Raw genomic sequence first — 57,671 nt, forward strand, 5'->3', positions numbered from 1 at the left:
ATACAACACCAGGTGGTCTTGCCACATGGATGTTATGGGCTATCGGAGCAGCTGCATTGCTGGTTGGAGCAGGTGGAGGATATCTAATCTATCGGAGTCGTAAGAAGACTGTGGAAGAGGAAGATGAAGACATTCCATTGCAGGTTCCTACCGAATTTCCATCTATTAATTTGGAAAGTGTGACGAATGACAGTCAAGTTCGTAAGCAATTGGAAAGTTTGGCTAAGAAAAAGCCAGACGAATTCGTAAATCTGCTGCGTACATGGCTTGCAGACGAACAGAGGTGAACTAATGGCAAAGGCTAGTCAGCAGGGGCTTAGTGGCCGTCAAAAGGCCGCGATCCTGCTTATCACACTAGGGCCCGAGGTATCGGCGCAAATATTCAAACATTTAAGAGACGAGGAGATTGAACAATTAACTCTTGAAATTGCCAATGTCCGTAAAGTGGACAGCAGTGAAAAAGAGTCGATCATGTCTGAGTTCCATCAGATATGCCTCGCCCAGGAATATATATCACAAGGCGGTATTAACTACGCCAAAGAGATTCTGGAGAAAGCACTTGGTTCCGCAAAAGCAATGGAGGTCATTAACCGTTTGACTGCGACTTTGCAAGTAAGACCTTTCGATTTTGCACGCAAGGCTGATCCAAACCAGATTTTGAACTTTATTCAGAATGAGAATGTCCAGACTATCGCACTTGTATTGTCTTATCTGCAATTCGAACAAGCCGCAGCTATTCTCTCCTCATTACCTCAAGAGAAGCAGGCGGAGGTGGCTAGAAGAATTGCTGTAATGGACAGCACCTCTCCGGAGGTCATTACACAAATTGAACGAGTGCTGGAGCAGAAGCTTTCTGCTACAGTAACTCAGGATTATACAAATGCTGGCGGTATCGAATCAATCGTACAAATCTTGAATGGTGTTGACCGTGGGACAGAGCGTACAATTCTGGATTCTCTCGAAATTCAAGATCCAGAGCTCGCCGAGGAAATCAAGAAGCGGATGTTCGTATTCGAGGATATTGTCAATGTGGATAACCGTTCGATTCAGCGTATTATTCGTGATATTGATAATGCGGACCTGCAGCTTGCCCTTAAGGTTGCAAGCGAAGAAGTACGAGATGTTATTTTCCGGAATATGTCCAAACGTATGGCAGAGACATTCCGAGAAGAAATGGAGTACATGGGTCCTGTGCGGTTGCGTGATGTAGAAGAAGCGCAAACGCGTATTGTAGGTACGATCCGCAGACTCGAAGAGTCTGGAGAAATTATCATCGCTCGTGGCGGAGGAGATGACATCATTGTCTAAGCTGATTAAGCATTCTCAGTATGTTCCAGTTGATGTACTGAAAAGATTGGAGCAGGCCCGGCACTATGCGGGCCTAACTGAGGAGCCCGTTCCAGAGGAGACTGTAAGCGAGACTCACTATCATGATCCCGCTCGTGAAGAGGCTGAAGTGGCACGTAAGCAAATGCTTAAAGACGCCCAAGAATTTGCTGAAGAGCAAGTACGGAATGCCTCTCTTGAAGCGGAACAGATTGTTGAATCCTCAAAAGCGGAGGCTGAAGAGTGGTGGAAAGAGCGGCGTGAGCAGGATGAACATTTGGTTGAGGCCGTCAAAGCCGAGGCTTATCAGCTAGGGTATCAAGAAGGTGTTTCTCAAGCTGAGCAAGAGATGAAGCTCAAAATTGCAGCGATGATGGATGAAGCGCGTGCTGTTTTAACTGAAGCCTATAAGGCAAGGGATGTCATTATTCAGGAAGCTGAACCTTTCTTGGTTGAGCTAAGCTGTGATATTGCGGAGAAAATTGTGGACAGACAGTTAACGGTTGAGCCGCAGTTTGCAATGGATTTGATTCGGAAGAATCTAGCTCGTAAACGTGAGCAGGGGCTGATCTCACTGTGTGTATCACCTGCGCAGTTTGCTTTCGTAAACGCAGCAAGGGAAGAATTGTCATTAGCGGTTGACTCGCAGGCTGAACTACAGATCTTGCCTGACTCGACTGTGAAAGATCAAGGTTGTGTAATCCGCTCCTCCTTTGGCAGCATAGATGCCCGAATTGATACTCAGCTTGCAGAAATCAAGAAAGAGCTGGTTAGAATCGCGCTGGACACCGATGAGCAGAGAAATGGGGAAGAAGATGCTTGATAGTAACCGTTATAAGGAGCAACTTCGTAATCTCGATCCGGTGAGGATCAATGGGAAAGTGACGCAGGTTATCGGTCTTATGGTTGAATCGGAAGGACCTGATGCTAGCATTGGTGATGTGTGCTATATCTATCCTTCTAAAGGAAATAAGCCGCTGCAAGCTGAAGTCGTTGGTTTCCGTGACAACAAGGTGCTATTAATGCCACTTGGAGAACTGCAGGCCATTGGACCTGGTTGTGATGTAGTGGGAACAGGCAAGCCGCTTAGTGTTCAGGTGGGTTCAGAATTGCTGGGTAAGGTACTGGATGGTCTAGGGCAACCGCTTGATGGTTCCCTGATCCCAGCTCGAATGCCACATAGTTCGACCTTTAACATTCCGTCCAATCCACTCAATAGACCACGAGTGCAAGAACCTATTAGCATCGGCGTAAGAGCGATAGATGGTTTGCTAACAATTGGTAAAGGTCAGCGGGTGGGGATTTTCGCTGGTTCAGGGGTCGGCAAAAGTACGCTCATGGGAATGATTGCACGTAATACATCAGCAGATGTTAATGTTATCGCTCTGATTGGGGAACGTGGCAGGGAAGTACTGGATTTCATCGAACGCGATTTGGGACCTGAGGGTTTGCAGAGGTCAGTCGTTATTGTCGCTACATCTGATCAGCCTGCATTAATTCGAATTAAGGGAGCACTTATTGCTACTACGATTGCTGAGTATTTTCGGGATCGTGGACTTAATGTGATGCTGATGATGGATTCGGTCACTCGTTATGCTATGGCTCAACGTGAAGTTGGACTTGCAGTCGGAGAACCACCAGCTATGAGAGGTTACACACCATCTGTATTTGCAAGCTTACCTAAACTACTAGAACGCGCCGGAACTGGTCCTACAGGCTCTATCACAGCTTTTTACACTGTATTGGTTGATGGTGATGACATGAATGAGCCGATCGCTGATGCAGTGAGAGGAATACTCGATGGACATATCGTCCTTAACCGAAGTATTGCGAACAAAGGACATTTTCCAGCAATAGATGTGCTTTCCAGCATTAGTCGTGTAATGAAGGATATTGCGCCAGAAGAACAGATCGCCGCTGCAGAGAATGTTAAGCGACTAATGGCCGTGTACAAGGATTCAGAGGATTTAATTAATATCGGAGCGTATCAGAGAGGTTCCAATGCTCAAATCGATGAGTCGATGGAGTATATAGACAGTATATGGGAATTCACCAAACAAAGAGTGAATGAAAAAGTTACGCTGGCTGAAGTTCAACAGTCTTTAATTTCACACTTCTCGAGGAGTTGATTCAGTATCATGAGATTTCATTATACTTTTCAAAAAGTCGTTGACTTGAAGGGCAATGAGAAGACACAGGCAGAATGGATGCTCTCAAGCGCGCTTGGAGAATTGCAGGCACAAGAAAGAAGCCTGGATGAACTCACCTTTCAGCGGAGCGCTATTATGTTATCTTTACAAAATGCCGCAGAACAAAAGGCACCTATGGCGAAGATTCGTGAAATGCAAGAATATGTAGAATACCTGGATATATGCATTGCCCGTAAACATACGGACGTTAGGAGTGCACATCAGGAAGTCTTGAAGAAACAAGATCAGTTAAGCACAAAGGTATTAGATGAAAAAGTATGGTTAAAGGCAAAAGATAAGGCTGAGACACAGTTTCAGCAAAGTATGATTTTACGGGAACAAAACGAACTGGATGAGATGGCAACCGTCCGCTTCGCGATGAAATCCCTCTAACCCGGGAGGTTTCCGCTAGTGGCTAATATTGATAATGACATGGAACTTGAAAATGAAGGGTCAGCGGGGAAATTTGAGCGGTTCTTATTTCTAATGATACCGATTATCTTCACGCTAGTACTGCTTGGAGTACTGTTGACGCTTTTTAATATGGACATTCGTAATAACGTGCTTGAAGTTGCGAATAAAATTCCGATTCTGGAAAAATGGGTTCCTGATCCGCCAACAGATCCTTCTAAACCGAAGGAAGAAAGCAAAAAGCAGGAAGTGAGCTCAAACTCAACGATTAAGGAGCTCAAAGCTCAGCTTGCCCAGCAGGCAGATGAATTGATGAAGGTCACAGATGAAAAAACAGCCCAGGATACCAAGGTTCAGGCGCTAGAGTCGCAAATTGAAGGAATGAAGACGGAAGCTGCTGCAGCTGCTGAAATAAACAGTGAGGAAACAGAAGACCCTTATCAGAAGCAGGTTACTGATCTGGCGAAGCTGTACGCGGGCATGAAAGCTTCCAAAGCTGCACCGATTATGGAGAATTTGACTACAGAAGAGATGGTGCAGATATTCAGCGTAATGAATAAAGCGAGTAAAACTGCGATTCTGGAAAAAATGGATCCTCAAAAAGCGGCAGATGTGACGATTAAGTTGAAAGAAACTACCTCTTCGGGTGATATGGCAATTGCTGCTCTTCAATCTAGATTGAAAAAAGAAGCTGGCACTACTCAAACAACTAAAACCAGTACAAATCTGGATAAGGAAAAGTTGAACCAAACCTTTAGTTCAATGACGCCTGCCAATGCAGCTTCTCTACTAGGAGAAATGTATAAGATTAGCCCTGATAAAGTAGTAACGATTATGAATACCGTAAGTGATAGTGTTCGTTCTTCGATTTTGGGGGAAATGACTAAAAATGATAGTGCGCAAACCGCGAAGATTGTTAACCGTTTGATGGGTGCTAAATAAATATTGAAAGGAGGTGAAAAATAATATGAGTTTAGTGGTTCAATCGCTTGTGAGCGCAAATGCTACAGCTGCAAGTGGTAGCTCATCGACTTCTACTGGCACAACAGCTGCTGTACCTTTCGCGCAGACTTTAGTGCAAACTATGGGAGGAAACACAGCTAACACCACATCGGTACCTACTGATCCGCTTCTGGGAAATCTAGCCTCTTTATTGCAAGGTCTTTTAAAGGAAGTGCAGACAACTGGAGAAGATCAAGGGGGACAAGATTCGGAGAATTCTGATCTTATCGAGAAGCTAACTGCTGATGTTGAAAATCTAGATGAAAGCATCAATAGCGATCCTGCTGTGCTGGTAGCTTTGCAAGCTTGGCTTCTTCAGGTATCAGCACTTCTATCGGGAAGTCAAGCGACTGAGGGTGATGCTACATCTGATACGGAGTCGGCAGGAAGCTTGTCGCCGTTAGCTCAGCATGCGGATACGCTGCGATTTGCTGTTCAAGATGATTTGCAAAGTTTAGTTACTATGATTCAGGAAGCTGCTGTCAGTGGGAACGAAGAAGCTGCTAGTAAAGGAATAAGCCTGTTAAATAATTTTACAGCTATACTAGAACAGTCCTCCGCTAACACTATTAAGGGTAAGGGAAAGAGCTCCAGTTTAAATGAAAATTCTGGTGTATCTGTACAACAACCTATAGTGACTGAAAGCAAAGGTAATACGACGGACAAGACCATTCAAAACCTTAGTAACCGTGCTGGGGAAGCAGCTGCAATTAAGAATGAAGCAGTCCTAACTTCGCCTGTGACCTCAGGAACTGTTCAAGATCCTGAAGCAGAGCTTACCGCTCCATTGATTAAAAGCAGTGCAACTGGAGAAACAAAGCAGGCAGAATCAGCTCAAGATTCCACATCAGGAACTACTATCATAGAAGGAGATCATGAGGTTGTAACTGCTGGTCAACTAGCTCTTAGGGGAGGAATTACTGCTCCGTTGAAGGCTGAGGTTCCAGTAGCTCCTGTACCCGTTCATCAGTTTGCACAGGAAATGACCGGTTTTATTACAGGTAAATTGGAGATTGTGCAAAAAGGCGGAGTAGCTGAGGCTACGATATCACTCTTTCCAGAAAATCTCGGACAAGTAGATGTTAAGATTACTATGCAAAACGGCCATCTGGTTGCACAGTTTATGACTGAACATTCCGGAGCTAAGGATATGTTGGAACAGCAGATGAACCAGCTTCGAGCGGCATTGCAGTCTCAAGGCCTCCAAGTAGAAAAATTGGAAGTCACACAAAATAATACCCCCCTCAATTCAGGGTGGGGTCAAGAAGGACGCCAACCTGGTTCTGGAAGTGGTCAGCAGGGAAGACGCTCCAAAGAAAGTCGTGAGGAAGCTAATGATGCCATTCTTGCCGCAGAGCTAAATGGTGAATGGAAAGATTGGGTTTCAAACGCAGGGCAAGAAGATGATAATCAAGGGAACTCCTTCTCTGCCAAAGCTTAAACTTATCACAAGTGAAAGAGAGGTGAACGGTTATGACGACAACAACAACTCCTCCTGTTTCTACCAAAGACCAGTGGAATTATACAACTCCTGAATCTACTAAAACGACAGGGAATTCTGTATTGGGTAAGGATCAGTTTTTGAAGATATTGATCACCCAGCTGCAGAATCAAGATCCGATGCAGCCGATGCAAGATAAAGAATTTATTGCTCAAATGGCACAGTTTACATCTGTTGAGCAGCTGATGAATATCTCTACACAGCTTACATCAATGAATCAGTCTCTTGGCTCAGTATCCGGCTTGATTGGTAAAGATATCACATGGACGGATACCGCCACAAATCTACCTAAGACAGGGAACGTTGAATCAATCGTTGTCAGCAAGGGGATTCAATATGCGGTTGTGGGGAAAGACAGAATTGCTTTAACCGATATTACACAAATTCAGAATCCCGCAACAACAGAGAATGGTTCTGGTACAGATAGTAATACTCCGGAGAATAACGGAGGAAGCGAGGCGACAATATGAGTGACAGGCTGACCATAGGCCAACTGTATCCTGCGTCGTCCCTACATTCCTCAACGTTACAGCGATCTTCGATACCGAAGCAGACTGTGACTGGAGAAGCCACCTTTGAGAGCGTACTGCAACAGAAGCTACTAAAATTCAGCAATCATGCTGCTAAGCGTCTTGAACAAAGAGGAATTGAACTTGGAAGCAGTCAACTGGATCAGATTTCTTCTGCTGTGGATAAAGCTGCTGCCAAAGGCAGTAAAGAATCCTTGATATTAATGAAGGACTTGGCATTTATCGTAAGTGTCCCGAATCGTACGGTTGTAACCGCTATGGATGGGAATTCGATTAAAGATAACGTGTTTACGCAAATTGATAGTGCAATTGTGATTTCATAACCGGCTGGTCCTAACGGAAAGCCGAGGCGGCCGCTGACCGACTGACGCGGTCCCATTCACTTAGTAAGTTATTAGGACTCTATAATCTGGGAGGACAACACAAATGTTAAGATCTATGTATTCAGGGGTTTCAGGGATGAGAGGCTTTCAGACTAAGCTTGATGTAATCGGTAATAACATTGCCAATGTCAATACAATTGGTTTTAAATCAGGACGGGTTATGTTCAAGGACATTATGAGTCAAACTGTTTCTGGTGTAACTGCTCCTAGTGATGATGGTGCAGGTGGTATGAATGCTAAACAAATCGGACTAGGCGTAAGTATCGCTTCTATCGATACACTCCATTTACCCGGTAGTGCTCAAACTACTAATAACCCGACAGATTTACGCATTGACGGAGATGGTTTTTTCCTAGTAAAGCTATCAGAAGATCAAGAAACACCCTTCTTGACTCGTGCAGGAGATTTTCATGTAGATGCTGCACGTAATCTTGTAACTTCTGACGGACTTCATGTGCTAGATTCCGATGGTGGACCCATTCAACTGGGTGATGATGTAACAGCGTTCTCCATTTCCAATGATGGAACGATTGTTCAGACCATGTCGGATGGAACGACTCAAGGCGGAGTGAAGATTGGTGTAGCCAAGGTTACTAATCCATCTGGTTTAGAGAAAATTGGTGGTAATCTGTACCGTATGTCACTTAATGCGAATGCAGAAGGCGAACTTGTTCCGACTACAGCGAATAATACAGAAGATGGCACTGGCGCTATCATTTCTGGTCAACTCGAAATGTCCAATGTGGATCTTACGAATGAATTTACAGAAATGATTGTATCGCAACGTGGATTCCAGGCGAACTCCCGTATCATTACGACTTCTGATGAAGTGCTGCAGGAAGTAGTTAACCTGAAGCGTTAATTTTATTAATAATTTAATATCTTTTTTAAAGATTAACGCGGAGTCGTGGGGGAGGTACCCCTCCCCCTATTTTTGTTAGGAGGCCTGTTATGATATCGGTAACGAGATTAAATGGAACACCGATGTGGATCAATGCCCTACTGGTAGAAATGGTAGAAGAGAGCCCGGATACATATATTACGCTAGTAACCGGAAAAAGACTGATCGTGCTTGAAAAAGCTGATGAAGTTATTACGAAGATCCGGGATTATAACAGGGACATAGGCACATATGCTGCCACCATTAAAGTCCAGTCAATGGAGGAGCTAACATGAAGAAGATGCTGCCATGGTTACTTACGATTTTACTTGCGATTACACTTATCGTGATCGCCGCATTTTTATTAATGGACAAGATCTTTCCGAAAGATTCGAATGATGTAAATGCTGCGGTTCAGAGTGTGGAAACCAAGTATTTAACTGCAGATGAAATCGTCGAATTAACGGCAGAGATCAAAGATATCAAAACAAATCTTGCTGATCCCGATTATATCGTTCAAATAGATTTCGCCTTCCAACTGAATTCTGCGAAATCAAAGGAAGCATTCGAAAAAATAAAAGAGATCAAAATCAAACCGATTATTATCAAAACGCTTGCAGATACCAAACCTGAGGAGCTTAATGGAGCAAATGGCAAAGACCAGCTTAGCAGCAAGCTTGTTAATCTGATCAATAAGACATTGACCGAAGGCAAAATCACTCAGATCGAAGTCACCAAATACCTTTTGGCTTCTATGTAGCTTCAGGCATGATAATTCTTTGATAGGGGGGTGATTGAATTGGTTGATGTACTATCACAAAACGAAATAGATGCTCTACTTGCTGCACTTTCTTCAGGTGAGATGGATGCCGATGAACTTAAAAAGGAAGAAACTCAGAAGAAGATCCGATCTTATGACTTTAAACGGGCTGTTCGATTTTCTAAAGATCATATTCGTAGTCTTACAAGGATTCATGACAATTTCGCACGCTATCTTACAACGTACTTTTCAGCCCAATTACGCACCTTTGTGCAGATTAATGTCGTTCAAGTAGAGCAGCTCCCTTATGATGAATTTATTCGTTCCATTCCGAAAATGACAATACTGAACATTTTTGAAGCCGAACCTTTAGAAGGTCGAATGGTAATGGAAGTTCATCCAAACATCGCTTTCGCTATGCTGGACAGATTGCTGGGCGGTTTTGGGACTGCGCCATCTAAGATTAATGCTTTAACTGAAATCGAAACAACGATTATGGAGCGTATCTTCAGCAGATGTTTTGAGAGTTTGCAGGAGGCTTGGAAGACTGTGCTGGATATCCATCCGCGCATGGAAGCGCTCGAAACGAACCCACAGTTCATGCAAATTGTATCGCCAAATGAGACCATTGCATTGATCTCGTTAAGCACCAAAATTGGAGATACAACAGGTATGATCAATCTGTGCATACCGCACGTCGTTCTGGAACCAATAATGTCTAGACTATCTGTTCACCAATGGTTTGTAACAGAGAAGAAGACGCGGGATGCAGATGAACTTGAAGCTATTAAAGCTAGAGTTCATAAGGCGAAACTGCCGATTGTCGCTGAACTTGGAGAATCGAGCTTATCTATATCTGAGTTTCTTGGGCTTAGCGTCGGTGACGTGATCTCACTAAACAGGAATGTAGATTCTGGACTCTCGATTAAGGTAGGGGACAAGCTTAAGTTCATCGGAAGTCCTGGAATGGTGAAAGACCGGGTAGCCGTGCAAATAGACGAGATTGTCAGTGAAGGAGTTGAAGAATTTGACGAGTAAAGATTATTTATCCCAAGAAGAAATCGACGCCCTTCTGAGACAATCTGCGGAAGGCTCATTGGCTCCTTCAGAGAAAACGGTAAATGACTATTTAACACCGTTTGAACAGGATGCTTTGGGTGAAATCGGTAATATAACGTTTGGTAGTGCAGCGACAGCTCTTTCCACATTACTAGGGAAAAAGGTTGATATTACAACCCCTCAAGTTTCCATCATTACACGCGGGGAATTTGAAGTGGCTTTTCCTAAACCACATGTAGCTGTACACGTGGAATATGTAGATGGATTTCAGGGTATTAACTCACTTGTTATTAAAATTAGGGATGCACAGGTCATCGCAGATTTAATGCTTGGTGGAGAAGGCGAACCTAAAGATGAAGAATTGAATGAAATTCACATTAGTGCTGTGCAGGAAGCAATGAACCAAATGATGGGTTCTTCTGCCACATCAATGTCTACGATCTTCAATCGGTTTGTTAATATTTCGCCTCCGGGTATCGACATTCTGAACATGTCCAGCGGTGAAGGTGTCGGCAGCTTACCCAATGACGAAACCTTAATTCGAATTTCGTTCCGACTTAAGATAGGAGATTTAATAGACTCTACTATTATGCAGCTCTTGCCTGTCCAGTTTGCTAAGGATATGGTGACGATGCTTCTGGGTGATGTAAGCCCTGCAGCGCAGGAGGCTGCAGTTACGTCGACAGAGACTCCAGCTAAGCCAGCTCAAGAGACGCCTCCTGTAGCTCCTCCAGTGCAACAGGCGCCTTCACAGCCCGTAGGAGAAACACCTCCGCCGTACCCGCCGCAGGGGATGCCTGGTTATCCAGGGATGCCAGAAGGCGGATATTATTATCCTCCAGCGGGAATGCCGGCGTATGGCATGCCAGGGATGCCACCCTACGGAATGCCGCCTCAAGGCATGCCTTATGGGCAGACACCACCGCTTAGTCCTGAAGCGAATCGCAATGTAAATGTACAGCCTGTACAATTTGCTAACCTTAACGGTGGAGCTTTTGGTCATATTGATGAAAACAATTTAAATTTATTGATGGACATACCGCTTAGAGTAACCGTAGAATTAGGAAGGACCCAGAAGCAGATTAAAGATATTTTAGAAATGTCTCAAGGCTCGATCATTGAGCTGGACAAGCTCGCCGGTGAGCCTGTAGATATTTTGGTTAACAACAAGCTTATTGCCAAAGGTGAAGTCGTAGTTATCGACGAAAACTTCGGCGTACGCGTTACGGATATCGTCAGCCAGTGGGACCGAATTCAGAAATTACAATAAGCATACTTAGGGAGGATTTTGTAAAAATGGCTAACCGAATTCTAATCGTGGACGATGCAGCATTTATGAGAATGATGATCCGTGACATTTTGTCGAAAAACGGATTTGAAGTAGTGGGCGAAGCTCAGGACGGTTCTCAAGCTATAGAGAAATTTAAAGAACTGCGTCCGGACCTCATCACGATGGATATAACTATGCCTGAGATGGACGGAATCGCCGCCCTGAAAGAAATCAAGAAGGTAGATCCGGCTGCTAAGGTCATCATGTGTTCAGCCATGGGCCAGCAGGCTATGGTTATCGATGCTATTCAAGCAGGAGCAAAAGACTTTATTGTGAAGCCTTTCCAAGCTGACCGAGTTATCGAAGCTATCAACAAAACGTTGGGTGTGTAGGAAAAAGACATGCCCCTCAATTCAGAACCGCTCGGGAGCAATAACACCCTGCTGAATTTGCTTAACGTTATTATTGTCCTTGCGGTAATCATTGTACTTATTGTGCTGCTGATCCGTTTTCTTGGACGTCGTAATCAGACCTTTATGAGCGGGCGCTCCATTCGAACGCTTGGTGCTGTAGGGCTGGGACCTAACAAGTCGATGCAGGTTATTGAACTGGGAAGCAGCCTTTACTTAATCGGGATTGGTGAGAACATATCCATCTTGGATAAAGTCACTGATCCGGATGAGGTGGCTTTGATCATTGCAGCATTTGAGGATCAGTCCTCCAACCAGAATAATTTTCTCGCACCGCTTATTGCCAAGGTTAAGGTTAAGCTGCGTGGGGAGGTTCCATCAGAAGAAATCGAGCTTAGTGAAACATCATCTTTTTACGAGACACTGCAATCCAAGCTTCGTTCTGCACCAGAGCGAAAAGAGAAAATGGAAGAGCTGTTACGGGATGATGTTACTAAGGATGAGTCGAGGAATTTATGAAAAAGAAGCTAATTCTTGCTATTCTGCTGTTCGGGTTCATTAGTATAGTTATGATGCGGCCGATACATGCTGATCCTATACCTAATGTTAATATTCAGGTCGGTAATGAAGATGGTTCAAGCGGTGGTACCAGTTCCATATCAATTCTTCTTCTCGTTACGGTTCTGAGTATTGCTCCGGCGTTTCTAGTTCTTATGACCAGTTTTACTAGAATTGTAATCGTGCTCGGTTTTGTTAGAACCTCACTTGGTACTCAGGCCATGCCTCCGAATCAGGTGCTGGTAGGGCTTGCTCTGTTTCTGACCCTGTTCATTATGTCGCCAACTTTGGCGCAAGTGAATGAAACGGCATTACAGCCGTATATGAAGGGGACGATTACCCAGACTGAGGCTTTTGATAAAGCTGCTGATCCGATGAAAGAATTTATGTTTAAACAGACCAATTCCAAAGACCTTTTGTTATTTATGAAATATACCGGTTATACGGGATCGGCTAAACCGGCTACATACAGTGATATTCCACTGACGGTGATGGTGCCAGCTTTCGCAATTGGAGAATTGAAAAAAGCTTTTACAATGGGCTTCTTAATTTTCATTCCATTTCTGATTATTGATATTGTTGTGGCGAGTACGCTGATGGCCATGGGGATGATGATGCTTCCCCCGGTCATGATTTCATTACCTTTTAAAATTATGCTCTTTGTACTGGTAGACGGCTGGTACTTAGTCATTAAATCACTACTTCTTAGTTTTAACACCTGACCTTAAGAGGAGGCATGAGGATTGAGTACGGAGTTTATTATCGGTCTAGCAAGCCAAGCCGTATATTTAGTGCTGGAAGTCAGCGCTCCCATGCTGATTCTTGGTCTGGTGGTAGGGCTAATAATCAGTATCTTTCAAGCTACGACACAGATTCAGGAACAGACGCTAGCGTTTGTTCCAAAAATCGTCGCAGTACTGCTGGCTTTATTGCTATTTGGACCGTGGATCATCACGAAGCTAATTGACTTTACTAGCCAAATTCTAGGCAATCTCTATATGTATATTGGTTAACCAATGAACATGGATACCTTATTGCAAAGTTTACCCGTCTTTTTGCTTATTTTTTGTCGAATTACAGCCTTTTTTGTTGTCGTTCCTGTATTTTCTTCTCAAGGGGTACCGACAACTTTTAAGATTGGCATATCTTTTTTTGTAGCATTGGTAGTCTTTAGTGCTAATGGAACAGGGATTACGATTCCGCAGGATTTTAGTTATATTTTGCTGATTATGAGAGAAGTATTAATAGGTTTATTGCTAGGTTTCATTGGATATTTGATGTTTATGGCGATTCAGACAGCAGGTTCTTTCATTGATATTCAGATTGGCTTCGGTATTGCCAACGTCATTGATCCTATGACAGGAACGTCAGCACCTATTCTCGGTAATTTCAAATATATGATAGCCCTGCTAATGTTTTTGAGTATGAATGGACATCACCATTTACTAGATGCCATTGTGTACAGCTATAAATGGATTCCTATGAATAATGATTTATTTCTACGCATGGTTGATGGTAGTTTGTCAGAGTTTCTGGTCCGAACATTTGCGCAGTCGTTTGTATTAGCTTTTCAAATGTCGGCTCCATTAGTAACTGCACTGTTTCTGACCGATGTTGGTCTTGCTTTTTTAGCGAGAACGGCTCCGCAATATAATGTATTCGTTATAGGGGTTCCTCTAAAAATCATCATAGGTATTGCACTTCTTTTAGTGCTGATGCCAGGTCTGGCTGTGTTGTTTCAGAATCTCTTCGAAATCATGTTCGAATCCATGGAGAATTTACTGGGTCTCATGGGGAAGAAGCCGTAGGTGACCGTAAGGGGAGAGTATTATGCCTAAGACGAAGCGTTATAGACTAGATCTTCAACTCTTCGCCGGTGAAAAGACGGAAAAAGCAACCCCGAAGAAACGGCAGGATGCTCGTAAAAAAGGCCAAGTAGCCAAAAGTGCTGAGCTGTCTGGTGCGGTTGTATTGCTAGCTGCGGTAGTTAGCTTGATGATGTTTGGTGGTTTTATGAAAGAGCGTTTTATGAAGCTATACACGGACGTATTTCAGAATCGAATGATGCTGGACGTTACGCCTGAGAATATAACGCTGCTATTTAATCAGTATGGCTTGCAAATCTTGATTTTGCTAGCGCCATTACTTGGAATTACGTTTGTTATGGCACTTGTTTCCAACTTGGCGCAGGTGGGCTTTATGGCTACAGGAGAGGGGATTACTCCTAAGTTCAGTAAGATTAATCCGATAAAAGGATTCAAAAATATTTTCTCTATGCGTTCGTTTGTAGAATTCCTGAAATCAATATTTAAGCTTCTAATTATTTCTTATCTGGTATATAGCACATTATGGGGAGAAAAGAAGAACTTTGCATCCCTGTCGCATATCAGTGCGGAGGGAATTTTTAAGTTTGCGGCCAAGCTGACGATGAGTCTTGGTTTGAAAATAGGGGTTGCCCTGCTAATTATGGCTTTTCTAGATTTTATGTATCAGAAGTACGAGCACGAAAAAAGCCTGAAAATGTCTAAGCAGGATATCAAGGATGAATACAAAAAAATGGAGGGTGACCCTCTAATTAAAGGTAAGATCAGGGAACGCCAACGCAGAATGGCCATGCAGCGTATGATGCAGGAAGTTCCTAACGCGGATGTAATTATTACAAATCCAACTCACTTTGCTGTTGCGCTAAAATATGATGGTTCCAAAATGGAGGCGCCACAGATTATTGCAAAAGGGCAGGATTATGTAGCACTTCGTATACGGGAGCTGGCTAAAGAACATGGCGTCGTGACTATGGAAAACAAACCGCTGGCACGGGCATTATTCCAAAGAGCAGAAATTGGAGATGTCGTTCCAAATGATCTGTTTCAGGCTGTAGCTGAAGTGCTGGCATATGTATATAAACTTAAAGGTAAGAGGAAATAAGGCGGGGGGTTAGGACATTGAAAGCTAAAGATTTAACAGTTTTGCTAGGCATCATCGGTATTGTGCTTATGATGATTCTGCCTATCCCGTCCTGGCTTTTGGACGTTTTGCTAGTTATTAATATTTCAATAGCATTAATTATCATATTAGTTGCTATGAACACGAAGAATGCGCTCGAATTTTCAATTTTTCCTTCATTATTGCTTGTTACGACATTGTTTCGTCTGTCACTAAACATTTCGACAACGAAATTGATCCTGACTTACGCAGATGCCGGTTCTGTGGTATCTACTTTCGGAAGCTGGATCGCCGGTGGACAAATTGCCGTTGGATTTATCGTGTTTCTGATTTTGGTAGTGGTCCAGTTTATTGTTATTACTAAAGGTTCAGAGCGTGTAGCTGAGGTAGGGGCGAGATTTACCCTGGATGCGATGCCCGGCAAGCAGATGAGTATTGATGCCGATCTTAACGCAGGCATGATTAATGAAACACAGGCACGTGAGCGTCGCCGCAATGTTGAACGGGAAGCGGATTTTTTCGGAGCCATGGATGGTGCGAGTAAATTCGTTAAAGGAGACGCGATTGCGAGTATCATTATCCTGTTAATCAATCTTATTGGTGGATTTATTATCGGTATGGTTGTGCATGGAATGGATTTCTCCACTGCGTTATCTACTTATTCCGTATTGACGATCGGGGATGGTCTAGTCAGCCAGATTCCTGCTTTGCTCATTTCGACTGCAGCAGGTCTTATCGTTACTAGAGCTTCATCGGAAGGTAATCTGGCAGAAGAATTAACAGGTCAGTTACTCTCCTATCCAAAGTTATTATATATTGTTGCAGTTACTGTTGCTTTTCTAGGTCTCTTTACACCTATACATATGATTACTACGCTCCCGCTAGCTGGTTTACTGGCTTTTGCAGCCTATAGTATGGGACAAAATTTAAATCGAAAACAGATTGCCGAAGAGCAGCTTGTTGAAGAGAAACAGATTGAAGAGGTACGAAGTCCGGAAAGTGTAATTAATTTACTCTCTGTAGATCCTATTGAATTCGAGTTCGGGTACGGTCTTATACCTTTGGCAGATACAGGTCAGGGTGGAGATTTACTAGATCGTATCATCATGATTCGACGGCAATGTGCACTTGAAATGGGTCTTGTAGTGCCTGTTATTCGCATTCGCGACAATATTCAACTAAAACCGAATGAATATGTCATAAAAATTAAAGGAAATACTGTCGGCGGCGGTGAATTATTACTTAATCACTACTTAGCCATGAGTCCAGGCTATGATGATGAATCTATAAACGGTATTGAGACCATTGAACCATCTTTTGGACTTCCAGCGTTGTGGATTGACGAATCGGTTAAAGAGCGGGCAGAATTGTCAGGTTATACCGTGGTAGATCCACCATCCGTTGTTGCAACTCATTTGACGGAGCTGATTAAGCGTTATGGACATGAGTTGTTAGGACGACAAGAAACTAAGATGTTGGTGGATAACCTAAGAGACAATTATCCAGTGCTTGTTGATGATCTTATTCCTTCGGTATTAGCGATTGGGGATGTGCAAAAGGTACTTGCCAAGCTGCTGCGCGAGAAAATATCGATCAGGGATTTGGTTACTATTTTTGAGACGTTGGCGGATTACGGGACGTACACCAAGGATCCTGATATTCTTACCGAATATGTTCGTCAATCCTTGTCCAGACAGATTACTCAGCAATTCTCGCAAGTTGGAGAGACTCTGAAAGTTATTACGGTAGGACCTAACCTAGAGAAGAAAATTTCTGAGAGTGTGCAGCAATCTGAACAGGGCAGTTATTTGGCATTGGATCCAGCATCGACTCAAACGATCTATCAGCGGTTAAGTGAACAGATCAATCGACTGCTGCAGTCAGGACAACAGCCCATTGTACTCACATCACCAACCATTCGTATGTATTTGCGGCAGGTGATTGAACGGACAATGCAGGATATTCCTGTACTGTCTTATAGCGAACTAGAGCCTAACATTGAAATACAAAGCGTCGGAGTGGTGAATTTATGAGAGTGAAGCGTTATGTGGTCGATACGATGCCTGACGCCATGCATTCCATTCGTAGTGAGCTTGGAAGCGAGGCTGTAATTTTAAGTACTAAAGAAATTAAGATTGGCGGATTTTTAGGATTGTTTAAAAAGAAAAAAATAGAGGTAGTAGCGGCTGTTGAAAAAGCTCAAAAGGAGAGTGCTCCTGAAAAGCCTGTGAAGCCTGCGATGAACATTCCGCGCAGCGCTGTCCCGCAAGCTTACCAAAAAGCTTCATCTTCATCATCTGCTTCTACTGTAACGTTGGAAAAGCCGGAAGAGCCTCGGTCCTTTGCGGAAATCGCCGCTGCCTTGTCGGAAGCTATTGATGTAAAAGAATCGATAACCAAACATCCAGAGCCTGATCAGAAATCGCTTGAATCCAATCCAGATGAAACTACCTCTGTATCAGCCTTATATGAATCTTTAGGGTTAGATCAAACGCCAGAGGTTGCCTCGGCGCTGGAGAATGATGTTTTTCGTGAAATTAGAGATATGAAGCTTTGGATGGAACGAATCGCGAGGCAGTCTTCAGGGGCAAGAGAATTACCGGATAGTCTCCAGCAGCTTAGAGATCTTTTGATTGAGCAGGAGATGGATACTGTCCTTGTTGAGGAGTGGATCAGTAATATCTCCGAACGTTGGGCGGATGAAGGGCGTACTTGGGGACCTGAGAAATTTCAGGAGTCCTTGAAAGAACAGCTCGATGGATTCCTGTCAGGGCGAATCGCTGATGGAATTGCACCTGATACCCAAATCGTATATATTGCAGGGCCCACAGGAGTAGGAAAAACTACTACCATAGCCAAGCTTGCGGCTGAACAGCTATTCAAAAACGGACGCAAGGTTGGTTTTATCACCTCTGATACGTATCGAATTTCAGCTGTGGAGCAGTTGCGTACATACGCAGCTATCCTGAATGTTCCGCTAGAGGTTGTACAATCTCCCGGAGATTTACAAAGAGCACTCTTTCGATTGGAGAGTTGTGATCTTGTAATTATGGATACAGCTGGACGGAATTATCGTAATGATATGCTTGTAGCAGAACTGCAAAGCTTGCTAGCGAAGGAATTAAGAAGTGAGACCTATCTTGTACTCAGCTTAACTTCGAAAAGCCGTGATATGAAATTGATTGCAGAGCATTTCGGCAGGTACAAGCTGGATAAAGTTATTTTTACCAAGCTAGATGAGACGGGAAGTTATGGACCACTCTTTAACGTCCTGAATGATTTCCCTCTCACATTATCTTATATGACCAATGGTCAAAATGTACCTGACGATTTATTGATGGCTTCCAAAGAACAACTTAGTGAGATGCTTCTTGGAACAGGTGAATCATGATGGATCAGGCACAATCCTTGAGACAGCTTGTATCCAGTCAGGAGCCTAAACTAGCTGAAAAAGGGGAAACATCCGCCCGTATCATTACTGTTTGTAGTGGTAAAGGTGGCGTAGGGAAATCGAATTTTACACTTAATTTCGCTTTAACTTTAAAAGCAATGGGAAAGAGAGTATTGCTGTTCGATGCAGATATTGGCATGGCTAACATAGACGTGTTAATGGGCGTGTCGGCGAAGTATAACCTATATCATCTGTTAAAAAGAGAAGCGGATATTGAGCAGATTATTCAGTTAGGACCGAACGGGCTACCTTTTATAGCTGGTGGATCGGGCATGGATGAGTTATTTTCTCTTTCGGAATCGGACCTTAATTATTTCACAGCCCAGATAGCCCTTATTGCGGACAGCATGGATTATATTTTGTTCGATACAGGTGCTGGATTATCTAAGGAAACGTTGAAGTTTATAACCTCTGCGGACGATTGCCTAGTAGTTACAACACCAGAGCCAACTGCTATAACAGACGCTTACGCATTAATGAAGGTTGTGAATCGGACGTATCCGGAGATTTCTTTTAAACTGATTGTGAATCAAGCGGGTGATGAGAGAGAAGCATCAGTGACAAGTGATAAGATCCGTATGGCGGCCAGTCGTTTTTTGCAATTAGATGTTTCCTATCTTGGTCATATAAGCTCAGATGCCCATGTAGTGCAGGCTGTCAAAAGGCAGACGCCATTTTCATTGGCTTTTCCAAACAGTGTTGCTGCAAAAGATATACATCGGCTAGCCCTAAGTTATTTGACCATAGATGGTAAAAAAGAAACAAAAGTTCAAGGTATTAAAGGCTTTATCCATAAATGGTTAAAGCGAAGTAAATAATTGTTCTGAATCTGGAACAGAGGTGGAAATGATATGAAGCCATATAAAGTTTTGGTTGTTGATGATTCTGCATTTATGCGCAAGATCATTTCCGATTTAATTGAAAATGACGCTGACTTTCAGGTGACGGCAACAGCTACAAACGGTCGCGAGGCTATCGAGAAAATAAATAAACTTCGGCCGGATCTAGTTACTATGGATGTGGAAATGCCGGAGATGAACGGCCTGGAAGCGCTGAAAATAATAATGGCGTCAGATCCGCTGCCAGTGATTATGCTGTCAGGCATCAATGAAGAGGGCATGAAGGAAACCATTCTTGCACTGGAATGGGGCGCTTTTGATTTCATTCGTAAACCTTCAATATCAAATTCCCAGGATATAACGGGCGTAGGGGAATCCCTAAGAGAGCAAATGAAAGAAGCTATGTTGGCTCGAGAGCAACGTGAAGCGCGAGCATCTGCTTTTAGGATGCCTGACATCACGCCTTTAGAGCCATTACTGCCGACTGCACCTAGATTGTTACCGGACAAATCCAAGGCAGCACTTAAATCTTCTCTCAAAGATGAAGGAATGAGAAAACCTCGGGGGAAACAGCCAGTAGATAGTATTATCCCTAAAAAGGCAACCAAACCAATCATCTCTGATAAAACACCGTTAATCGAAAAGTCTAAACCAAAGACTAAAGTAGAGAATAAACCAATTCCGCCCAAACCGGTGATAGAGTCTTTAGTGGAGGTATCTTCTGAGCCTCCGGGACTTTCTCCGGATCGAATGGTTGGTAGCAAGAATTTGCACAAATTAGTTGCTGTCGGTTGTTCTACAGGCGGACCTCGTGCACTGAAGGTACTCCTGGAGAAAATTCCAGCGGATTTTCCAGCTCCTATTGTCATTGTGCAGCATATGCCGCCTAACTTTACGAAATCACTAGCCCAGCGTCTGAATACATTCAGTCCGCTAGAAGTGTTAGAAGCAGAGCAGGGGATGATATTACGAAAAGGAGCAGCCTACATTGCGCCTGGAGGCTATCATTTACAAGTTACCCCAACATCTAAAGGGCAATATGCAGTTGTACTCACGAAGGAGGAGGCGCGAAATGGCCACCGACCTTCAGTGGATGTTTTATTCGAATCATTGCTTCCACTCACATCTCTAGATCGGCACGTGTTGCTGATGACAGGGATGGGTAGTGATGGTGCTAGGATGATGAAATCTCTCTATGACTCAGGGGTTACCTCAACATTTGCTGAAAGTGAAGAGACCTGTGTCGTTTACGGGATGCCGCGATCTGCGGTGGAATTGCAGTGCGTCAAATATGTACTGCCTTTGCAAGAAATTGCTCCAAGGCTAGTGCAAGCCGTTAAATAACGGAAAAGCGAACTCGAAGGGGAGGTGCTCTACTATGGACATGAACCAATATTTATCCATGTTTATTGATGAGTCGAATGATCATCTGCAGTCATTGAACGAGAGCATGATGGGGCTGGAAGCGAATCCTGAGGATCTTAGTATCGTACAGGTCATATTCCGCTCTGCGCACACTTTAAAAGGTATGGCAGCGACTATGGGCTTTGAAGATTTGGCTTCACTTACACACCAAATGGAGAATGTGTTAGATCTTGTACGTAATAACAAGCTGCGCATGCAGGATTTCATTTTTGATACGTTATTCAAAAGTTTGGATGCCTTAGAGTCTATGGTTGAGGATATTACTAGCGGTGGCGAAGGTAAAGCAGATGTATCAGCCATTGTCTCATCCCTACAGGCTATCGTACGGGGTGAGATTCCTGTTGAAGGCGGTACAGCATCTGCTGCTAATATACCTGCTGCACAAGCAGCTGAAACTCCGATTCATTTAGATGAGTTCCAATTTTCTGTTCTAGAACAATCGATTCAGGAAGGGCATCATGCATTGTATGTGGACGTAACGATCCGTAAGGATTGTCAACTTAAGGCTGTACGTGCATACATGGTGTTTGATCTGCTCGAACGTTCGGGGGAAGTAGTTAAATCCTTCCCATCCGTTCAAGATATAGAACAAGAGAAATTTGACCAAAGCTTCTCACTCTATTACATAACCCAAAAAAACGCTGATCAGATTCAGGCAATGATTATGAATTTGTCTGAGATTGATAAAGTAACAGCAGTAGCACTAGATCAAGAATCCTTGAAAATGCTTGGTCAAGAAACGGCAGCTGCCGTGTCAGAGGTTGCCGCAACAGCCACTGTAGAGGAAACAGCTCCAGCTGCTTCAGTAGCATCTAAACCATTGCCTACCAAAGATGAAGCTAATAAGCCGGGAGCAACTAAAACAGGAGGGGCGCCTTCACGTACGATTCGTGTAGATATCGAACGCTTAGATGTGCTCATGAATCTATTTAGTGAACTTCTGATTGACAGAGTTCGTTTAGAACAGCTGGCTTCTGAGGTTCAGAATGGTGATCTTACGGAAACTGTCGAGCATATGGGCAGAGTAAGCGGAGATCTCCAGAATATTGTGATGAAGCTTCGTATGGTTCCAGTAGATACCGTATTTAACCGGTTCCCACGTATGCTTCGTGATCTAGCTAAGTCGCTGGACAAGAAAGTAGATCTAATTGTAACGGGTGCCGAAACAGAGCTTGACCGGACGGTAATTGATGAAATTGGTGATCCACTTGTACATTTATTGCGTAATGCGGTTGATCACGGAATTGAATCCATTGCTGACCGTATTGCTGCTGGTAAACCAGAGACTGGGACAGTTCATCTACGTGCTTTCCACAGCGGAAATCATGTCTTCATTGAAATTGAGGAAGATGGAACAGGCATTTATCCAGAGAAGGTTTTGAAATCTGCTGTGAAAAAAGGCGTGATCACGCAAGAGCAAGCGAAGAATATGACGGATGATGAAGCTTATCAATTACTATTTGCACCAGGTTTCAGCACGGCAGAAGTTATTTCTGATGTCTCAGGTCGTGGCGTAGGACTGGATGTAGTAAAATCTAAGATTTCTTCCCTGGGTGGTAATGTAACGATCTATTCTTCACCAGGCAAAGGTACGAATTTTTCAGTTCAGTTGCCACTTACTCTATCTATTATTGCAGCCATGCTTATTCGATTGGGTTCTGAGAAGTATGCCATTCCTTTATCCTCTATTGTGGAAACTGGAATCGTGCAGAACACTCAAATCCGTACGATTCATGGCAACAAAATGATAGAGTTCCGGAATTCTCATATTCCACTAGTTTCTCTAAGTCGTCTATTTTCGGTACCTGATTATGATGAGAGTACTGAAGAAGAGACAGAGATCGTAGTTGTACGTAAGGGAGAACGTCTTGTAGCCTTAGCTGTACAGGATTTTATTGGTCAGAACGAGATCGTTATCAAGAATCTGGGTAAATATTTACCTGAAATTCAAGGGATATCTGGCGCAACGATACTTGGAGATGGCCAAGTCGCACTTATTATTGATCCGAACGCTTTTATTAAATAACTAGGATAGAACAGGGAGGTTCGTTCCATGGCTGAAGATATTAAAGTGATAGTGTTCAAATTAGGTTCAGAGGAATACGGTATCGAAGTTGAGAAGGTACAAACCATTGAGCGCATGATGCCAATAACTCGTGTGCCTAAAACGTATTCGTTTATCAAGGGTGTAATTAATTTACGTGGTGTTGTTATCCCTGTGATTGACCTTCGAGGCCGCTTTGGGATCGAAGAGGCGGAGCAAACAGATCAATCACGTGTAATTATCGTATCTGTTAATGAAATGGAAGTAGGTTTCATTGTAGATTCAGCAAATGATGTAATAGATTTGAACAGGGATTCTATCGATACACCTCCAGATGTTGTTGGCGGCATCAAAGCGAAGTATTTAGATGGGGTGGCTAAGATAGGTGAAGAGCGCTTGCTGATTATGCTTAATCTGTCAGAAGTGCTTAACAAAGGCGAAATCGTTCAATTAGAAAGCCTAGAGGGCTAACCTGTGGAATTATTTAAGCACTATAAGGATTTTAAAATGGATGTGCTTAAGGAAGTCGGGAATATTGGAGCTGGGAATGCAGCCACCGCATTATCACAGCTCTTGAATAAGCCGATTGATATGGCTGTTCCCAAGGTACAGCTTCTCAACTTTGAAGAGATTACGGACAAAGTTGGTGGAGCTGAAGAACTAGTATATGCAGTTTTCTTACGTGTGGAGGGAGAAGCTCCGGGCAACCTGTTTTTCATACTTTCCCCGGAAGCCGCTTTGAACTTACTCAGTCGCATTGCAGGCATCGAGATTTTGAGTGACCAAGAACTTGGAGAAATGGAACTTTCCGCGCTGAGTGAAATTGGAAATATATTAGCAGGATCGTACCTATCTTCTCTTGCAGACTTTACCTCACTTTCTATGTATCCAACAGTTCCTGCACTTGCTATGGATATGGCTGGAGCCATCCTAAGCTACGGTTTGCTGCAATTTGGGCAAATGGGTGACGATGCATTGTTGATCGATACTACCTTTTTTGAGGGGAAAAACGAAATTGAAGGGCAATTTTTCCTTATTCCCGATCCGGAATCATTCCCGAAAATCTTCAAATCGCTAGGAGTTCCGTTTGAAAATGATTGAAGAACAAAGCATCATTAAAGTAGGGATGGCAGATCTTAACATTGGAAGCCAGGATAGTTTGATTCGTACAACAGGTCTTGGCTCCTGCGTGGGATTGACATTGTTTGACCCTGGAAAAAAACTCGCGGGAATGGCGCATGTGATGCTCCCTACTTCTGAGATTGCTAGGGAAGGGCAATTAAACATCGCTAAGTTTGCAGATACTGCAGTGCCGGAGCTCTTATCCCGTTTGCTGGAGCTTGGTGCGGTTCGGAGTCGGATCGTAGCCAAGATGGCAGGAGGATCACAAATGTTTGCCTTTGCCGGGGGGAGCGACACCATGAGGATCGGGCCTCGTAATGTTGAATCTTGTAAACTTGCTCTTGAGCATTTGAAAATTCCGTTAATTGCGGAAGACACGGGCGGTAATTATGGCCGTACGATAGAAATTGCCTGCAACACTGGTGTATTGTTCATCCGCAGTGTGCAAAAAGGCGCTAAGGAAATATAAATATGAAGATGATAGGAAACATTCTTATAAACTTTCTGTTTGGTTTGATAGGTTTTGTATTCACATTTTTTGTAACCTACAGTAATAATGTTCTCGGTACTAGTTTATTACGAAGCCTATTAGGATTTATCATCTGGTTTCTGCTTGCTTTCCTCCTAAGATGGGTATTGGGTTTTATCGTGTATCAATCATCACCTCCGGATGAACAGGATGTTGAGGGAGAAGAACTTGGTGCAAAGCTAGACATCAGTACCCCTAATGAGGATGAAGAGTTAATTAATCTACTCAAACCGAAGCCAGGACAAGGGAGTGGGAACAGTGAGGGGTTCAAGCCGCTCACACCCCCAAAACTAGTCTCTATGAAAGATCCTGAAGAATTGGCCAAGGCCGTTCGTCACCTGAAAGAAGAATAAGCGAGCGCTGTGGCGGAATCGGTTATCTTAAATATAAGAAAGTATAAGTTTCACTTTATACATTATCCTTATATTTCTCGCTTAAACGCTACCGTCCTCATAAGGATGCCGAAGGCGTTTATGCTTGTGACTAGGCAGGTTTCGCCGCGACAAGCTCTCTGACTAAACTTTGGGAAGGGTGAAAGCTATTGAACGAGCGTAAAGCTTCTCAATTGGAAACTGACGAGCTATGGGAACAGTGGAAAGAACACAGTGACCCTGAAGCCAAAAAGAAGCTGATAGAGAGTTATCTCCATATTGTTGATTATGTATCCAGCCGTTTGGCTGTGGGATTGCCCAAAAATGTATCTAAAGATGATTTAGCCAGCAATGGAGTAATGGGATTAATTGATGCGATTGAAAAATTCGACTACAAACGGGGATTGCAGTTTCAGACCTATGCTTCCTGGCGCGTACGTGGTGCGATTTTAGATTCCTTACGCCAAAGTGATTGGGTCCCTAGATCTGTGCGAGAAAAAGCAAAAAAAATCGAGGACGCTTATCAGCAGTTGGAACAGAAGTATTTGAGATCCGTTAGTGATGAGGAAATGAGTCTATACCTGAATATTAGTGTAACTGAATTTCAAAATATGTTGCAGGATGTGGCTGTAATGTCACTATGTTCACTGGAAGACCCGATTCGTGAAGAGGAATCAGAGACCCGAATGTCCATACTGGTGGACGATAAAGCTAAGAATCCGGATAGCAAGGTAAATGAGTTCTACTTACGCGAAGCCCTCACCAAAGGTATTGAGAAATTAACGGTGAAAGAACGGACCGTTGTGTCCCTTTTATATTATGAAGATTTATCATTGAGCGAAATCGCAGAGGTCATGTCACTATCCCCTTCACGGATTTCGCAGCTTCATTCCAAGGCTATTTTGCGGCTGAGGGGAACGCTTGAGAAGAATCGCGATCTACTTATGCAGAACGATTAACCGTTAGTGGTGACAAGGGGGAGCAAAATTGATCGGTCAAAATGCTTTGGATCAGTACTTAAGTATTACTTTTTCGGATGACAAAGGGATCGCGTATTTGCAGTTCTCCAAAAAGGATGAGAATTTTTCCTGCTCTCCTACAGAATTGGAAAGCTTCCTGCACAGTCACAATATTCGCTACGGGGTCCAGCGTGATATTGTTGGACGTATTTGTAGTCATCCGGAGGAGTTTTTTTGGAGTAAAGTCGCTATTGCTACAGGTGAACCTGCAGTAAATGGAGTCGACGGAAGTATTATGCTTACTGTTGATCTGGAAGAGGATCGCAAGCCGCTTGAAAAAGCGGATGGTAAGGTGGATTATAAGGATTTAGTTCGGCTTCGTAACGTCCTCAAAGGAAAGCTGATAGCTAGAATTATTCCTGCTCAGCCTGGTAAGCATGGTAAGACTGTAACTGGTGATGAGCTTGCTTTCAGAGCTGGAAGGGAAGCTCATTTTAAAGTGGGTAAGAACGTACTCGTTGATAACAATGGAACCTCGATGTATGCCGCAATTGACGGTCTTGTTACTTTAACCGATAGCGGTAAAATCAATGTATTTCCTGTGTATGAAGTGAATGGTGATGTGGACTACAGTACTGGAAACATTGATTTTGTAGGTACCGTTGTTATTCGAGGAAACGTACTTTCGGGATTTTCTGTAAAGTCCGCCGGTGATATTCGTGTGGTTGGTGGAGTTGAAGGAGCGGAATTAATCTCTGGGGGATCCATCGAAATTACGGGTGGAATTATCGGCTATAACAAAGGACATGTAACTGCTGGGAAAAATGTTAAGGTCTCTTTCATTCAAGATGGTAATGTAACAGCTGGTGAAGATGTCATTGTATCCCAGAGCATTATGCATTCCAATATACGTGCGGGCAGAGACGTTCTTTGTAACGGAGCTAAGGGATTGATAGTTGGCGGAACTGTACAGTCTGGGGAAAGAGTCGTAGCACGTACCATAGGTAATACCATGTCCACAGCGACTTCTATTGAGGTAGGAGTAGTACCTGAGCTCAGAAATGAGATTAACGAGCTACGTCAATCACTGCGTCAATTACTTGAAAATGAGGACAAAACCTCTAAAGCGTTGTATCTATTAAATCAATTGGCAACTAATGGTCAACTCCCTGCAGATAAAGTGGCACTTCGCGTTAAATTGAATGCTACCAAACAGTCTCATCAACGTGAGGAAAAAAGAATTAAAGAACGTGTACTAGAGATTGAAAGAATGCTAGAAGATACAGGCAGAGCTAGAGTTGAAGTGATCAAAACGATCTATGGCGGATCCAAAATTATGATCGGTAGATATACACGATTTGTAAAGGACCCTACAGAACGAGTTGTGTTTGTTTATAGTGAAGGTGATATATCCTTAACGCCATACAATTAATCGGGTGGGCAGCAATAGCGGCCGGCCATTCTTGAAATATAAGAAAGTATAAGTTTCACGTTATACATTATCCTTATATTTTTACTAGAAACAGTTATCGTCTTCAAAAGACGACAACATCGTTTCTTCTTATGAGAAGAGGGTTATGATGAGCCTAAAACCAGTGGAACTGCAAATTGCACTACCTCGGACTACGGAAGCGGGTAAGGTTCAGAATGAATCTCAGCAGCGCCCCGCTATTGATCAGCATCAACTGGCCGGACAAAATGTGAAACAAAGTCAGGAAATGACCATGCGAAGCGCTGAAGTGGATGAATCTTCTGAATCTGCTTTACGCGATGGCGGAGATAAAGGCAATCATCATTCCGGAGGGAATCCTTCCTCGGAGAAACGTTCGAAGTCAGGCACTCGTGATGCGGAACATCCTTACAAAGGACAGCGCATTGATCTGAGTCTTTAATAAGTAATTATATTTGATATGTAAAAGGAGATAAGGCACTTGCAACCATGGGTGTATATTGTGCTAGTAGGTGTCGCCGCTATTCTTTATGCCCTTTTACTTCCAGCGCGTATGAAGGAAGGAAAAGCAGAGCAGCAAAGCCTCAAAGAAACGGAGGCAGCGCTTGAGCTATATATGGCTGACATAGAGCGCGAGAATGAAGAGCTAGCACAGTTGGTCAGCAGTATTAAACAGCAATCACAAACTAATCATGTAGCAATGCAAGGGCAGATTAGTGATTTACAGCATCAATTGACAGAATTACAGCAAAGCTCTTTATTACTAGAGGGCCGAGTAACTAACGAAGAAAAGCGGTTAAGAGAGTTGGAAGTTTCGGTTGAGAAGGGTTCGTATGCTAAGGTTGCGGCGATCGGAGACCCGTCTGCCGGAGCTGAATTGAGTTCAATACAACCAGAAGTGAAAGCTAAACCCATTAGTTCTATTAAATTGCGGTATCCAAGATTATTTGAACTACATGAGCAGGGGAAATCGATAGACTCCATTGCCAAGACGGCTGGACTTCAGCGGGGAGAAGTGCAACTGATTCTGCAACTCGCCAAACAGGAGGAATCGGTATGATGAAGAACCGTTCTTTTTTGTTCGGTCTTGGCACAGGGCTAATTGCAGGTGCACTATTACTTCAGTTAATGATAGCCGGTGGAGCGGCTCCACTCACCAAGGAACAGGTAATACAAGGTGCTGAGAAATTGAACTTGAAGGTTATCGACGAATCTACTGAACCTCCTTCTGATGAGTCTGCTTTGGAGGACGCTGTTCAAGGTGAGAAGACAGACGGCGTTAATGAGGGAAGTACGGAGAACGTGGAACCTTCTAAGCCTACAGTAGCGGCTTCTCCCGCTCCTGTAGTGTCTCCTACAGTATCTGATAACCCCAATAAGGTTGTCCCTCCTAAAGAGCCCTCAACGCCTAAAGAAGGCACTATTGAGAAGCCAGAGGTCACTACTGCACCATCTGCTGTTGCACCTGATAAGCCTAAAGCCACTGCGAATGCAGGGGTTGTTGTTCGTATACCTTCAGGTAGCACACTGACAAAAACAGCAGATATTTTGGAGAAGGCTGAAGTCATTAAGGACAAGGCTAGTTTTCTTAAAGCCGCCAATCAACGTCAGATCAATACGAAGATTCAATCGGGTTCTTACACCTTTAATAAAGACGAGAGTCTAGATTCTATACTAGAAAAATTAATAAGTTTTCAATGATCGTTGCATACACTAATAAAATATGGTATAGTAATTGACGGTGTTAAAACACACGCCGGTTGATTTCGACAAGGGGTGCTTTCTTCTGAAGAAAGTCTTGCTGAAAGATGACGCACGGCGGAGGAGACACACAATAAACCAAACTTAGGAGGTGTGTGAAGATGGCAGTAATCTCCATGAAACAGCTTCTAGAAGCTGGGGTACACTTCGGTCACCAGACTCGTCGTTGGAACCCAAAGATGGATCGTTATATCTTCACTGAAAGAAACGGAATTTACATTATTGACTTGCAAAAAACAGTCAAGAAGGTAGAAGAAGCTTACAACTTTGTAAAAAGCGTCGCTGGTGACAACGGCACAATCCTATTCGTAGGAACAAAGAAACAAGCACAAGATTCCGTGAAAGAAGAAGCAGAACGTTCCGGTATGTTCTTCATTAACCAACGTTGGTTGGGCGGAACTCTTACTAACTTCCAAACTATCCAAAAACGTATTGATCGTTTGAAGAAATTGGAATCTTGGGAAGAGGACGGCACTTTCGAAGTTCTACCTAAGAAAGAAGTTATCCTTCTTCGCAAAGAGAAAGATCGTCTTGAAAAATTCTTGGGCGGTATCAAGAACATGAAAGGTCTACCAAGCGCGTTGTTCATCATTGACCCGCGTAAAGAGCGTATTGCAGTTGCAGAAGCTCGCAAATTGGGTATTCCAATCGTAGCTATCGTTGATACTAACTGTGATCCAGACGAAATCGACTACGTAATTCCAGGTAACGACGACGCTATCCGCGCCGTGAAATTGTTGACTGGTAAAATGGCAGACGCTGTTGTTGAAGCTCACCAAGGCGAAGACACAACTACTGCTTAAGTAGCGACTAACACATACAAGAACTTAAATGAAAAGGGTGGTTGGCAGGTGGATAACCTCTCACTGCCCTTTTTTTAGGATAAAAGCCTTGAATAATGTAAGAAAACGACAATTACCTGGAGGGAATAAACAATGGCAGTTGATGCAAAAGCAGTAAAAGAACTTCGTGAAAGAACAGGCGCTGGTATGCTTGATTGTAAAAAAGCGCTTGAAGAAGCTAATAACGATATCACTAAAGCGGCTGAATTGCTTCGTGAAAAAGGTTTGTCCGCAGCAGCAAACAAAGCAGGACGTATTGCTACTGAAGGCGTTGTAGAATCTTACATCCACGCTGGCGGCCGTATTGGTGTACTTGTAGAAATCAACTGCGAAACTGACTTTGTAGGTAAAACAGATTCCTTCAAGGATTTTGCTCGCGATATCGCTATGCAAATCGCTGCAGCAAACCCACGTTATGTTCGTCGTGAAGAAGTTCCACAAGAAGATGTAGAAAAAGAAAAAGAAATCCTGAAAGCTCAAGCTTTGAATGAAGGTAAGCCTGAGAAAATCATTGAAAAAATGGTTGAAGGACGTATTGGTAAATATTACGAAGAATATTGCTTGCTTGAGCAAACCTTCGTTAAAGACCCAGACAAAACGATCTCCCAATTGCTGAACGAAAAAATCAGCACAATCGGAGAAAACATCTCGATCCGTCGTTTTGCTCGTTTTGAACTAGGCGAAGGTTTGGAAAAGAAAGTGGATAACTTTGTTGAAGAAGTTATGGCACAAGTAAATAATTAATATCAGCTTCATCATAAATGTGAAGAATTGAATAAAGGCAAGCATCAGAAGAGCGGAACACGTACACGTAGTGTTCCGTCTTTTGCAGAAAGTGAGGGTATACATTTGGAACAGCCGGTATTTAAGAGAGTAGTCCTTAAGGTAAGTGGAGAGTCTTTGGCAGGACAAAACGGATATGGTATTGATGCCGACATGATTATTTCCATCGCTGAACAGATCAAGGAAGTTGTAGAGCTTGGCGTTCAGGTTGCGATTGTTTGTGGTGGAGGTAACATTTGGCGCGGGATCGCTGGTAGTGCAAGTGGCATAGATCGCGCTACTGCAGATTATATGGGCATGCTGGCAACAGTAATGAATTCACTTGCTCTGCAGGATGCATTAGAACAAATCGATGTGCCAACAAGAGTGCAGACTTCGATCTCGATGCAGCAAATTGCTGAACCGTACATTCGTCGTCGTGCGATTCGCCACTTGGAGAAGGGCCGTGTTGTTATTTTTGCAGCAGGCACAGGAAACCCTTTCTTCTCTACAGATACTACTGCAGCACTTAGAGCAGCAGAAATCGAAGCAGAAGTTATTCTGATGGCGAAGAACAAGGTTGATGGTGTATATTCAGCAGATCCGTTTAAAGACAGCACAGCCGAGAAATTTGAACAGCTCACTTACATGGATGTTCTGAACAAAAACCTTGGTGTTATGGATTCCACAGCTTCATCTCTATGCATGGATAATAATATACCGCTCATTGTATTTGCCATTACTGAACAAGGCAATATCAAACGTGTCGTTCTCGGTGAGAAGATCGGAACGATTGTTAAAGGGAGTGTAGATTAATGCCACAATCGGTCAAAAAAAATGCCGAAGAGCGTATGGAAAAAGCGATTTCATCGCTGAAACGTGACTTGGCAACATTGCGTGCAGGACGTGCAACAACATCACTGCTAGATCGCATTCAAGTTGAATATTATGGTTCCCCAACTCCAATCAATCAGCTGGCGAACATCAGTACTCCGGATTCCCGGACACTGTTAATCCAGCCGTGGGACAAAACATCGATGTCTGACATTGAACGGGCGATTATGAAATCGGATATCGGTTTGACGCCTGCTAATGACGGCACAATCATTCGTCTTTCTATCCCTCCGCTGACTGAAGAACGTCGGACGGATTTGGTGAAATTGACGAAGAAATTTGGTGAAGAAGCGAAAGTAGCGATCCGCAACATTCGCCGTGATGCCAACGATGATATTAAGAAGATGGAGAAAAACGGTATCTCGGAAGATGAGTCCCGTGGCCATCAGGAAGACATTCAAAAGACAACGGATAAGTTCATAGCCGAGGTCGACAAAGTGCTTGTATCCAAAGAAAAAGAGATTATGGAAGTATAAAGATATTCTAGAGACTTAAGGCCCCTCCGTTAATGGTGGGGTTTGTCTCTTTCTGATAAGAGCTTGGAGGAAACGGAAATGATCAAACGGGTTCAAGCGTGGCTGAGCCGTAAAGACAGGCAACAGCCAGTCGAGATTTCACCGGATAACATTCCCCGGCACGTGGCTGTTATTATGGACGGCAATGGGCGTTGGGCTAAGCGTCGCGGGTTGCCGCGCGTTGTGGGTCATCAGAATGGCATGAAGGCTGTTAAACGTGCTACAATCGCTGCAGACGAACTGGGTGTTGAGTTTTTGACGATGTATGCGTTCTCGACAGAAAATTGGAAACGACCAAAGGAAGAAGTCGATTATCTGATGCGCTTGCCAGTGGAGTTTCTAGCCATTGAGCTTGATGAACTGATTGAGAAGAATGTCCAAGTACGTATGATGGGGGATACTGATGCACTACCTTCATATACACGCAAGGCTATGGAAGAAGCGGTTTCCCGAACACAGGGCAATACTGGACTTATATTGAATTTTGCTCTTAATTATGGGGGACGTAAAGAAATTGAGGACTGCATGCGCAGCATTGGTAAGGACATCCAATCAGGGGCTTTGTCACCGGAAGATATTACGACTGATCTAATCGATAGCCGAATGTTATCTGGTGAGTTACCAGATCCGGATTTGCTTATACGTACAAGCGGAGAAATGCGACTTAGCAATTTCATGCTATGGCAGCTTGCTTATAGTGAGCTGTGGTTTACTGATGTGTATTGGCCTGAATTTGATAAGGAGCATTTGCATCAGGCAGTTGCTGAATATCAACGCCGTACACGCCGTTATGGTGGACTGAAGTAGCTTGATAGGAGATGGAAACCTTTGAAGCAGCGATTGATTACCGGAATTGTTGCCGGAGCACTATTTTTAGGCTTATGCGTGTTGGGAAACTGGCCATACCAGTTGTTACTTACTGCCATGGCTTTTATCGGGTTTTATGAATTTGTGAAAATGATAGGGATACCTGCGCTTTCCGGTTCTACCGTTCTTGGTTATGCAGCCATTCTAAGTTTTATGATCCCTTGGAATTTGCTTGGGATCTCTGCACCCTTATCGTGGGAACAAGGAATTTGGATTCTGCTGCTGTTGTTCCTTTTAGTTACAGTTTTTACTAAAAATAAATTAGATATTCGAGTAACAGCCTTGCTGTTTACTGGTATAGTATACATTGGAATGGGTTTTTCTTATATGGCCATGGCTCGTGCATCGGATGACGGACATGGTTTGTTCTGGACTTTTTTACTCCTTTTCTGCATTTGGGGTAGTGATGCCGGGGCTTACTTTGTTGGAAGAAGCATGGGGAAAAACAAACTTTGGCCTGCCATCAGTCCCAACAAAACGGTGGAAGGTGCAGTAGGTGGGGTACTGATCTCGATGCTAATCGCGATCGTATTTGCAATATTTGCTCCTGAACATCTAGCGATAGGACGAGCGCTACTTATAGGGCTTTCTTGTGCGGTCTTGGGTCAGCTTGGTGATCTTGTGCAATCTGCCTATAAACGTACGTATGGTATCAAAGATTCAGGCACACTTCTGCCAGGTCACGGTGGTATTCTTGATCGATGTGACAGCTGGATTATCGTATTTCCATTCGTACATATCCTAACGCTCATGCCTTACTATTAACGGAAGGAGAGGGTATAACTATGAAAAAAATAAGTGTTCTTGGTTCCACAGGTTCGATCGGCACTCAGACTCTAGATGTCATCGCTATGCACCCAGACTCTTTTCAAGTAGATGGCTTGGCAGCTGGAACGAATACAGCGTTATTACTGGAACAAGTTCGTCGGTTTAATCCTCGTCGTGTTTCTGTTGCAACAAAGGAGTTGGCAGATGAGATTAGATCCAGTCTGCCTTCTGGCATACAGCTATACAGCGGGAATGAAGGTCTTATTGAGGTGGCAGCTGGTGGAGATGCCGAAATGGTCGTAACGGCTGTTATGGGTAGTGTAGGCCTCCAATCCACGTTAGCTGCGATCGAAGCAGGCAAACATATTGGACTAGCTAATAAAGAGACTTTGGTAACGGCAGGACACCTCGTCACTGATCTAGCTAACCGTAATGGTGTTAAGTTGTTACCTATTGATAGCGAGCATTCTGCTATTTTTCAGTGCTTAAATGGTGAGAATCTCGCGGATATTGCTTGCATCACTTTAACGGCTTCTGGTGGATCCTTCCGGGATTTCACTCGTGATCAACTCAAGAATGTAACAGTAGAAGATGCACTTCGTCATCCGAATTGGAGCATGGGCGCGAAAATCACGATTGATTCTGCTACAATGGTGAATAAAGGGCTTGAGGTGATTGAAGCGCATTGGCTATTTGGTCTACCTTATGAACAAGTAAATGTACTTTTGCATCCAGAGAGTATCATTCACTCATATGTGGAGTTCCGCGATAGCAGCATTATTGCTCAGCTTGGTAATCCCGATATGCGTGTCCCGATTCAATATGCGCTCACGTATCCCGAACGCTGGGAATCGCCGGCACAGCGTTTGTCGTTAGCTGAAGTTGGACGTTTGACTTTCCGAGAAATGGACTATGAACGATTCCCTGCGCTTAAGCTAGCCATGGATTGTGGAAAAGCTGGAGGGACAGCTACTACTGCTTTTAATGCCGCGAATGAAATTGCTGTTGCTCGTTTCTTGAGTCATGAGATCCCATTCCTGCGCATTGAGGAGATCATCGGTGAAGTGCTGCATCGTCATATTAACGAGGACAATCCGAATTTGGAACAAATTGAATCCTGTGATAAGCGTGTTCGTGAGCTGGCAGCAACGCTGTAGAAGGTAGAAAGATCTCTTTTTAAAAATATAAGAAAGTATAAGTTTCACTTTATACATTATCCTTATATTTCTCGCGTAAACGCGTACCGTCTCCTTAAGGGACGCCGATGGCGTTATTGCTTGACTGGAAATACTTACTTTGCCCTAAAAATAGGTTGGGACAGTTGATTCTCTTGTGCCTGATCGGAGAATAATGATAAATTAAGAGGACATACTTCGGTCTTACACCTAAAGGGGGATGATACGTTTGGAAATGGTTCAAGTCGTTTTATTAACGGTGCTCATGTTTTTTGTCCTGGTGACTGTACATGAATGGGGTCACTATTATTTTGCCAAACGCGCCGGTATTCTCGTGAGGGAATTTGCTATCGGTTTCGGTCCGAAACTGTTTTCTTATAAACGGAATGAGACACAGTTCACTTTGCGTTTACTGCCTTTTGGCGGTTATGCTCGGATGGCTGGTGAAGATCCAGAAATTATTGAAATTGGCTCAGGACAGACCATTGCAGTAAGACTCGGTCAGGATAATAAAGTAAAAAATATTTATCTGGACGCACTGGATACACGTAAAAATGTAATCCGTGGTGAGGCTTTGCATACTGATCTTGAAAATGATCTGCAAATCCGCTTGGATGTGGATGGCGAAGTTACTACTTATGATGTTCATCCTCAAGCGATGATGATTAAAGGAACGCAACAGACTCAAATTGCGCCTAAAGATCGCCAATTCGGTAGTAAAACCGTGGGTCAGCGTGCATTGGCTATTGTTGCGGGTCCTGTGATGAACTTCCTGTTAGCCTTTGTTCTGTTTGCCATCCATTTGCAAATGGTTGGAATTCCGGTGGAGAATCCTACTTATGTTAAGATCGGTGATGTCTCTGAAGGAATGCCTGCACAAGAGGCGGGATTGCAGAAGGGTGACATTATTGTCTCCATCAACGGTGAGAAGATTGGTGCCGATTACCAAAAAATGATTGACTTAACCTCGGAGTCCAAAGGGAAAGAAATGAAATGGATGCTGCAACGTGGTGATGAGACCCTTAATGTGACTCTCGTTCCTCGTAGCATGGAGGGACAAGAAGGCGGTAAAATCGGGATTACACCTGAGCTTCCTACCCGCAAAGCAGGGGTTGGAGAGACGTTGACAGGTTCAGGTAAAGCTATGGTCGATACGACGGAAGCTATCTTTCTGGGCTTTAAGCAATTGATCAATAAATTCAATATGGATGATATTGGAGGTCCGGTTCGTACCTTTGAAGTAACCGGTCAAATTGCCCAACAAGGCATTCAGTATCTTACCTATTGGGCTGCTATCCTAAGCTTGTATCTGGGGATTTTCAACCTATTGCCGATTCCAGCACTCGATGGAAGCCGTCTGGCGTTCCTAGGTGTGGAGGCATTACGCGGTAAACCTGTAGATCCGAGTCGTGAAGGTATGGTTCACTTTGTCGGATTTGCACTGTTATTTTTATTAATGATTGCTGTTACGTATAATGATATTTTACGTTTGATCAGCGGCTAATTTTCTTCGGGAGGCATTCCATTACATGGCAAAAGATAAGCAATTCGTTACGGAAATCACGCCGCAAAGCGAGGATTTCTCACGCTGGTATATTGATGTTATAAAAAAAGGAGACTTGATGGACTACTCTCCTGTTCGTGGCTGTATCGTATTTAAGCCAGAGGGCTATGAAATATGGGAGCATATTCAGGAGGAAATGAACCGTCGCCTCAAGGAAACTGGGCATCGTAATGCTTATTTTCCAGTGTTCATTCCAGAGAGTTTCTTTCAAAAGGAAAAGGATCATATTGAAGGCTTTAATCCCGAACTGCCATGGGTAACTGAGGCTGGTGGAGACGTGCTTGAAGAACGTCTGGCTGTCCGTCCTACTTCTGAGACCATGTTCGGGCACATGTATTCCAAATGGATTCAGTCCTATCGTGACCTTCCTGTACTTATCAATCAATGGGCGAACGTGGTTCGTTGGGAGAAGCGTACTTTACCATTTATCCGCACTACTGAGTTTCTTTGGCAAGAAGGGCATACTGCGCATGAGAATGAAGCCGAAGCTCGTGAAGAAACCATGAAGATGCTGGATAACTACCGTGATTTTGCCGAGACATTCCTTGCCATTCCGGTGATCACTGGACAAAAGACACCTTCCGAGCGTTTTGCTGGTGCAGTAGATACGTATTCTATTGAAGCGATGATGAAAGATGGACGTGCTGTACAGGCTGCTACCTCACATTACTTGGGTACCAAGTTTGCAACAGCATTTGAGATCCAGTATTTGAGCCGCGACAATAATTTAGAATATGTGCATACGACCTCATGGGGATCCACTACACGCTTGATTGGTTCGCTGATTATGGTACATGGCGATGACCGTGGTCTTGTTCTGCCACCTAAGGTAGCTCCAACTCAAGTGATTATGATTCCGATCGGACCTCCTAAAACTCGTGAAGCCGTGATTGGACGGACAGACGAGCTGTTCAAGGAGCTGAAGAACGCAGGTGTTCGTGTACGTGTGGATGATCGTTCGGATGTAACGCCAGGTTGGAAGTTCAATGAATATGAAATGCGCGGTATACCTGTGCGCTTGGAGCTTGGACCACGCGATATGGAGAATGGCGTTTGCGTTATCGTATCCCGTGTCACAGGTGAGAAGAAGGTAATTCAGCAGGAGAACCTTGTTGAAGAGGTACAAGCAATGCTCGAGCAGGTTCATAATGAAATGTTCGAACGTGCCCTGAAATTCCGTGAGGACCATTTCTATTCTGTAGATTCCTTGGAAGAAATGAAAGCTTCAATGGAAGAAAAACGCGGCTTTGCACTAGCTGGCTGGTGTGGTTCCGAAGAATGCGAGTCCAAAGTTAAGGAAGAGACAGGTGCGGGTAGCCGTAACATTCCTTTCGATCCGGCGGAGAAGAAACAAGTCTGCATTTGCTGTGGTAAACCAGCTGAGCATACTGTGGTTTTTGCAAAGGCATATTAATCTTTTGGTACCGATCAACAGTCTTGTAGTATTTTAATCTAGCTTCTGGAGAGAGGAGTCAGCGGGCCGAAAAAACCCAATGCTTTTTGAATCCAGAAGCTTTTTAAAATATAAGAATTTATAGGCTTACGTAATAAATTATCCTTTTATTTCTCGCATAAACACTTACCGTCCTCATAAGGACGCCGAAGGCGTTTATGCTTGTCATATTGTACTTTCACTGAATATCATTGATTGTGTTTTACGGAGTTATCAAAGGTGGGAGGAAAGCATGGAACAAAACCAGGAGAGAAGAAAAATATTCGAGCTCTTGATGAAGCAAGGTGAAATTCCACCTGCAATTATGGATCCCTACTTTTTAGATGGATATATAGAGCGTGTAGAGATCAGCCGTGGTAACCGAGACTGGCAAATAGTGATTACGAAAGAAAGTCTGGTTCCAGCGCAGGTATACCGGACATTTTGCCTCAGAATGCGCGAGAAGCTACAGCATATAGCCAAAGTAAGCTTTTTATTCGTATATGATCAAAAAGTTAGTAGAGCAGAGCTAGTCCAAGAATATTGGGGATTGTTTCTGGAGTGGGTGACTCGCGAGATCCCTTCGGTTAATGGCTGGCTGACACGTTCTACCCAAGAGCTTAAAGATGACACTTTAATGCTGACGATGAGTGACTCCACTTCTATGGAGCTGGCTCGTAAAAAAGGCATCGATGGGGCAATTATTAAATTTTATGATAAGTATTTCGGTCTCTCCTTAAAAGTTAAAGTGCTAATGGCAGAGAACGAAAATAATAATGTTGAAGCATACGAAGAATTTCAGCAAAAGCTTCAGCAAGAACAACGCGAGATCGTTGAGCAGATGATGACTGCTGTAGAAACAGAAGCTCCTGCTGATGATAGCGATCCTAATGAAGTAATTAAGCTTCAAGTGGGGTATGAGATTAAGGAACAGGCCGTGCCGATTCTTGAAATTCAAGATGAAGAGAAGAAAATTACAATTCAGGGTACCATTTTTGGTCTGGATCGTAAGGAACTTCGCAATGGCAGTACTTTGTTCACCTTCAGTTTGACCGATTTCACGGATTCTCTACAAATGAAGATGTTCGCGAAGACTAAAGATGATCTGAAGGTTATGAGTCAGCTAGCAAACGGTAAATGGGTAAGAGCACGCGGAAAAGTTGAATATGACCGTTTTATGCAGATTCCTGAGCTAGTGATGATCCCTTCGGATTTAACGGAAGTTAAGGCACCGCCTGCGCGTAAAGATACGGCTCCTAAGAAACGGGTGGAATTCCACCTTCACACTACGATGAGTACGATGGATGCGGTCACTCCGATCACTACCTATGTCAAAACAGCTGCCCAGTGGGGGCATCCTGCGATTGCTATTTCTGATCATGGCGGAGTTCAGGCTTTTCCTGATGCGAACCATGCAGCTCATAAGCATAAGATAAAAATGATTTATGGCGTGGAAGCCAATGTTGTGAATGACTCTGTGAATATTGTCGAGAATGCTCAGCCTTTGGACTTGAAGACAGCTACCTATGTAGTGTTTGATATAGAGACCACGGGGTTATCGATTACCCGCAATAATATTACGGAGCTGGCGGCCATTAAAATGTGTGAGGGCAAAGAAGTAGACCGTTATTCTACTTTTGTTAATCCGCATGAGAAGATCCCTTATCATATTCAGCAATTGACCAATATTACGGATGAAATGGTTAAGGATGCTCCTGATCTTGAACCAGTGCTGCGTAAGTTTGTTGAATTTGTGGGTGATAGTATCCTTGTTGCTCATAACGCCAGATTTGATATGGGTTTTATTCAGGCCTCGTTACGTAAAATAGGTGAACCTGTGCTTCCGAATCCATCTCTTGATACGCTTGAGCTCGCTCGGTTACTATATCCAAGCATGAAGAATCACAGGCTGAACACATTAGCCGATAAATATAAAGTTCTTCTGGAAAGCCATCACCGTGCGATTGATGATACCATAGCGCTCGGCGGTATATTAACAGGATTGCTCGCAGATGCTGAAAAGATGAAGGGCATGACCCGCCTTGATCGACTAAACGATTATGTGGGTAATGATCTTTCGAACACAAGACCATTCCACTGTAATATTTATGCACTTAATCAAGTAGGCAAAAAAAATCTCTATAAGCTCATTTCCATGTCACATACGGAATATTTCAAACGTGTACCATGTATTCCGAAATCCAAGCTGGAAGAGCATAGAGATGGACTGCTCGTAATTTCCGGTTGTGAACGTGGAGAGTTTTTTGAAGCAGTACTCAACAAAACGACTGAGGAAGCCATGGAGGTTGCTCATTTTTATGATGTGCTGGAGATTCAGCCATTGACCATGTACATGCACTTGGTGGACAAGGGTTTTGTAGCAGGCCCTGATGAGCTTCGCGATGTAGTCCGCAAGGTTTGCGAAATAGGGGAACAGTTGAATAAACCTGTTATCGCAACGGGGAATGTGCATTATCTTGAACCCCGGGACAAGCTGTATCGTGATATTACGATTAATGGGATCACAGGCTTTAGTCCGCTTAAAGACCAACGCAAACCGGATGCACACTTCCGCACAACGGATGAAATGCTGTCTGAATTCGAATTTCTCGGTGCTGAAAAAGCGATGGAAGTCGTGGTTACGAATACAGTTGAGCTGGCAGAACGTTTTGAAGAGCTGGAGCTATTTCCAGATAAGCTATTTACACCAATTCTTGAAGGGGCGGACGAAGAAATTCGCGAGACCTGTTATAACACTGCCAAATCCATTTATGGCGAAGAACTACCTGAAGTAGTTATTGCCCGTTTGGAGAAAGAGCTTGCACCGATTATTAAATTCGGGTTCTCTGCCAACTATTTGATTTCTGAACGTCTCGTTAAAAAATCAAATCGAGATGGATATCTCGTAGGCTCGCGGGGTTCTGTAGGTTCTTCTGTAGTAGCTACATTTCTTGGAATTTCAGAAGTTAATCCTTTGCCTGCGCATTATATTTGCCTAAACCCCGAGTGTCGCCATAGTGAATGGTTCCTGGACGGTAGTGTGCGGAGCGGATTCGATTTACCAGATAAAGTCTGCCCGGATTGCGGTCAGAAGCTCAAAGGTGAAGGCCAGGATATTCCGTTCGAGACCTTCCTTGGATTTAAAGGGGATAAAGTTCCCGATATCGACTTGAACTTCTCAGGGGAATATCAGCCGAATGCACATAACTTTACCAAAGAAATGTTTGGTGAGAAAAATGTATTCCGTGCCGGAACGATTGGTACCGTAGCTGAGAAGACAGCTTTCGGATTTGCAAAAAAATACGAAGAACTTCACCAGAAACGTTGGCGTGGAGCTGAAGTTGGCCGTCTGGCGGCCGGTTGTACAGGCGTTAAACGTAGTACGGGACAGCATCCTGGTGGTATAGTCGTTGTTCCAGACTATATGGAGGTAGAAGATATTACGCCAGTACAATTCCCGGCGGATGATGTCAATGCCGAATGGAAGACCACACACTTTGATTATCACGCTTTTGACGCGAATCTGCTGAAGCTTGATATTCTGGGTCATGATGATCCGACGATGATGCGGATGCTGCAGGATTTGACAGGTGTTGATCCAACTTCTATCCCGATGAATGATCCGAAAGTAATGAGCATGTTTAACTCTACAGATGCGCTTGGAGTGAGACCTGACGAAATCAGATCACCGGTTGCGACCTATGGTGTGCCCGAAATGGGTACCAAATTCGTACGTCAAATGCTTATTGAGTCGAAACCATCCAGCTTTGCTGACTTACTACAAATATCAGGTTTGTCTCATGGTACTGGAGTTTGGCTTGGTAACGCGCAAGAGCTTATAAAGAATAACACTTGTAACATTAAGACCGTTATCGGTTGTCGGGATGACATCATGCTCTTCTTAATTTATAAAGCGGGAATGGATGCGAGCTTGGCCTTTAAAATTACCGAGAGTGTTCGTAAAGGTAAAGGTTTATCTGACGAATGGATCGAGGAAATGAAAAAGTGCAAGGTTCCACAATGGTATATTGATTCTTGTCTGAAGATTCAATACATGTTCCCGAAGGCGCATGCTGCTGCATACGTAATTTCTGCAGTACGTACCGCCTACTTCAAGCTGTATCATCCTATTGAATATTATGCGACTTATTTCTCTGTACGTGCAGCAGATTTTGATATTGAATTGTGCTGTAAGGGATATGAAGCGATCAACCGTCAGATCGTAGAAATTGAGCAAAAAGGATTTCAAGCCTTGCCAAAGGAAAAGGCTATGTTGCCTGTCCTTGAGATGGCTTTGGAGATGACGGCACGTGGGTTTACATTCAAAAACATTGATCTTTACCGTTCGGAAGCGAATAAGTTTATTGTTGATGACAAGAGTTTGATTCCTCCGTTTTCCGCATTAGCGGGAATTGGTGAGAATGCTGCTATCAACATTGCAGCTGCGAAAGATGCCGGGGAGTTCCTTTCTATTGAGGATTTCCAGCAAAAATCCAAGGCGAGTAAGACAGTTATTGAGCTGCTAACCAATATGGGCTGCTTCCGCGGCCTACCGGAGAGCAATCAACTTTCCCTATTTTAAAGGCTTTAACAACACTTATTTCATGGCTAGAAAAGAGAGCTCCAAAGGGGGAGTCAAGGGCTAGCACTTGTCAGTCCAGACTCACTATGGTATAATTTCTTTGGTAATAATGAGATAAGTCCGTTGTGTAAAGAGTGGGGAAACCCACTCTTTATCTTTGGTATATAGCAAAAGACAAGTTCGTGGAGGTAATTTTCTTTTGAGCACACCCAAATCTAAAATTAAACAAACGGTAGAGCAGATGCTCGGGCCCTATCTCGACGACAATGGTTTCGAACTGGTGGACGTTGAATACGTGAAGGAAGGCTCCAATTGGTTTCTGCGTATATTCGTAGATAAAGAAGGCGGCATTGATATTGATGACTGCGGAAGCATTAGCGAATATTTCAGTCAGCAGTTGGATGAGAATGATCCTATCCCTGAGGCATATTTCCTTGAGGTTTCCTCACCGGGAGCAGAGCGTCCTCTCAAAAAAGCTGCGGATGTAGCTAAAGCGGTAGGTAAGGACGTGTATGTGACTGTTTATGAGCCGATTCAAGGACTCAAAGAATTTGAAGGTCGTTTGCTCTCGTTCGAGAACGAGGAACTGCTCATCTCCGCGGGCAAAAAAGAACATGTAGTACCGTATGCCAAAGTCGCAAGCGCGAGATTGGCCATTATTTTTTAACGTCTTGAAAGGGGGGCCGGAAATTCATGAGTATGGAGTTTATTGAAGCAATGAATGAGCTGGAAAGGGAGAGAGGCATCAGTAAAGATGTGCTGTTCGAAGCGATCGAAGCGGCGCTGATCTCTAGTTATAAACGTAATTTCAATGCAGCACAGAACGTGCGTGTTGACATGAACCGCAACACAGGTGTCATTAAAGTGTTTGCCCGCAAGCTAATTGTTGAAGAGGTCCTGGATACAAGGACTGAAATCTCATTGCCGGCAGCCAGAGAAATTAACCCGCATTTCCAGCTTGAAGACATTGCTGAGCTTGAAGTAACACCACGTGATTTCGGGCGTATTGCTGCACAGACTGCAAAGCAGGTTGTAACACAACGGATTCGCGAAGCAGAACGTGGACTCATCTATAATGCCTTTATTGACAAAGAAGATGATATTGTAACAGGACTTGTACAACGTCAAGATATGCGGAACATTTACATTGATCTTGGTAAAATCGAAGCGGTCTTGCCGCTTAGTGAATTGATGCCAGGTGAGAAGTTTAAACAAAGCGAGCGTATCAAGGCTTATATCACTAAAGTTGAGAACACCACTAAAGGACCGCAAATTATGCTGTCCCGCAGTCATCCCGGATTGCTGAAGCGTCTGTTCGAACTAGAAGTTCCGGAAATTTTTGATGGTGTAGTTGAAATTCGTTCCGTAGCTCGTGAAGCTGGCTTCCGTTCGAAGATTGCTGTGTATTCCCGCAATCCGGAAGTGGATCCAGTTGGTTCTTGCGTAGGCCCAAGAGGAACACGCGTTCAAACCATCGTTACTGAGCTTCGTGGCGAGAAGATCGATATCGTCCGTTACTCTGATCTGGTGCAGGAGTATGTCGCTAATGCACTCAGCCCTTCTAAGGTGCTTGAAGTTCAAGTCTTTGAAGCAGAGAAAATGGCACGGGTGATCGTTCCTGATTATCAATTATCACTGGCAATCGGTATTAAAGGGCAAAATGCACGTCTTGCCGCTAAGCTTACCGGCTGGAAAATTGATATCAAGAGTGAAAGTCAAGCGGAGCAGGAATACGGTAGACCGAGAACTTCTATTGATGAAATGCATCAGGATTCCGTCTCTATTGATTAATTAACCTGCTTGACGGGAGGCGTATGTATGAAACAAAGAAAGGTGCCGCTGCGCAAATGCGTTGCTACCCAGGAGATGATGCCGAAAAAAGAGCTGATTCGAGTGGTTAGAACGCCCGAGGGCGAAGTACTGATTGATCTGACAGGTAAGAAGTCAGGCCGTGGTGCTTACATATGCGGCAAGCTTGAATGCTTTAAGCTGGCACAGAAGAATAAAGCACTTGACCGCGCTTTGAAATGTCAAGTGAGTCCTGAAATCTATGACCAGCTTGCCCGGGAGTTTACTTCCGTGGAAGAGCAGTTTCTAGCAGCAAAGGATAGTGAGGATAATGAGTAAGGCGCTTTCTTATTTAGGGCTTGCCATGAGAGCAGGCAAGATAGTCACCGGCGATGAGGCTGTACTCAAAGCTGTACGGTCTTCAGAGGCGAAGCTGGTCGTTCTGGCAGGTGACGCTTCAGATAATACCCAAAAAAAGTTCCGTGATAAATGCGGAACCTACGATATTCCACTAGTAATCGCATTTCACCGAGACAGCCTCGGTGCAAGTATTGGTAAAGACCAGCGTGTAGTACTGGCCATTACGGATAAAGGATTCGCGGAAATGATCTCCAAGCAACTCGGAGATACTGTCGGAGGTGGATTTATTGACTAAAGAAGAGAACAAAGATAAATTGCGCGTGTACGAATACGCCAAGTCACTAAACATGAGCAGTAAAGAAATTATTACAATTCTGAAGCGTTTGAATGTCCCTGTGAATAATCATATGAGTGTCATGGAGAACGGTTCCGTGAACAAAGTAGAGCAATTCTTCAAGGATATCAAGTCGAACGCTGCAGCCAAACGGGATACCAGCTCTAGCAGCCGTCCGGTGACAACCGGTGCGGTAACTGCCGAACCCCAAAGTGCTCAGAATGCCAACAAAAATCAACAGGAAAAGCAGGTAGGTATGAACAGTAACCAAAACAACAACCAATCGACGACGTCCCCAAGGCCCCAAAGCGGACAAGATTCCCGCAGAACAACAACAGGTTCAACGCAGAATGCACGTCCGCAACAAAGCGGAGCTCCACGTACTAACAGTACTAGCGGAAGCCGTCCGCAAGGAAGTAGCACAGGCGGCAATCGTCCACAAGGTAGCAACACTGGTGGCAGCCGTCCGCAAGGAAGTAATACTGGCAGCCGTCCACAAGGTAGCAGTACCGGTGGTAGCCGTCCGCAAGGTAGCAGCACTGGTGGCAGCCGTCCGCAAGGTAGTAATACCGGTGGTAGCCGTCCACAAGGAAGCAATACTGGCAGCCGTCCGCAAGGACAAAGCAGTGCACCTCGCACTGACAGCCGCCCACAAGGTCAATCTGGCACTGGCGGTGGCTTCACACGCGGTGACGACAGAGGTCCTAAGAAGAACACAACTGGTGGTAGACCAAATACGAACAATAGACGGTTTGATGATGGCAAAGGCGGTAACTACCGCGGTCGTGGTGGTAAGAATGGCCGCGGCAAGAATCAGCCAATGGTTCACCGTGAGAAGATCGATAACACACCTAAGAAGATTATCGTTCGTGGTAGCATGACTGTTGGTGAAACAGCAAAATTGCTTCACAAAGACGCTTCTGAAGTAATTAAGAAGCTGATCTCTATGGGTGTTATGGCAACCATCAACCAAGAGCTGGATATCGACACCATCCTGCTACTCGCTGCTGAATTCGGCGTAGAAGTAGAAGTGAAGATTCCTGTTGATGAGGATAGCTTTGAAACTGTGGAAGAGAATGATGCTGAAGAAGAACTTCAGTCACGTCCTCCAGTAGTTACGATCATGGGTCACGTTGACCACGGTAAAACTACTTTGCTGGATGCCATTCGTTCGACGAGTGTATCTCTAGGCGAAGCAGGCGGAATCACACAGCATATCGGTGCTTATCAAGTTGAAATCAACCAGAAGAAAATCACGTTCCTAGATACACCTGGTCACGAAGCATTTACTGCTATGCGTGCTCGTGGTGCACAGGTAACAGATATGACTATTATCGTAGTTGCTGCTGATGACGGTGTTATGCCTCAGACCGTTGAAGCTATTGCACACGCTAAGGCTGCTGGACTTCCAATTATTGTCGCTGTTAATAAAATCGACAAGCCGGGTGCAGATCCTGACAAAGTGAAGCAAGAGCTTACAAGCTATGAACTCGTTCCTGAAGAGTGGGGCGGAGATACCATCTTCGTTAACCTTTCTGCAAAACAACGTATTAACTTGGAAGAACTGCTGGAAATGATTCTGCTCGTTGCTGAAGTAAATGAGTACAAAGCGAACCCTGACAAACGGGCACGCGGTACTGTTATAGAAGCTGAGCTTGATAAGAATCGTGGACCAGTTGCACGTGTTCTGGTACAGAACGGTACATTGAAAGTCGGCGATGCATTTGTAGCAGGTAACTGCTTCGGACGTGTACGTGCGATGGTTAATGATAAAGGACGTAAGATCAAGGAAGCTGGACCTTCCACTCCAGTAGAAATTACTGGTTTGACTGAGGTACCACAAGCTGGCGATCCGTTTATGGCTTTCGAAGACGAGCGTAAAGCCCGTGCGATTGCTGATAGACGTTCCACATCCCAACGTCAATCTGAGCTGAATACGAACACCCGTGTAACATTGGATGATTTGTTCCAGCACATTAAAGACGGCGAGATCAAAGACCTTAACGTTATCATTAAAGCTGACGTACAAGGTTCAGTCGAGGCACTTAAAGGTTCCCTGGCTAAGATCGAAGTGGAAGGCGTCCGCGTGAAGATCATTCACAGCGGTGCTGGTGCCATTACGGAATCCGATATTACACTTGCAGCAGCATCTAATGCTATTGTTATTGGCTTTAACGTTCGTCCGGACGCTCAGACCAAGGCAGCTGCTGAACAAGAAAAAGTAGATGTTCGTCTCCATAACATCATCTACAATGTAATCGAGGAAATCGAAAGTGCAATGAAGGGTATGCTTGATCCTATCTATAAAGAGAACGTTATCGGTCACGCTGAAGTACGTAGCGTCTTCAAAATCAGTAAAGTGGGTACCATTGCAGGTTGTATGGTAATTGATGGTAAAATTACCCGTAATGCTGAAATGCGCTTGATCCGTAGCGGAATCGTTGTATTTACAGGTAAAGTTGATACCTTGAAACGCTTTAAAGATGATGCCAAAGAAGTGGCGCAAGGTTATGAATGCGGCATAACTTTGGAACGCTATAATGACGTCCAAGAGGGCGACATTATCGAAGCGTTTCTTATGGAAACTGTAGAGCGCTAAGCGAAGAGGTGAATATAGATGTCTAAAATTAGAGCAGGACGAGTGGGCGAGCAGATCAAGAAAGAGCTTAGTCAACTTATCCAAAGCGGACTGAAAGATCCTCGAATCGGTTTTGTAACTGTAACTGGCGTAGACGTGACTAACGATCTGTCGCAAGCGAAAGTATACCTAAGCGTGTTCGGGGATGAAGAGCAGAAGTCAGGCTCCCTTAAAGCGATTGAGAAAGCTAATGGTTTTCTTCGCTCCGAGCTTGGCAAGGCGATTCGCCTTCGGCATACACCGGAACTGATCTTCAAGATCGATGAATCTGTCGCTTATGGCAGTCACATTGAGAAACTTCTTGGAGAGCTTCATAAGAACGATTAGAAATAGGTACTAAAAGGAGTTCAAAATAGCTCAAGGCTATTTTGAACAACCTTTATAAAGGAGACGGCGAATGCAGAGCTATGAACAAAGTCTCCAGCAGACCCGTGAGTTTCTGCTGGAACACGACGATTACCTTGTAGTGTCGCATGTTCAGCCGGACGGAGATGCAGTCAGCTCCACCCTAGCGGTGGGCTGGCTTCTCTCATGTCTGGGCAAAAAATACACTATGCTGAATGAAGGACCGATACCGAAGCGGATGGAATATTTATGGCATTCGGATGAAATCATCAATATGGCCTCTAGTGAGCCGCCCCGTCAATACAGCAATGTGATCTGTGTGGATTGTGCTGATTTTCAGCGAGTAGGATTGACTCATCGCTATTTTGCGAAGGATGCTCTAATCCTGAACATTGACCATCATCCCACTAACAACGGTTATGGACTTGTGAATTTAATCAAACCGGATGCTGCTGCGACTGCGGAAATTTTGTTCGATCTGCTGAAGACGTTCGATATTGAATGGGACATTGATATCGCCACAGCTTTATACACAGGTCTTTTGACAGATACTGGTGGATTTCGATATACCAATACATCACCAAAAGTAATGGCAGCCGTATCTGAACTGCTTTCTTATGGCGTTAACGGTCCTGAACTGGCTGAGACATTACTTGAAGAAATGACATTGCCGCAGATTAAAATTTTAAATAAAGCGTTAAATACTCTTCAATTATCACCCGAAGGGGATATTGCCTGGCTCTATGTTACACCGGAGGATATGATTGAATGTGCTGCTGCTAATGAAGATTTAGAAGGTCTCGTGAACTACCCTCGCAATATTAGAGGTGTGGAAGTAGGGATTCTGTTCAAAGTCATTCATGAACATGCGGTTAAAGTTAGTTTGCGTTCTGCGGGTAAGGTCGACGTGGCTGATCTAGCGCAAACGTTTGGAGGTGGCGGTCATACCCGTGCTGCAGGTGCGCGTATAGAAGCTACACTCGAAACGGCAATAGCGCAGGTGCTTGAGGAGGTAAGACGTCATTTATGAGTGAATTAGAAGGTGTACTGGCGGTTTACAAGCCAGCCGGGTTCACTTCACATGATGTTGTGGCCAAGGCACGTCGTATTCTCGGCATGAAACGGATCGGACATACGGGAACGCTTGATCCACAGGTAACAGGTGTGCTGCCACTTTGTCTGGGCCGTGCTACTCGTGTCGTGGAGTATATTCAGGAGTTGCCCAAAGAATATGTGGCAACACTGAGACTAGGGATGTCCAGTGATACTGAGGACTTAACTGGGACTATTATAGAAACTGTAGATGAGGTGCATGTAACTGAAGAAGAGATTCTATCAGTGCTTGCTTCATTTAAAGGGGTTATTTCTCAGGTTCCACCAATGTATTCTGCGGTTAAAGTTGACGGCAAACGTCTTTATGAGTTAGCAAGAGAAGGTAAAACCGTTGAACGTAAAAGCCGTGAAGTAGAGATTTATGAAATTGAAATGACGGATATGACTTGGGAAGGCAATCATCCCGATATCACATTCCGGGTGCTTTGCTCTAAGGGGACGTACATTCGTACGCTCTGTGTCGATATCGGACGAGCACTTGGACTGCCGGGTGTGATGGTGAAACTAGAGAGAACAATGTCGGCAGGGATTTCTGCCAGTCATTGTCTTACGCTAGAGGATATTGCGATTCACAAAGAAGCCGGAACATTGGAAGATCATTTAATCGCTGCAGACGAAGCCATTTCTCATATGCCAAAGCACACTGTAATGGATGAGAAAAAGAAGGCAGCTTTGCAGGGGCAGCGTTTGTCCTCACGATTTATCGCTCCAGAGGTGAAGACAAACAGTCAATTTCGGCTATACGATCTTCAAGGTGGATTTCTTGGCATTTATGAATTGGAAGATACAGGTGCAATTGCTCCAGTGAAGGTATTTGCACAAGCTTAAATCAATTTTACCAAGTGAATTGTAGGTGAGAAACAGCGTGAGAACCGTAACGTTAACCTATCCGATGTCTCCGGAGACTGCTGCAGAGTGGGCTCAGCCTCAAGTGGCTGCTCTAGGGCAGTTTGACGGATTGCATCGTGGACATGCTAGCGTCATTACATCCGCTGTGGCCCTAGCCCGTAAACAAGGTGTGCCGGCCGCAGTCCTTACATTTCATCCCCATCCTAAAGATGTTATGGGTAAGGGTGATTATGAAGGGTATTTGACGCCACCCGTAGAAAAGCAGGAGATTCTTGCTAGTTTGGGTGTCGATATCTTATATGTTATTGAATTTAACGAGCAGCTTTCCCGTGTAAGTCCACAGAATTTTGTCTCTGTTATGCTTTTACCGCTACATATTGTAACTGCAGTTGTCGGCTTTGACTTTCGTTTTGGTTCTCAAGGTGAAGGCGATGTTGAAATGCTTCGCAAGCTGGGTGAAGGTGTTATGAATGTAGAGGTTGCTCCCCCTTTTCTGTTAGATGGTGAGAAGGTCAGCAGCTCCGGCATTCGTAAAAGTCTCCAAAACGGGGATTTAGAGCTGGCAAACTCCTGGTTCGGACGTAGCTACTATCTGCGCGGTGAAGTGGGTCATGGTGAGAAGAGAGGTCGCACCATTGGTTTTCCAACGGCGAACTTGAAGCTCAGTGCTCATTTTGTCATTCCGACTAAAGGTGTATATGCGGTCCGAGTCTTTTATAAGGATAAAGTTTTGTACGGGGTCATGAATGTGGGCGTTAAACCTACCTTTCATGAGGGGGTATTGACGCCAAGCTTTGAGGTCCATCTGTTTGACTTCGAAGGTGATTTGTATGATCAAGAGCTCAAGGTAGAGTTAGTATCTTACATTCGTCCTGAACGAAAATTCGAATCCATCGGTGCATTGATTACTCAAATCGGTGAGGATGCAGAAACCGCAAAGAAGATTTTGGGGTATAATCTATAGTCATCCCGGACAAGCCGTTTACTTTTGTTAATGGAGATGCTATACTAATAAACGTTGCTGGCTTACAGCACCATAACCTTAGCTTGGTTGCACGTTCTCACCGACGGTGACGAGGCTAATGGCGATTATATTGAAGGAGGTGAACAGGATGGCATTAACTCAAGAACGTAAACATCAATTGATCGACGAGCACAAAACTCACGAATCCGATACTGGATCCCCTGAGGTGCAAGTTGCTATCCTAACGGAGAACATCGTTAATTTGACTGACCACTTGCGTACGCACAAGAAAGATCATCACTCCCGTCGCGGATTGTTGAAAATGGTTGGACAACGTCGTAAACTTCTGGCGTATTTGAAAAACAAAGACATCAGACGTTACAGCGCCCTGATCGAAAGACTGGGATTGCGTCGTTAATTTTCCATAAGATAACCCTTAAAGCAGCCTGGTTGTATACCGTATGTCCTTCTCGGAGCGACAGCGGGACAGCTGGGTTGCTTTTTGAAAATTTAGGGAAAACTTTATAGCAAGACTGATGAGATTATTCGTAAAAACGGCCACTTTACATCATCTGTAAGACTTAGCCGTTTCTTCTTATATGCATACAGAACAGGCTACATACCTTAAATTATAAGAAAGTATAAGTTTCATGCTATACTTTATCCTTATAATTCTCGCATAAACGCTACCGTCCTTATAAGGACGCCGAAGGCGTTTTTACCTTAGGGACAAGCCTTTCCGATTCATTAGATCGATATGTGAACCTGCAATATTTGACTGCGGGTCTACTACTATTCAAGGAGGTATTTATGGAAAAACGTGTAGAAATGCAGCTAGGCGGAAGACGCCTTGTGCTGGAAACGGGCCGACTAGCTAAACAAGCAAACGCAGCCGTTATGGTGCGTTATGGGGATACTTCGGTATTATGTACCGTTACGGCTTCGAAAGAGCCGAAGGACCTGGATTTTTTCCCGCTTACAGTTAACTATGAGGAAAGATTATATGCGGTAGGTAAAATTCCGGGCGGATTTATTAAACGGGAAGGCAGACCGAGTGAGAAAGCGATTCTGTCCAGCCGTTTGACTGACCGTCCAATCAGACCACTGTTCCCTGAAGGTTTCCGTAACGATGTTCAGGTATTGAACATGGTAATGAGTGTGGATCAGGACTGCGCACCAGATATTGCTGCTATGATCGGTACTTCAGCTGCACTTAGTATTTCCGATGTGCCTTTTGATGGACCCATCGGCGGCGTTGCTGTAGGTCGGATTAATGGAGAATTTGTGATCAATCCGGATATGGCTCAGCAAGCAATCAGTGATATTTATGTAGTGGTTGCTGGAACGAAGGAAGCAATCATGATGGTTGAAGCAGAAGCGAACGAAGTGACGGAAGATGTGATGCTCGAAGCGATTATGTTCGGTCATGATGAAATCCGTAAGATCGTTGCAACCATTGAAGACCTGGTCAAAGTGGCTGGTAAAGAAAAAATGGCTGTGAAGCTGCATGCAGTGAATGCTGACGTGAATACTGAGGTCCGTGCATTTGCTGAGGCTCGTCTGGTGGAAGCCGTTAAAATTGCTGAAAAACATGCTCGTCAGGAAGCGATTGATGTCGTTAATGATGAAGCGGTTGCGTATTTCGTAGAGAAGTACATAGAAGCACCGGAGCTTCTGAAAGATGTTAAAGAAGTCCTACATGATATCGTGAAGGATGAAGTAAGACGTCTAATCACGCATGATAAGGTTCGTCCAGATGGACGTAAACTTGATGAAATCCGTCCGATTGAATGTGATACAAGCCTGTTGCCGCGTACACACGGTTCCGGTCTGTTCACACGTGGACAAACACAAATCCTTAGCGTTTGTACCCTTGGAGCTCTAGGTGATGTACAAATCCTCGACGGAATCGATCCTACTGAAACGAAACGTTTCATGCACCATTATAACTTCCCTCCGTTCAGCGTAGGGGAAGCTCGTCCGCTTAGAGCACCAGGACGACGTGAAATCGGTCACGGAGCACTTGGAGAACGTGCATTATCCAAGGTAATTCCTAGCGAAACTGAATTCCCGTACACGATTCGTCTAGTATCAGAAGCGATTGAATCTAACGGTTCTACTTCACAGGCAAGTATCTGTGCCAGCATTCTGGCTATGATGGACGCTGGTGTGCCAATCAAAGCACCAGTAGCCGGAGTAGCAATGGGTCTGATCAAAGACGGAGATCATGTCTCCATCCTGACGGATATTCAAGGTATGGAAGATCATCTCGGGGATATGGACTTCAAGGTAGCTGGTACAGCAGAAGGTGTTACAGCTATTCAAATGGACATTAAGATTGCCGGTATCGACCGCAACATTCTTCAAGATGCACTTCAACAGGCTAAAGAAGGCCGTCTGTTCATCTTGGACAAAATGAATGAAGCGATCTCTGCGCCAAGACCTAATCTGTCCAAATATGCTCCAAAAATCATTATTATCAACATCAATCCGGACAAAATCCGTGATGTTATCGGTGCTGGTGGTAAGATTATCAATAAAATTATTGAAGAAACCGGCGTGAAAATCGACATCGAACAAGATGGCCGTGTCTTTATCGGTTCTTCAGATGAAGAAATGATCCAAAAGGCTCGTTCGATTATCGAAGGTCTTGTGCGTGAAGTACAAGTCGGAGAAATCTATGTGGGTACAGTTAGACGTATTGAGAAATTTGGTGCATTTGTTGAACTTATTCCGGGCAAAGACGGATTGGTACACATTTCCCAATTGTCTACTGAGCGTGTAGCTAAGGTAGAAGATGTTGTTGCTATTGGTGACACCATTACCGTAAAAGTTACCGAGATCGATCTACAAGGCCGGGTTAACCTGTCTCGTAAAGCAGTGTTGACTTCGGAAACTGGAGCTAAAGCGTAAGATTGATCTTAGTAATAACCTTTACTAAAGGGATCTAATTTCATTATTAAAAGAGACAGAAGCGATTTGCGTTCTGGCTCTTTTTTTATATGAACGAAGCTGGAAAACTGTAGCAAACATTCCTATCTATTAGTCTTGTATCTGTTCATGACATAAATTCCTCCCTTGTCTCATAGATTGGGACAAAGTGTCTTTGTAATCGTGTGGAACGAACCTGAAATTCGTTTCTACCGGGGAGGAAGTCGTCATGAAGACGGAAAAAGTGGCATTAGTGGTTGCTTGTGTAGCAATCGTGATAGGAATTGGTAGCACACAGGGACCAGTCAAGGACATGCTTGCGCAATTGAAGCCGCAGGATGATCTTGCGGTGTGGATGGATATCCCTAAGGCGGCGAACAACGATCTTCGTCTGAGGATTGAGACCGCCGCGGCCAAGCTAAATGCACCTCCAGTGGATGCAGTGGTTGACCGGGTGTGGAAAGCCATTCCTGGTTATAACGGACTTGAGATTGATGTAGAGAGTACCTATCGGAATGCTCTTTTGGCACCAAAAGAACCCATAAAGTTAGTGTATCGGCAGATCGAACCAAAAGTATCGTTAAATGAACTGGGAGCAGAACCTATATATCGAGGAAATCCGGTGAAACCGATGGTATCACTGATGATTAATGTGGCTTGGGGGAATCAGTATATCGTGCCAATGCTGGATATTTTGGATGAAGAGAACGTGAAAGTTACGTTTTTTCTGGATGGAAGCTGGCTGAGTAAGAATCCAGAGCTTGCTACAGAAATGTTAAAGCGTGGTCATGAGATGGAGAATCACGCCTATACCCACCCCAATATGAGTACTTTAAGTCGAGCGCGGGCTACCGTTGAGATTGAGAAGACGCAAAAGCTGCTAAAGGAATCGCTTGGAGTCACTAATAAATGGTTCGCGCCTCCATCTGGTGATTTCGATCAAGAGACAGTAGAAATCGCTAGCAGCTTGGGCTTAAAGACTGTACTCTGGACTGTAGATACGGTGGATTGGCGCAATCCTTCTCCTGAATCTATAGTTGCTAAAATCACAAGCAAAGCTGAACCCGGCACACTTGTTCTAATGCATCCTACTGCCTCATCCTCCAAGGCGCTGAAGGCCATGATACACGGGATAAAGGCAAAAGGGTTACAGCTAGGAACAGTTAGCCAAACGCTGTCAGCGGAGCGTCTAATCCCCTCTGATGTTGAGTGAGTGATCTATTTCTGGTAGGATTATAGGCACGTGTATTAATTTAGATAGAACATGGCTATTGCCAGGAGGACATGAAGTGGAAAAAATAGTATTATCCAATGGATTACGAGTAGTGATGGAAAAAATTTCGACCGGCCGGTCCGTTTCATTTGGAATATGGGTGAAGACAGGTTCGCGGAATGAACACCCTGGAAACAACGGGATATCCCATTTTGTAGAGCATATGCTTTTTAAAGGTACGGACCGATATAGTGCTAAGGATATTGCCGAGCAGTTCGATGCTATTGGCGGCAATGTAAATGCGTTTACCTCTAAGGAATATACTTGCTATTATGCAAAAGTACTGGATGAGCATCTGCCTATCGCAGTAGATGTGTTAGCAGATATGTTCTTCCGTTCACGTATGGATGCTGAAGAGCTGGAGAAAGAAAAGAACGTCATCCTTGAGGAAATTTCTATGTGCGAAGATACACCAGACGATCTTGTGCATGATTTGATGTGTGCTGCTGCTTACAAGGATCATCCGCTTGCGTATTCTATCCTTGGCTTAAAGGAACGGCTGATGGAGATGAAGCCGGATGATCTTCGTGCCTACATGAAGGAGCAGTATACGATTGAGAATACGGTAATTAGTGTAGCTGGGAACATCAGCGATGGATTGATTGAGCTGCTGGAGCAGCATTTTGGTTCTTTTGCTAATCATGGCACATCTGCGCCGTTGACTCCACCGGATTATTATGGGGACTTGTTGTTTCACCGCAAAAAAACAGAACAGAATCATATCTGTCTTTCCCTACCAGGGGTCCGCTCTGGCGACCCATTGCAATATGCTATGGTGCTTATTAATAATGCCATTGGCGGCGGTATGAGCTCACGGATGTTCCAAGAGATTCGCGAAAAACGTGGCCTAGCCTATTCTGTATATTCATACCACAGTTCTCAAGCGGATTCTGGTTTGTTCACGGTCTATGCTGGAACAGCACCGAAGCAAACTAAGGATGTAACGGAGCTAATTAAGGAAATGATGTACGAACTTGCTACTGAGGGTCTTAGTGAAGATGAACTGAGAAAAGGCAAGGAGCAGCTTAAAGGTAGCCTTATTCTTAGCCTGGAGAGTACTAGTAGCAGGATGAATCGAATCGGAAAAAATGAACTTATGCTCGGAAAACATAACACGTTAGACGATATGATCGCCAAGATTCAGTTAGTAACGATGGACAATATCAACAGTGTGCTTGATAATATGTTTGCTGAGCCGCTTTCTTTAGCGATGGTAGGTTCAACAGATAAAGCTATTGCAAATGTTAGGAGAGATGATCTTGTCTTATTACGTACAAATCAATAAACTAGCTGGAAACGAGGATGTTAATCTTCCTTGTAAAATGTCAGAACAGGCTTCCGGGTATGATCTATATGCCGCAGTTGATAGCGAAGTCGTGCTTGCACCTGGAGAACGTGCATTAATTCCAACAGGCATATCATTAGCTATGCCAGACGGATTAGAAGCTCAGATTCGTCCACGAAGTGGACTAGCCTTGAAGCATGGGATTACGTGTTTGAACACACCTGGAACGATTGATGCTGATTATCGTGGAGAGATCAAAGTGTTGTTGATCAATCTAGGGCAAGAGCCGTTTGCTATCGCTCGTAATGAGCGCATTGCCCAAATGGTATTTCAAGCGGTTCCAGTGGTCACTTTGGTTGAAGTAGATGTTTTATCCGAAACAGAACGTGGAGCCGGAGGCTTCGGTCACACTGGCAAATAATATGACTTATTAAAAAGCTTGCGAATTTATGCCTAGTCGGCGTGATTCGCGAGCTTTTTTTTCGTTTAAATATGACGATTTATAAGTTTCACATTTAAGCTGCATGGTAATTCTTCTCCGCTTTTCACCCATTAAGAATGCCCAGCATAAGATGCTCTATAGTCGATAGTGTATGTTGAAAGGAGCGTCATCCCTATGCTTACTGGCGTCAGGATCGTGTTCCTGGGCGGGGACGCGAGACAGCTTGAAGTGATTCGGAAATGTGTGGAATTGGATGCGACGGTAAGCGCTGCCGGGTTCGATAAGTGGGATGCCCCTTGCCCAGGGGTGAGCCTGGAACAGATGACGGTAGAGCTGCTTAGTAATGCAGATGTATTAGTGTTGCCTACGGTTGGTTGTGATGATGAAGGGAATATCAGTGCTCTATTTTCTTCTGAACGCTTAATGCTCTTGGAGGAACATTTTGCTGCTCTGCCACCCCATTGTTTGGTGTATAGCGGTATGGCTAAAAGCTACTTACGCGGCATGTGCGCCAAGCATTCGTTAAAGTTAATTGAATTGCTTAATCGTGACGATGTAGCCATCTACAACTCCATCCCAACAGCGGAAGGGGCACTGGTTATGGCCATACAGAACACGGATTTTACCATTCACAGTTCCAAATCGATGGTACTGGGTTTGGGCAGAACGGGTTTTACAATGGCAAGAAGTCTACAAGGACTGGGTGCTAGTGTTAAAGCCGGTGTTAGAAAACAGGAACATTATGCACGTGCTGAAGAAATGGGCTGGAAGCCGT

58 protein-coding genes and 1 pseudogene (2 of these 59 running past the window's edge) are annotated in these 57,671 nt (G+C 44.1%); all 59 read left to right on the top strand.

Annotated features, from left to right (window positions below):
• Positions 1–287: the end of a flagellar basal-body MS-ring/collar protein FliF gene (gene fliF, locus MKX60_RS15585; protein ID WP_076299244.1), read on the top strand. Its footprint begins 1,300 nt before the window's first position; 287 of the gene's 1,587 nt are visible here — the last part of the coding sequence; its start codon lies off the left edge, out of view; it ends in the stop codon at positions 285–287.
• A 4-nt stretch (positions 288–291) separates the two neighbouring features.
• Positions 292–1,308: a flagellar motor switch protein FliG gene (gene fliG, locus MKX60_RS15590; protein ID WP_042128934.1), complete on the top strand. Its 1,017-nt coding sequence runs from the start codon at positions 292–294 to the stop codon at positions 1,306–1,308.
• Entirely contained in the window at positions 1,301–2,149 is an 849-nt protein-coding gene (locus MKX60_RS15595; RefSeq protein ID WP_042189449.1) for a FliH/SctL family protein, read from the top strand. Before fliG ends, MKX60_RS15595 begins: the two co-directional genes overlap by 8 nt.
• Positions 2,130–3,455 carry a flagellar protein export ATPase FliI gene (fliI, locus tag MKX60_RS15600; RefSeq protein WP_042128931.1) on the top strand — a complete coding sequence of 442 codons (1,326 nt, stop codon included), beginning with the start codon at positions 2,130–2,132 and terminating at the stop codon, positions 3,453–3,455. The genes MKX60_RS15595 and fliI overlap by 20 nt, the downstream gene beginning before the upstream one ends.
• A 9-nt stretch (positions 3,456–3,464) precedes the next feature.
• Positions 3,465–3,908 carry a flagellar export protein FliJ gene (gene fliJ / locus MKX60_RS15605; protein ID WP_339242131.1) on the top strand — a complete coding sequence of 148 codons (444 nt, stop codon included), beginning with the start codon at positions 3,465–3,467 and terminating at the stop codon, positions 3,906–3,908.
• Between the two features lie 18 nt (positions 3,909–3,926).
• Positions 3,927–4,868 carry a MotE family protein gene (locus MKX60_RS15610; protein WP_341060239.1) on the top strand — a complete coding sequence of 314 codons (942 nt, stop codon included), beginning with the start codon at positions 3,927–3,929 and terminating at the stop codon, positions 4,866–4,868.
• Positions 4,869–4,893: 25 nt separating this feature from the next.
• Positions 4,894–6,369, top strand: coding sequence for a flagellar hook-length control protein FliK (locus MKX60_RS15615; RefSeq protein ID WP_341060240.1), 1,476 nt, complete (start codon positions 4,894–4,896; stop codon positions 6,367–6,369).
• A gap of 32 nt (positions 6,370–6,401) precedes the next feature.
• Positions 6,402–6,899, top strand: a complete 498-nt coding sequence (locus tag MKX60_RS15620) for a flagellar hook capping FlgD N-terminal domain-containing protein (protein ID WP_076285418.1) — start codon at positions 6,402–6,404, stop codon at positions 6,897–6,899.
• Entirely contained in the window at positions 6,896–7,282 is a 387-nt protein-coding gene (locus MKX60_RS15625; protein WP_341060241.1) for a TIGR02530 family flagellar biosynthesis protein, read from the top strand. Before MKX60_RS15620 ends, MKX60_RS15625 begins: the two co-directional genes overlap by 4 nt.
• Positions 7,283–7,385: 103 nt before the next feature.
• Positions 7,386–8,204 carry a flagellar basal body rod protein FlgG gene (gene flgG / locus MKX60_RS15630; RefSeq protein ID WP_076285419.1) on the top strand — a complete coding sequence of 273 codons (819 nt, stop codon included), beginning with the start codon at positions 7,386–7,388 and terminating at the stop codon, positions 8,202–8,204.
• Positions 8,205–8,293: 89 nt separating this feature from the next.
• Entirely contained in the window at positions 8,294–8,518 is a 225-nt protein-coding gene (locus MKX60_RS15635) for a flagellar FlbD family protein (protein WP_042128923.1), read from the top strand.
• Complete coding sequence (locus MKX60_RS15640) at positions 8,515–8,982, top strand: flagellar basal body-associated FliL family protein (protein ID WP_042189445.1); 468 nt, start codon at positions 8,515–8,517, stop codon at positions 8,980–8,982. Before MKX60_RS15635 ends, MKX60_RS15640 begins: the two co-directional genes overlap by 4 nt.
• Before the next feature lie 39 nt (positions 8,983–9,021).
• Entirely contained in the window at positions 9,022–10,020 is a 999-nt protein-coding gene (fliM, locus tag MKX60_RS15645; protein ID WP_076285420.1) for a flagellar motor switch protein FliM, read from the top strand.
• Positions 10,010–11,311 carry a flagellar motor switch phosphatase FliY gene (gene fliY, locus MKX60_RS15650; RefSeq protein WP_042189443.1) on the top strand — a complete coding sequence of 434 codons (1,302 nt, stop codon included), beginning with the start codon at positions 10,010–10,012 and terminating at the stop codon, positions 11,309–11,311. The genes fliM and fliY overlap by 11 nt, the downstream gene beginning before the upstream one ends.
• Before the next feature lie 26 nt (positions 11,312–11,337).
• Complete coding sequence (locus MKX60_RS15655) at positions 11,338–11,703, top strand: response regulator (RefSeq protein WP_036688523.1); 366 nt, start codon at positions 11,338–11,340, stop codon at positions 11,701–11,703.
• 9 nt (positions 11,704–11,712) lie between these two features.
• Complete coding sequence (locus tag MKX60_RS15660) at positions 11,713–12,240, top strand: flagellar biosynthetic protein FliO (protein ID WP_042189442.1); 528 nt, start codon at positions 11,713–11,715, stop codon at positions 12,238–12,240.
• Positions 12,237–13,001 carry a flagellar type III secretion system pore protein FliP gene (gene fliP, locus MKX60_RS15665; protein WP_042189441.1) on the top strand — a complete coding sequence of 255 codons (765 nt, stop codon included), beginning with the start codon at positions 12,237–12,239 and terminating at the stop codon, positions 12,999–13,001. Before MKX60_RS15660 ends, fliP begins: the two co-directional genes overlap by 4 nt.
• A gap of 21 nt (positions 13,002–13,022) precedes the next feature.
• Positions 13,023–13,292 (top strand): flagellar biosynthesis protein FliQ, encoded by a 270-nt coding sequence (fliQ, locus tag MKX60_RS15670; protein ID WP_036688516.1) that lies wholly within the window; start codon positions 13,023–13,025, stop codon positions 13,290–13,292.
• A 9-nt stretch (positions 13,293–13,301) separates the two neighbouring features.
• On the top strand, positions 13,302–14,087 hold the full coding sequence (fliR, locus tag MKX60_RS15675) for a flagellar biosynthetic protein FliR (RefSeq protein ID WP_042194135.1): 786 nt from the start codon (positions 13,302–13,304) through the stop codon (positions 14,085–14,087).
• 22 nt (positions 14,088–14,109) lie between these two features.
• Entirely contained in the window at positions 14,110–15,204 is a 1,095-nt protein-coding gene (gene flhB, locus MKX60_RS15680; RefSeq protein ID WP_042189439.1) for a flagellar biosynthesis protein FlhB, read from the top strand.
• A gap of 17 nt (positions 15,205–15,221) precedes the next feature.
• Positions 15,222–17,255 (top strand): flagellar biosynthesis protein FlhA, encoded by a 2,034-nt coding sequence (flhA, locus tag MKX60_RS15685; RefSeq protein ID WP_042189438.1) that lies wholly within the window; start codon positions 15,222–15,224, stop codon positions 17,253–17,255.
• Positions 17,252–18,613 (top strand): flagellar biosynthesis protein FlhF, encoded by a 1,362-nt coding sequence (gene flhF, locus MKX60_RS15690; RefSeq protein WP_076299239.1) that lies wholly within the window; start codon positions 17,252–17,254, stop codon positions 18,611–18,613. The genes flhA and flhF overlap by 4 nt, the downstream gene beginning before the upstream one ends.
• Positions 18,610–19,491, top strand: a complete 882-nt coding sequence (locus MKX60_RS15695) for a MinD/ParA family protein (protein ID WP_076299238.1) — start codon at positions 18,610–18,612, stop codon at positions 19,489–19,491. The genes flhF and MKX60_RS15695 overlap by 4 nt, the downstream gene beginning before the upstream one ends.
• Before the next feature lie 33 nt (positions 19,492–19,524).
• Complete coding sequence (locus MKX60_RS15700; RefSeq protein ID WP_076299237.1) at positions 19,525–20,856, top strand: protein-glutamate methylesterase/protein-glutamine glutaminase; 1,332 nt, start codon at positions 19,525–19,527, stop codon at positions 20,854–20,856.
• A gap of 34 nt (positions 20,857–20,890) precedes the next feature.
• Positions 20,891–22,963 (top strand): chemotaxis protein CheA, encoded by a 2,073-nt coding sequence (locus tag MKX60_RS15705; protein ID WP_076299236.1) that lies wholly within the window; start codon positions 20,891–20,893, stop codon positions 22,961–22,963.
• Positions 22,964–22,990: 27 nt separating this feature from the next.
• The gene (locus MKX60_RS15710) at positions 22,991–23,452 is read left to right on the top strand and encodes a chemotaxis protein CheW (RefSeq protein ID WP_076285425.1); all 462 of its coding nucleotides are present in this window, start codon (positions 22,991–22,993) and stop codon (positions 23,450–23,452) included.
• A gap of 36 nt (positions 23,453–23,488) precedes the next feature.
• Complete coding sequence (locus tag MKX60_RS15715; RefSeq protein ID WP_371915738.1) at positions 23,489–24,082, top strand: chemotaxis protein CheC; 594 nt, start codon at positions 23,489–23,491, stop codon at positions 24,080–24,082.
• A complete protein-coding gene (locus MKX60_RS15720) occupies positions 24,075–24,572 on the top strand; it encodes a chemotaxis protein CheD (protein WP_076285426.1) in 498 nt (165 codons plus the stop codon). Before MKX60_RS15715 ends, MKX60_RS15720 begins: the two co-directional genes overlap by 8 nt.
• 2 nt (positions 24,573–24,574) lie before the next feature.
• The gene (locus MKX60_RS15725) at positions 24,575–24,985 is read left to right on the top strand and encodes a hypothetical protein (RefSeq protein ID WP_340970942.1); all 411 of its coding nucleotides are present in this window, start codon (positions 24,575–24,577) and stop codon (positions 24,983–24,985) included.
• A gap of 188 nt (positions 24,986–25,173) precedes the next feature.
• A complete protein-coding gene (locus MKX60_RS15730; RefSeq protein WP_042189430.1) occupies positions 25,174–25,962 on the top strand; it encodes a FliA/WhiG family RNA polymerase sigma factor in 789 nt (262 codons plus the stop codon).
• A gap of 28 nt (positions 25,963–25,990) precedes the next feature.
• Entirely contained in the window at positions 25,991–27,394 is a 1,404-nt protein-coding gene (locus tag MKX60_RS15735; RefSeq protein ID WP_076299235.1) for a DUF342 domain-containing protein, read from the top strand.
• 148 nt (positions 27,395–27,542) lie between these two features.
• Complete coding sequence (locus tag MKX60_RS15740; RefSeq protein ID WP_042189428.1) at positions 27,543–27,854, top strand: hypothetical protein; 312 nt, start codon at positions 27,543–27,545, stop codon at positions 27,852–27,854.
• A 39-nt stretch (positions 27,855–27,893) separates the two neighbouring features.
• A complete protein-coding gene (locus MKX60_RS15745; protein WP_339796794.1) occupies positions 27,894–28,472 on the top strand; it encodes a hypothetical protein in 579 nt (192 codons plus the stop codon).
• A complete protein-coding gene (locus MKX60_RS15750; protein WP_341060242.1) occupies positions 28,469–29,113 on the top strand; it encodes an endolytic transglycosylase MltG in 645 nt (214 codons plus the stop codon). The genes MKX60_RS15745 and MKX60_RS15750 overlap by 4 nt, the downstream gene beginning before the upstream one ends.
• Positions 29,114–29,274: 161 nt before the next feature.
• Complete coding sequence (rpsB, locus tag MKX60_RS15755) at positions 29,275–29,976, top strand: 30S ribosomal protein S2 (protein WP_036688493.1); 702 nt, start codon at positions 29,275–29,277, stop codon at positions 29,974–29,976.
• A 132-nt stretch (positions 29,977–30,108) separates the two neighbouring features.
• Positions 30,109–30,759, top strand: a complete 651-nt coding sequence (tsf, locus tag MKX60_RS15760) for a translation elongation factor Ts (protein WP_042189425.1) — start codon at positions 30,109–30,111, stop codon at positions 30,757–30,759.
• Between the two features lie 105 nt (positions 30,760–30,864).
• Positions 30,865–31,593 (top strand): UMP kinase, encoded by a 729-nt coding sequence (pyrH, locus tag MKX60_RS15765; RefSeq protein ID WP_036688491.1) that lies wholly within the window; start codon positions 30,865–30,867, stop codon positions 31,591–31,593.
• Positions 31,593–32,147 carry a ribosome recycling factor gene (gene frr, locus MKX60_RS15770; RefSeq protein WP_042189424.1) on the top strand — a complete coding sequence of 185 codons (555 nt, stop codon included), beginning with the start codon at positions 31,593–31,595 and terminating at the stop codon, positions 32,145–32,147. Before pyrH ends, frr begins: the two co-directional genes overlap by 1 nt.
• Before the next feature lie 78 nt (positions 32,148–32,225).
• A complete protein-coding gene (locus tag MKX60_RS15775; protein ID WP_341060243.1) occupies positions 32,226–32,993 on the top strand; it encodes an isoprenyl transferase in 768 nt (255 codons plus the stop codon).
• Between the two features lie 21 nt (positions 32,994–33,014).
• Complete coding sequence (locus MKX60_RS15780) at positions 33,015–33,818, top strand: phosphatidate cytidylyltransferase (protein WP_341060244.1); 804 nt, start codon at positions 33,015–33,017, stop codon at positions 33,816–33,818.
• A gap of 20 nt (positions 33,819–33,838) precedes the next feature.
• Complete coding sequence (locus tag MKX60_RS15785) at positions 33,839–34,978, top strand: 1-deoxy-D-xylulose-5-phosphate reductoisomerase (RefSeq protein ID WP_341060245.1); 1,140 nt, start codon at positions 33,839–33,841, stop codon at positions 34,976–34,978.
• Positions 34,979–35,225: 247 nt separating this feature from the next.
• Positions 35,226–36,500 carry an RIP metalloprotease RseP gene (gene rseP / locus MKX60_RS15790; protein ID WP_042189420.1) on the top strand — a complete coding sequence of 425 codons (1,275 nt, stop codon included), beginning with the start codon at positions 35,226–35,228 and terminating at the stop codon, positions 36,498–36,500.
• 25 nt (positions 36,501–36,525) lie between these two features.
• Positions 36,526–37,974 (top strand): proline--tRNA ligase, encoded by a 1,449-nt coding sequence (gene proS / locus MKX60_RS15795; protein WP_042189419.1) that lies wholly within the window; start codon positions 36,526–36,528, stop codon positions 37,972–37,974.
• A gap of 271 nt (positions 37,975–38,245) precedes the next feature.
• Positions 38,246–42,574: a PolC-type DNA polymerase III gene (locus MKX60_RS15800; protein ID WP_341060246.1), complete on the top strand. Its 4,329-nt coding sequence runs from the start codon at positions 38,246–38,248 to the stop codon at positions 42,572–42,574.
• Between the two features lie 199 nt (positions 42,575–42,773).
• Positions 42,774–43,241 carry a ribosome maturation factor RimP gene (rimP, locus tag MKX60_RS15805; RefSeq protein ID WP_042128863.1) on the top strand — a complete coding sequence of 156 codons (468 nt, stop codon included), beginning with the start codon at positions 42,774–42,776 and terminating at the stop codon, positions 43,239–43,241.
• A 26-nt stretch (positions 43,242–43,267) separates the two neighbouring features.
• A complete protein-coding gene (gene nusA, locus MKX60_RS15810; protein WP_042189417.1) occupies positions 43,268–44,365 on the top strand; it encodes a transcription termination factor NusA in 1,098 nt (365 codons plus the stop codon).
• 27 nt (positions 44,366–44,392) lie between these two features.
• Positions 44,393–44,701 carry an RNase P modulator RnpM gene (gene rnpM / locus MKX60_RS15815; protein ID WP_042189416.1) on the top strand — a complete coding sequence of 103 codons (309 nt, stop codon included), beginning with the start codon at positions 44,393–44,395 and terminating at the stop codon, positions 44,699–44,701.
• Positions 44,694–45,015 (top strand): annotated as a pseudogene (locus MKX60_RS15820) (YlxQ family RNA-binding protein); the annotation flags it as partial. The gene rnpM and the pseudogene MKX60_RS15820, both read left to right, overlap by 8 nt.
• Positions 45,010–47,655, top strand: a complete 2,646-nt coding sequence (gene infB / locus MKX60_RS15825) for a translation initiation factor IF-2 (protein ID WP_042189415.1) — start codon at positions 45,010–45,012, stop codon at positions 47,653–47,655. The pseudogene MKX60_RS15820 and the gene infB, both read left to right, overlap by 6 nt.
• Before the next feature lie 18 nt (positions 47,656–47,673).
• Positions 47,674–48,021 (top strand): 30S ribosome-binding factor RbfA, encoded by a 348-nt coding sequence (gene rbfA / locus MKX60_RS15830; RefSeq protein ID WP_042128856.1) that lies wholly within the window; start codon positions 47,674–47,676, stop codon positions 48,019–48,021.
• Positions 48,022–48,091: 70 nt separating this feature from the next.
• The gene (locus tag MKX60_RS15835) at positions 48,092–49,069 is read left to right on the top strand and encodes a DHH family phosphoesterase (protein WP_341060247.1); all 978 of its coding nucleotides are present in this window, start codon (positions 48,092–48,094) and stop codon (positions 49,067–49,069) included.
• A complete protein-coding gene (truB, locus tag MKX60_RS15840) occupies positions 49,066–49,980 on the top strand; it encodes a tRNA pseudouridine(55) synthase TruB (protein ID WP_149646128.1) in 915 nt (304 codons plus the stop codon). Before MKX60_RS15835 ends, truB begins: the two co-directional genes overlap by 4 nt.
• A 37-nt stretch (positions 49,981–50,017) precedes the next feature.
• Positions 50,018–50,965 (top strand): bifunctional riboflavin kinase/FAD synthetase, encoded by a 948-nt coding sequence (locus MKX60_RS15845; protein WP_341060248.1) that lies wholly within the window; start codon positions 50,018–50,020, stop codon positions 50,963–50,965.
• 148 nt (positions 50,966–51,113) lie between these two features.
• On the top strand, positions 51,114–51,383 hold the full coding sequence (rpsO, locus tag MKX60_RS15850; RefSeq protein ID WP_036656390.1) for a 30S ribosomal protein S15: 270 nt from the start codon (positions 51,114–51,116) through the stop codon (positions 51,381–51,383).
• 392 nt (positions 51,384–51,775) lie between these two features.
• On the top strand, positions 51,776–53,878 hold the full coding sequence (pnp, locus tag MKX60_RS15855; RefSeq protein ID WP_341060249.1) for a polyribonucleotide nucleotidyltransferase: 2,103 nt from the start codon (positions 51,776–51,778) through the stop codon (positions 53,876–53,878).
• Between the two features lie 247 nt (positions 53,879–54,125).
• Positions 54,126–55,109 (top strand): polysaccharide deacetylase family protein, encoded by a 984-nt coding sequence (locus tag MKX60_RS15860; protein WP_341060250.1) that lies wholly within the window; start codon positions 54,126–54,128, stop codon positions 55,107–55,109.
• A gap of 76 nt (positions 55,110–55,185) precedes the next feature.
• A complete protein-coding gene (locus tag MKX60_RS15865) occupies positions 55,186–56,454 on the top strand; it encodes a M16 family metallopeptidase (RefSeq protein WP_341060251.1) in 1,269 nt (422 codons plus the stop codon).
• On the top strand, positions 56,429–56,875 hold the full coding sequence (gene dut, locus MKX60_RS15870; RefSeq protein WP_179085811.1) for a dUTP diphosphatase: 447 nt from the start codon (positions 56,429–56,431) through the stop codon (positions 56,873–56,875). The genes MKX60_RS15865 and dut overlap by 26 nt, the downstream gene beginning before the upstream one ends.
• A 195-nt stretch (positions 56,876–57,070) precedes the next feature.
• Positions 57,071–57,671: the 5' portion of a dipicolinate synthase subunit DpsA gene (dpsA, locus tag MKX60_RS15875; RefSeq protein ID WP_076285436.1), read on the top strand. The gene runs 296 nt beyond the window's last position; 601 of the gene's 897 nt are visible here — the first part of the coding sequence; it begins with the start codon at positions 57,071–57,073; its stop codon lies off the right edge, out of view.

This window comes from Paenibacillus sp. FSL R5-0914, assembly GCF_038004525.1.
Taxonomy (GTDB): domain Bacteria; phylum Bacillota; class Bacilli; order Paenibacillales; family Paenibacillaceae; genus Paenibacillus_AQ.

Excerpts from the sequence above, each read along its gene's own strand:
- MKX60_RS15625 (WP_341060241.1), top strand. The coding sequence starts at position 6,896 with ATGAGTGACAGGCTGACCATAGGCCAACTGTATCCTGCGTCGTCCCTA.
- MKX60_RS15695 (WP_076299238.1), top strand. The coding sequence starts at position 18,610 with ATGATGGATCAGGCACAATCCTTGAGACAGCTTGTATCCAGTCAGGAG.
- MKX60_RS15705 (WP_076299236.1), top strand. The coding sequence starts at position 20,891 with ATGGACATGAACCAATATTTATCCATGTTTATTGATGAGTCGAATGAT.
- MKX60_RS15620 (WP_076285418.1), top strand. The coding sequence starts at position 6,402 with ATGACGACAACAACAACTCCTCCTGTTTCTACCAAAGACCAGTGGAAT.
- tsf (WP_042189425.1), top strand. The coding sequence starts at position 30,109 with ATGGCAGTTGATGCAAAAGCAGTAAAAGAACTTCGTGAAAGAACAGGC.
- fliJ (WP_339242131.1), top strand. The coding sequence starts at position 3,465 with ATGAGATTTCATTATACTTTTCAAAAAGTCGTTGACTTGAAGGGCAAT.
- pnp (WP_341060249.1), top strand. The coding sequence starts at position 51,776 with ATGGAAAAACGTGTAGAAATGCAGCTAGGCGGAAGACGCCTTGTGCTG.
- flgG (WP_076285419.1), top strand. The coding sequence starts at position 7,386 with ATGTTAAGATCTATGTATTCAGGGGTTTCAGGGATGAGAGGCTTTCAG.
- fliP (WP_042189441.1), top strand. The coding sequence starts at position 12,237 with ATGAAAAAGAAGCTAATTCTTGCTATTCTGCTGTTCGGGTTCATTAGT.
- MKX60_RS15715 (WP_371915738.1), top strand. The coding sequence starts at position 23,489 with ATGGATGTGCTTAAGGAAGTCGGGAATATTGGAGCTGGGAATGCAGCC.
- MKX60_RS15740 (WP_042189428.1), top strand. The coding sequence starts at position 27,543 with ATGAGCCTAAAACCAGTGGAACTGCAAATTGCACTACCTCGGACTACG.
- proS (WP_042189419.1), top strand. The coding sequence starts at position 36,526 with ATGGCAAAAGATAAGCAATTCGTTACGGAAATCACGCCGCAAAGCGAG.
- MKX60_RS15710 (WP_076285425.1), top strand. The coding sequence starts at position 22,991 with ATGGCTGAAGATATTAAAGTGATAGTGTTCAAATTAGGTTCAGAGGAA.
- MKX60_RS15640 (WP_042189445.1), top strand. The coding sequence starts at position 8,515 with ATGAAGAAGATGCTGCCATGGTTACTTACGATTTTACTTGCGATTACA.
- MKX60_RS15785 (WP_341060245.1), top strand. The coding sequence starts at position 33,839 with ATGAAAAAAATAAGTGTTCTTGGTTCCACAGGTTCGATCGGCACTCAG.
- MKX60_RS15700 (WP_076299237.1), top strand. The coding sequence starts at position 19,525 with ATGAAGCCATATAAAGTTTTGGTTGTTGATGATTCTGCATTTATGCGC.
- rbfA (WP_042128856.1), top strand. The coding sequence starts at position 47,674 with ATGTCTAAAATTAGAGCAGGACGAGTGGGCGAGCAGATCAAGAAAGAG.
- MKX60_RS15615 (WP_341060240.1), top strand. The coding sequence starts at position 4,894 with ATGAGTTTAGTGGTTCAATCGCTTGTGAGCGCAAATGCTACAGCTGCA.
- fliR (WP_042194135.1), top strand. The coding sequence starts at position 13,302 with ATGGATACCTTATTGCAAAGTTTACCCGTCTTTTTGCTTATTTTTTGT.
- rpsO (WP_036656390.1), top strand. The coding sequence starts at position 51,114 with ATGGCATTAACTCAAGAACGTAAACATCAATTGATCGACGAGCACAAA.
- rpsB (WP_036688493.1), top strand. The coding sequence starts at position 29,275 with ATGGCAGTAATCTCCATGAAACAGCTTCTAGAAGCTGGGGTACACTTC.
- MKX60_RS15635 (WP_042128923.1), top strand. The coding sequence starts at position 8,294 with ATGATATCGGTAACGAGATTAAATGGAACACCGATGTGGATCAATGCC.
- rnpM (WP_042189416.1), top strand. The coding sequence starts at position 44,393 with ATGAAACAAAGAAAGGTGCCGCTGCGCAAATGCGTTGCTACCCAGGAG.
- MKX60_RS15835 (WP_341060247.1), top strand. The coding sequence starts at position 48,092 with ATGCAGAGCTATGAACAAAGTCTCCAGCAGACCCGTGAGTTTCTGCTG.
- MKX60_RS15800 (WP_341060246.1), top strand. The coding sequence starts at position 38,246 with ATGGAACAAAACCAGGAGAGAAGAAAAATATTCGAGCTCTTGATGAAG.
- truB (WP_149646128.1), top strand. The coding sequence starts at position 49,066 with ATGAGTGAATTAGAAGGTGTACTGGCGGTTTACAAGCCAGCCGGGTTC.
- MKX60_RS15660 (WP_042189442.1), top strand. The coding sequence starts at position 11,713 with ATGCCCCTCAATTCAGAACCGCTCGGGAGCAATAACACCCTGCTGAAT.
- MKX60_RS15725 (WP_340970942.1), top strand. The coding sequence starts at position 24,575 with ATGAAGATGATAGGAAACATTCTTATAAACTTTCTGTTTGGTTTGATA.
- MKX60_RS15655 (WP_036688523.1), top strand. The coding sequence starts at position 11,338 with ATGGCTAACCGAATTCTAATCGTGGACGATGCAGCATTTATGAGAATG.
- MKX60_RS15720 (WP_076285426.1), top strand. The coding sequence starts at position 24,075 with ATGATTGAAGAACAAAGCATCATTAAAGTAGGGATGGCAGATCTTAAC.
- MKX60_RS15775 (WP_341060243.1), top strand. The coding sequence starts at position 32,226 with ATGATCAAACGGGTTCAAGCGTGGCTGAGCCGTAAAGACAGGCAACAG.
- flhB (WP_042189439.1), top strand. The coding sequence starts at position 14,110 with ATGCCTAAGACGAAGCGTTATAGACTAGATCTTCAACTCTTCGCCGGT.
- fliG (WP_042128934.1), top strand. The coding sequence starts at position 292 with ATGGCAAAGGCTAGTCAGCAGGGGCTTAGTGGCCGTCAAAAGGCCGCG.
- nusA (WP_042189417.1), top strand. The coding sequence starts at position 43,268 with ATGAGTATGGAGTTTATTGAAGCAATGAATGAGCTGGAAAGGGAGAGA.
- fliI (WP_042128931.1), top strand. The coding sequence starts at position 2,130 with ATGGGGAAGAAGATGCTTGATAGTAACCGTTATAAGGAGCAACTTCGT.
- flhF (WP_076299239.1), top strand. The coding sequence starts at position 17,252 with ATGAGAGTGAAGCGTTATGTGGTCGATACGATGCCTGACGCCATGCAT.
- MKX60_RS15860 (WP_341060250.1), top strand. The coding sequence starts at position 54,126 with ATGAAGACGGAAAAAGTGGCATTAGTGGTTGCTTGTGTAGCAATCGTG.
- frr (WP_042189424.1), top strand. The coding sequence starts at position 31,593 with ATGCCACAATCGGTCAAAAAAAATGCCGAAGAGCGTATGGAAAAAGCG.
- MKX60_RS15750 (WP_341060242.1), top strand. The coding sequence starts at position 28,469 with ATGATGAAGAACCGTTCTTTTTTGTTCGGTCTTGGCACAGGGCTAATT.